Below are 56,318 nucleotides of genomic sequence, written 5' to 3'. Positions count from 1 at the left end.
CGGACGGTGCCCTGGGGGATGCCGACGTAGTCCTGGGCGAAGACGAAGATCTCGTTCCAGAGGCGGGCCTCCAGGTGCGACTCGGTCTTGGGGAGGTAGAAGTACGGCCCCTTGCCGAGGTCGAGAAGGCGCTGTGCGTTGTGGAAGAAGTACAGGCCGAAGTCGACCAGCGCGCCGGGGACCGCCCGGCCCTCGAACTGCAAGTGGCGCTCGTCGAGGTGCCAGCCGCGCGGCCGCATGACGACGGTGGCCAGCTCCGCGGCGGGCTTGAGGGCGTAGGACTTACCGGACCGCTCGTCGGTGAAGTCGATCCGGCGCTCGTAGGCGTCGGTCAGGTTGAGCTGGCCGGTGATGACGTTCTCCCAGGTGGGAGCGGAGGCGTCCTCGAAGTCGGCGAGCCAGACCTTGGCGCCCGAGTTGAGCGCGTTGATCGTCATCTTGCGGTCGGTGGGCCCGGTGATCTCCACCCGGCGGTCGTTGAGCGTGGCAGGCGACTCGGCGACCTTCCAGCTGTCGTCCGCGCGGATCTGCGCGGTCTGCGGGAGGAAGTCCAGCGTGCTGGTGCGGGCGATCTCGGCGCGGCGTTCGGCGCGAAGGGCGAGCAGTTCGTCACGGCGCGGTGTGAACCGGCGGTGCAGCTCGGCGACGAAGGCGAGAGCGGCGTCGGTGAGGACCTCGCCCTGCCGTTCGGGGGTGTTGGCGGGGTCGACTTCGACGATGGCCAGCGGGGACGGCGCTGGTGCGGACATGAGCTGTCACTCCATTCAGCGGCGGTGCCTGGCGGCCGCCGGGGCACCCGAGCGGCACGGGGTGCCGCAGGCTCCGGGATACGGTCGCGGGCGCCGTCTGGGTTTCAGGGCGCTTCTGACCAGTGGAGAGTAGTTTCCTTATCGCGGAACTTCAATGGTTTGTTGACGTCGAGATTCTCTGAGTCGACAGAAACCATGATCGAATGGCTCTGAGTGCCACGCCGATCACTCTCCATTACTCCGGTCGGTGGTCCGGGTGGGCCACGTCACGTCGCGGGATCACTCCAGCCGGTGCAGGTCCTCCGGTGTGTCGATGTCATAGGCCTCGGCCACGTCCGAGCACTCGACCAGGCCGATCTCCGCGGCGTGTTGCTGCAGATAGGCGCGCGCCCCCCGATCGCCCTCCGCGCTCGCCGCGATGTCCGCCCACCGCGCGGCGCCGAACAGCACCGGGTGCCCGCGCCGCCCCCCGTAGGCGGCCGATACGAGTGAGGCGTCACCGTCGTACGCGGCGAGCACCCGCGCCACCGCCGCCGGGCCGATGCCCGGCTGGTCCACCAGTGCCACCAGTACCGCGTCCGCCCCCGACCCGGCCAGTGCCGCGAGCCCGGCGCGGAGCGAAGAGCCCATGCCCTGCGCCCAGTCCGGGTTCTCGGACGTGGTGTATGCGGTGAGGTCGGCCCGCTCGCGGACGGCCCCGGCCGCGGCGCCCAGCACGATGTGCACCGGGTCGCAGCCGCCCTCCCGCAGTACCCGCGCGGCGTGTTCGACCAGCGGCCGCCCGCGGTGGTCGAGCAGTGCCTTGGGCCGGCCCCCGAGCCGCCGCCCGCCGCCCGCGGCGAGCAGCAGTCCGGCGACCTTCCCTCCGGGGCGGGGGGTTCCCGGGCGGGGTGGCGCCGACGCCTGTGCGGGCGTGGGGGGTTGTGGTGCGGTGGGCTCCGGTGTCATGGGGCCTGCTTACCTCATCGCGCGGCGGGGCGCGGCATGCCGGTCATGCCGCGCCGCCGGTCGACCGCTGGCGCGGGATCGTCGGCCGCAGTCGGTCGCGGAGTTGGCGCCGCGTCCCCTCGTCGGCCAGCCGGCGTTCGGTGACGTAGCGGTATATGTGATCCACGGTGATCTCCGACGCGTCGGAGAGGCCGTAGGCGCGGCAGATGAGTTGGACGACGCTGATGCGGCGGTGGTTCGGGCCGGTGCCGGGCCCGGAGTTGGACTCCATGTGCGGTCTCCGATTCGGTGATATGCCGGATATTTCCCCGGAAGGGAGAATGCTCCTTCCTGTCCCGCTCCACGCATCGGTTCGCTCACGCCCACGCCAACGGGTGCCAGGGGGAACGCATGTGCTGACGCATGGTCAAGCGCCTTGTGGGCAACGCGCGAGGGGCGGGCGATCTTGTCCCGCCGCCGTCCGGCCGGCCCGCCGCGGAGCCCTCGCGCGCCCGCCCGGAAGAGCCGGCCCTTCGGGCGGCGCCTCGCTTTCCGTGGCCTGGATGTCACGCTGCGGGCCGTGGGCGGATAAGGTTCTGCCCCGTTGCGGACATCGTGGCCCCTGTGCGGAAACGTCGGGCCCTTTTCCTGAGTCGGGGGACGTAGTGGTGAACAGTGTGGATCCGTCCGGGGTTTTCCAGCCGCTGGAAGGTGACGACCCGCAGGTGATCGCGGGCTACCGCCTCCGTGCGAAGCTCGGCGCCGGCGGCATGGGCAAGGTGTATCTCTCCTACACGCCCGGTGGCCGCCCGGTCGCCATCAAGGTGATCCGGCCCGAGTTCAGCGAGGACGCCGAATTCCGCCGCCGCTTCAAGCAGGAAGTGCAGTCCGCGCAGCGCGTCCAGGGGCTGTTCACCGCCCCGGTCATCGACAGCGACGCGGAGGGCGCGAGCCCCTGGCTCGCGACCGCGTACGTCCCGGGCCCCTCGCTCTCCGCGGCCGTCGCCGAACACGGCCGGCTCCCCGTCTCCACCGTGCTGCTGCTGGTGGCCGGAATCGCCGAGGCCCTGCAGGTCATTCACGGCGCGGGCATCGTGCACCGCGACCTCAAGCCGTCCAACGTCCTGCTGGCCGCCGACGGCCCGCGCGTCATCGACTTCGGGATCGCCCGTGCCGCCGACGCCACCTCCCTGACCAGCAGCGGCGTCACCGTCGGCACGCCCACCTTCATGGCGCCCGAGCAGGCGGCCGGCAGCACCATCACCCCGGCCACCGACATCTTCGCGCTCGGCCAGGTCGCCGCGTACGCCGCGATCGGCTCCCCGGCATTCGGCGAGGGCACCTCACACGGAGTGCTCTACCGCATCGTCCACGAGGAGCCGGAACTGACCGGCCTGCCCGACGAGTTGCGCGAGCTGGTCACCCGCTGCCTGACCAAGGACGCCGCCGAGCGGCCGACCGTCGCCGAGGTCATCGCGCTGTGCGGCGCGGCCTCCGGGCAGACCCAGCTGCGCCGTCCCGAGGAGTGGCTGCCCACCGCCGTCGCGGCCGACATCACCACGCGTACCGCCGCCCCCGCGCCCGCGCCGACCCCGCCGCCCCCGCTGGCGGCGCCGACCGCCGGCCCGCCCGCACAGCCGCCCACCCAGCCCGCCGGTCCGCCGGTGGCGCCCGTGCCGACCGCGCTGAACCACCCGCAGACCCCGCCGCCCGGCTTCGGTCCCGCCTACGCGCCGACGGTCACCGGGGCGGCGCCGCTCACACCCACCGCGGGCGGACCCGGCGCCACCGGCCCCATCCCGGTGGGCGCCCCGCAGCCGCCGAAGAAGAAGCGCACCGGCCTGGTCATGGCGCTGGTGCTGGTCGGCCTGCTGGTGTTCGCGGGAGCGGGCGGCGGGGCGGTCTACTACTTCATGAAGGACAGCGGCCAGAAGAAGAGCAACCAGGCCGACGACAAGAAGAAGACCACCGACGCGACCCCCGACTCCGGTGGTGACGCGAGTGCGAGCCCCGGCGCGGAGGGGAACGGTCCCGCCCCGGCGAAGGACCCGGAGCCCGTCGACTTCAAGGGCATCAACCTGCCCGACGAGTACCACCTGTCGATGGCCGACGAGCCGGTGGCGCCGAGCAACGCGGACAACAACAGCGATATCGACTTCGCGTACGAGGACTTCGACTACTCGGACGACCAGGTCAGCACCCAGACCGGCAAGTTGGTGCAGCTCAACCCCGGACAGCAGGGCTCGCTGGACACCTGCCGGGCCGAGACCCGCTTCACCGAGACCATCCTGACCAAGCGCCTCGCCAAGGGCGCGCAGATGTGCCTGACCACCAACTACGGCCATGTCGCGCTGATCACCGTCAAGGGCTACTCGCCGGACGACGACTCCAGCCACTACATGACCGTCGATGTACGGGTGTGGCGCAACGCGGTGGAGCCCGAGGAGACGTCCTGACCGTTCCCCGGCCGACGCCGGTGCGGGCCCCCGGGTGAAGCCACCCGGGGGCCCGCCCGCGTCATCCCCGGCGCCGTGTGATCCGCGGCGTCCGCGTGATCCGCTTTTTTCGCTCTCCGTATGGCGCGATGACCACAGAGTGGCGTTAACTGGCCCGCATTGCGAAACGGGCCGACGTCCTTGGAGCGCGCCGTCGTTGTGGAACAGAGGCAGAGACACAGACGAGTGACCGGGGTCGAGGGTGACCCGCGGGTGACGGAGCTGCGCGGGGCCGTGGCCCGGCTGCGCCGCCAACTGGCCGTACTGCCCGGCGAGTTACCCGATCGAGTGGCCGCCGACGACGAACTGGCCGCACTGGACGCGATGGTGAGTCACGGGCTGCCGGAAGTGCCACGGCTGCGCCGTTCGTTGCTGCTGATCGCCGGCGCGGTCGGCTCCGTCAGCGCGTTGTCGCCCGCGCTGACCGAGGTCCGCGAGGGCATCGACCGCTTCGGTGAGCTGCCGCGCGGACGGTGAACCGATGCGCGGTGTGCGGACGGGGCGCGGACCGAGGCGCCGCGCGCCCCGGTCCGGCCGTCGCTACGTCAGGCGGGCGCCTGGTTGGCGAGCGCGACCGACAGTTGCGCCGCGACGTCCTGCAGCACCGGCACGATCTTGTCCGTCGAGGCCTCCGTCACGCGTCCGGTGGGACCGGAGATGGAGATCGCCGCGGAGGTGGGGGAGTTGGGCACCGGCACCGCGAAGCAGCGGACGCCGATCTCCTGCTCGTTGTCGTCGACGGCGTAGCCGAGCCGGCGCACCTCGGCCAGCGCGTCGAGGAAGCTGTCCGCGTCGGTGATCGTCTTCTCGGTCGCCGCGGGCATGCCCGTACGGCCGAGCAGCGCCCGGACCTCCTCCGGCGGGTGATTGGCGAGCAGTGCCTTGCCCACGCCGGTGGAGTGCGGCAGCACCCGGCGGCCGACCTCGGTGAACATCCGCACCGCGTGCCGGGACGGCACCTGCGCGACGTAGACGATCTCGTCGCCGTCGAGCAGCGCCATGTTGGCGGTCTCGCCGGTCTCCTCGACCAGCCGCGCGAGGAAGGGCCGGGCCCAGGTGCCCAGCAGTCGCGAAGCGCTCTCACCCAGGCGGATCAGGCGGGGGCCGAGCGCGTACCGGCGGTTCGGCTGCTGACGGACATAGCCGCAGGCCACGAGCGTGCGCATCAGGCGGTGGATGGTGGGGAGCGGCAGTCCGCTGGTGCCGGAGAGCTCGCTCAGGCCGACCTCGCCACCGGCGTCGGCCATCCGCTCCAGCAGGTCGAAGGCGCGCTCAAGGGACTGGACGCCACCGCCGTTGCCCGCGGGCTTGGCATCGGCGGCGGAGGTGCTGGCGCTGGACGGCGGCACGTCGCGTTCCTTTCGGGGCAGGTCTGATCGGTCTCGGCCGGTTCGCGCCCACAGGCCGTATCTCCATGACCCGCGGGCTTTCGGGCGCCGGGCCCGATCGGAGCAGCCTACCGGTCCCCTTCCACGGGCACACGATGTATCGCACACTCGTTCGCGCCGGTCAGGGGCCGGTTGTCCCAAGGCGTGAGAAGCCGCGGGCTCCCGGTGCCGATCCCTTGACGGTGCCAGTGGCCATAGCTACGTTCTGCTGCGCGAAATCTACTGTCCATTCTGTGGAATCCTCCAAATCGCTGGAGCGTCATGCGCATTCTCGTCATGAACCCGAACACCACGGCTTCCATGACCGCCTCGATCCGCACCACGGCCACTTCCGCCGCGTCGCCCGGCACCGACATCCTCGCCACCGAACCCCTCTGGGGGCCGGAGTCGATCGAGGGGCACTTCGAGGGCTATCTCAGTGCGGCGGCCGTCCTGGACCGGCTCGCCACCCTCGATGCGCCCTTCGACGCGCTGGTCATGGCCGGATTCGGCGAGCCGGGCCGGGAGGGCGCCCAGGAGCTGCTGGACGTGCCGGTCCTGGACATCACCGAGAGCGCCGCCCAGATGGCGATGATGCTCGGCCATGCCTACGGCATCGTCACCACCCTCGACCGCGCCGTACCGCAGATCCAGGACCGGCTGCTGACCGCCGGACTCCTTCAGCGCTGCGCCGCCGTACGCGGTACCGGGCTCGGTGTCCTGGAGCTGGAGCAGGATCCGGAGCGCACCGTCGAGGTGATCATCGAGACGGCCCGTGAGGTCGTCCGGGCCGGTGCCGAGGTGATCTGCCTGGGCTGCGGCGGGATGGCCGGGCTCCAGGAGAAGGTCGCGGCGGCGCTGGGCGTCCCCGTGGTCGACGGGGTCGCGGCGGCCGTGAAGTTCGCCGAGGCGGTCGTCGGGCTCGGGCTGACGACGAGTGCCTCCCGCAGTTTCGCGCCGCCCCGCCCGAAGGTCATCGGGTCCTGGCCGCTGAGCGCGCATCTGCCGCTGGACCGGGCCGCGGACCGTGCGCCGGACGCTCACTTTTCCCGTTAAACATCAGACATCTGACAACTGGCATCTCACTCTGAGCTCCACCCAACCTGCCTGGGAGGACACGTGACCACAACCCCGCAGCCGCATCCCCGCCTCTTCAACGAGGACCTGGCGCCGGCACCCGAGCGCAAATGGGGCACGTACAGCATTTTCGCCCTGTGGATGTCCGACACCCACGCGATCAGCAACTACGCCTTCGCTGCCAGCCTGTTCGTCCTGGGCCTGCCGGCCTGGGAGGTCTTCCTCTCGCTGCTGGTCGGCATCTCCCTCGTCCACTGGCTGATGAACCGCATGGGCCACGCCGGGCACCGCACCGGCGTCCCCTACCCGGTGCTGGCCCGCGCCAGCTGGGGCGTCTACGGCGCCAATATCCCCGCGCTGTTGCGCGCGGTCATGGCGGTGGCCTGGTACGGCATCCAGACCTGGCTCGCCTCGACCGCGGTGGTCCTGCTGACGCTCCAGATCGCGCCCGGCCTGGACGCCTATCACCACAACTCCGTGCTGGGGCTGTCCACCCTCGGCTGGATCGCGTTCATGGTGATGTGGGGACTGCAGGCCGTCCTGCTGACCCGCGGTATGGAGTTCATCCGCAAGGTGCAGGATTTCGCGACCGGACCGGTGGTCTGGCTGGTCGTCCTCGCCCTCGCCGTGTACCTCGTCGTCAAGGCCGGCGGTGACATCTCGCTGACCCGCAGCCTCACCGGCCTGAGCGGCGCCGAGCAGGGGCGGCAGAGCCTGATCGCGGTCAGTCTGACCGTCGCGACCTTCCTGACCCTGGTCCTCAACTACGCGGACTTCGCCCGCTTCACCCCCGACCACCGCTCCTACCGGCGCGGCAACCTGATCGGGCTGCCGGTCAACTTCACCGCCTTCGCGGTGGTCGCCGTCCTGGTCACGGCGGGCACCATCTCCGTCTTCGGGGAGGCGATCTACGACCCGGTGAAGGTGATCCAGAAGATCGACAACCCGGTGGTCACGGTCATCGGCGCGCTGGCCTTCATCATCGCCACCATCGGCATCAACGTCGTCGCCAACTTCGTCTCGCCCGCGTACGACTTCGCGAACCTGGCGCCGAAGTACCTGGACTTCAAGCGGGGCGGCATGATCACGGCGGTGCTCGCCATCCTCGTGATGCCCTGGAAGCTGTACTCCTCCGCGCTGGTGATCCAGTACTTCCTGGGCGCGCTGGGGGCCTTCCTCGGCCCGCTGGTGGCGATCCTGCTCGTCGACTACTACCTGATCCGCCGCGGCCGGATCGACGTGGACGCGCTCTTCTCCGGCGACAAGGAGGGGAAGTACTACTACCGCAGGGGCTACAACCCGAAGGCGGTCGTGGCCTTCCTGCCCGCCGCCGTGGTCTCCGCCGGGCTCGCCCTGATTCCCGCCTTCGACGGGGTGGCGCCGTTCTCCTGGGTCTTCGGGATGGGCCTCGCCGGGGCGCTCTATGTCCTGGTCAGCCGCCGCGACCGGGTGGTGTCGGGCTCCGGCCCGGTGCCGGAGGAGATCATCCCGTCGCAGGTCAGGGCCGCCTCCAAGGAGGATGTGCTGATCGTCGAGCGGTCCGGGGCGGCCGCTGCGCCGGTGCCGGCCAAGGGGTCTTGACGGGCCGCGGTCCGGAGTGAAGACTCATTCAACAGACTGTTGAAATTCGCAGAGCGTGCTCCGCATCGGGCGGCCCGCCGCGCCCTCGACGGCCGTGGCGCGCCCGTACGGCGCGGGCGACGATGAAGGTGCGCCGACGCGGCCGACGCCGCGGCGCGCACACGACGGTCCACACGCACACGAAGAGATACGAGGAGGGGACCGGGTGTCCGAGGTAGAGCTGGTGCTGCGCTCCACGCGCGTCGTTACGCCGCAGGGGACGCGTGCCGCGTCCGTCACCGTCAAGGACGGGAAGATCGCAGCGGTGCTGCCGCACGACGCCGAGGTGCCGGCCGGGGCGCGGGTCGAGGACGTCGGTGACGACGCCCTGCTGCCCGGCCTCGTGGACACCCACGTACACGTCAACGACCCCGGCCGCACCGAGTGGGAAGGCTTCTGGACCGCCACCCGCGCGGCCGCGGCCGGCGGCATCACCACCCTCGTCGACATGCCGCTCAACAGCCTGCCGCCCACCACCACCGCCGAACACCTCGACATCAAGCGCGATGTCGCCCGCAGCAAGGCGCATATCGACATCGGCTTCTGGGGCGGTGCCATCCCCGGCAACGTCAAGGACCTGCGCCCGCTCTTCGACGCCGGGGTCTTCGGCTTCAAGTGCTTCCTGTCGCCGTCCGGTGTGGACGAGTTCCCCGAGCTCGACCAGGAGCAACTCGCCGCGGCCCTCGGGGAGATCGCCGGCTTCGACGGCCTGCTGATCGTGCACGCCGAGGACCCCGGCCACCTGGAGGCCGCCCCGCAGCCGCACGGCCCCAAGTACGCCGACTTCCTCGCCTCCCGCCCCCGGGTCTCCGAGAACGACGCCATCGCCGGGCTGATCGCCCTCGCCAAGCTGCTGCACGCCAGGGTGCACGTCCTGCACCTGTCCTCCAGCGACGCGCTGCCGCTGATCGCCGCCGCCAAGCGCGAGGGCGTCAAGATCACCGTCGAGTCCTGCCCGCACTTCCTGACCCTGACCGCCGAGGAAGTCCCGGACGGCGCGACGGAGTTCAAGTGCTGCCCGCCGATCCGCGAGGCCGCCAACCAGGACGCGCTGTGGGAGGGCCTGGCCGACGGCACCATCGACTGCGTCGTCTCCGACCACTCGCCCTCCACCGCCGACCTCAAGACCGCCGACTTCGGCGCCGCCTGGGGCGGCATCTCATCGCTCCAGCTCGGCCTGCCCGCCATCTGGACCGAGGCCCGCGAGCGCGGTCACAGCCTCGACGACGTCGTCCGCTGGATGGCGACCGCCCCCGCCGCGCTGGTCGGCCTCCACCAGAAGGGCGCCATCGAGCCCGGCCGGGACGCGGACTTCGCGGTCCTCGCCCCCGAGGAGACCTTCACCGTCGACCCGGCCGCCCTCCAGCACCGCAACAAGATCACCGCGTACGCCGGCAAGACCCTGCACGGCGTCGTGCGCTCCACCTGGCTGCGCGGCCGCCAGATCAACGACGGCGCCACCCTCGCCGAGCCCACCGGCGAACTCCTCGTCCGGCCGCAGCGCCCCTGACCGCCGCCGGCGCCCCGCGGACCGTTCCGGAGGTCCGTCAGGGGCGCCAGCCCGTCGCCGCCGCCCATGGCTCGGCGACCTCGATGACCAGATCCACCACCGGGTCCTTGACGTCGGCATACGCATCGGTGTCGAGGATCCGGTGCGCGAGTTCGCGCTTGAACCGCGCATAGGCCGGCACCGCCTCCGGACGCGCCCGGAACCAGTCACGGAACAGCAGGGCCAGCCGCTCGTTGGGTGAACCCACCACCCGCACATGCAGATTGACGTCCGGCCCCGGGTCGCCGCGCCGGGTCCACAGCCGCTTCCCCACCGCGCGGGATCATCGCTGCGCCCCGCCGGTACGTGATCGGCCTCATGGCGCGAGCGGACGAACCCGGCGGCCGCCAGCGGCCCGTCGAACGTCTCCGCCGCCGCACCGGGATCGCCGTCCAGGAAACGCCGGGTGCCGTCGAGCGGGTCGATGATCCAGCGGCGTCCGGACGATCCCGGGCGCAGCCCGCCCTCCTCGCCGAACACCGCGTCGTCGGGGAAGGCCACCGCCAATTCGCCCCGCACGAAGTTCTCGACCTCCGTGTCGATCCGGGTGACCGCCGTGCCGTCGGTCTTGCGTGCGGCCTGCCGTCCCCCCTCGGCATGGAAGCCCTCGGAGATCATCCGGCCGGCCCGTGCGGCGAGCCGTACGGCGAACTCGTACACGGCACGGTCGACGGGTGGGCCTTGGACGGACCCGGTGGCGGCGGACTTGGGGCCTACACTCCCAGACCGCCGACGACGGTCAGCTCCTGCCCCGTGAACTCACCGGTCAGCAGCGGACGGGCCGCCGCGATGGCCGCCTTCGTCTCCGGCAGCGACAGCGAGGCGTCGTGTTGCTCCTTGGACTCCCACAGCTCGTCGACCCAGATCCGGTCCGGGTCGGTGGCATCGGACACCGCGACCGCGTAGCGCCGGCAACCGGCTGCCCGCAGGCCCTCGGTGCCGCTGAGCAGGATCGCGACGACCTCGTCGCGGTGCCCGGGGCGGGCCTTCATCGTCGCCTGGAAGCCGTACGGCATGAGCTGTCTCCTGGTGGTGTGTGGGCGGATTCGCGGCTGACGGGACGGGGAGCGGTCGCTCAGTCGGCAAGGGCGTTCCAGAACATCAGCTCGTACGCCTGGAGGAGGCGCCCGTAGCGGTGCGCCGTCCCGGACCGTGCCCGGCCGGTGTCGAGGCCGTGCTGGAGGGCCGCGCGGGCCGCGTCGTCGAGGGCCGGCGCGGGTTCGGCGAAGAACGTGAAGAAACCGCGGGCCGATTCGGGGAACGCGTAGTGCTCGCGCATCGCGGTGGCGAGGGTGGCGCAAGAGCCGCCCCACGCCGCGAAGTTGGCGGTCAGGGCGATCACCACGTCGGCAGGTTCGGCGCCCAGGGCGAGGCGCGCCGCATAGGAGGGGTAGGCCTGGCAGCCGGGTCGCGGTGCGTAGTCGGCGATCTGCCCATCCGTCAGCTCGCAGGCGTCCGCCAGCGCCGCCAATTGCTCCATGGCCAGGGTCTCGCCCTGCGCCAGCAGGTCGAAGAAGCCGGCCACCGGCGGATCGCCGTCCGCCCGCCGCGCCAGATGCCGGAAGCTCACACGGTCGGCGGCGATCACCTGATGCTGTTCGAGCGCGAACGTCGCGAACACCGAACGGGGCGCCGCACCGGCCGCGATCCGCGGGACGAGCCGGTTGGCACCGGCATCCGGAGCGAGCGCGCGTACGGCGTCGTCGAGGACGGCCGCGGCGGACGGAACGGGGACGTCGGTCGGTCGGGCCATGGGATCGGACTCCTCCGTGCGCGGTCGCGAGGTCGTCCGGGGCGGCCCGAGGCGGCTACGCGGACAGGCCCGGTACGGCTGAGGTCGGGGTGGCGAGTGCCGCCCAGGGTACGTTCTGCCGGGCGGCAGGGCCGGGTGCGCGGCCGGCGACACGACAACGCGGCACGCCCGGACGAACCGCGCGTGCCGCGTCAGCGAGATGCGGGCAGGCCGCACCCGCCGGCGCCGAGAGGCGGGCGGGAGCGGCCCCCTGACTCAGTGCAGGATCACCTCGTTCACGACGGGCGCCGCCGCCCCGTCCCGCCACGACAGCCGGACGCCCTCGATGGCGCCACCGCCTGCCGGCAGCCGGGTGTGGGCCCCGGACAGCGTGCCGATCGTGCGCCAGACGCCGTCCGCGCGCACCTCGACCTTCGCGGCACCGGTCGGTGCGCCCTCCGGACGCAGCACGACCACGGACCGCGCCGAACGCGCCGCCTCCGGCGTGAACTCCAGTGCCTCCCCGGGCTCCGCGGCCCGCTTCGCCCGGTAGACGGTCGCCGGATCGCCGTCCGCCGCCGACCGCAGTGCGCTGCCGTCCGCGGCCGGCGGACCGCCCGTCACCTTCACCTCATCCGTCCCGGCGACCGCGAACTCCCGGATCACCAGCCAGCTGTCCTGCCCCTGCGTGGCGCGGGCGCGCACATACCTGGCCTTGGCGCCGGCCGGCGGCTCCGCCGTCACCTCCGCCTTGCCGTCGAAGGCCGCCAGCGGCTGCCAGTTCTTGTTGTCCGAGGAGTATTCGAGGACGCCCTTGCGGAGGTAGTCGTCCGGGCTGTTGTCCTTGCCCATCGCCAGCGTGACCGGGCCCAGCGGCCGCTCGGCGTGCAGGTCGAGCCGCACGGTCGCGCCCGCCTTGGGCCCGGCCGCGCTCCAGAAGTACGTGGCGTCATCGCCGTCGGTCATCCGGGAGACGGCATTGCCCTGGTAGGCGGCCAGGTCCGTGGACGCGGCCGGGCGGCCGGTGACACCCAGCGCCCTGTCGTGTGCGGCGATCGCGTCCTCGACGAAGGTGTCCAGCACCCCGTCGGCGACCAGCACCGGAATCTTCTTCCCGGTCAGATCGACATAGACGAACGACCTCGCGGCCTTCACCAGCTCCGGCAGCCGCTGGCGCAGTCGCCAGGCCGTGGCGTCGTCGCCCGCCTTCGTCGCCTCCAGCAGCCGCAGGGCGTCACGCGCCGCGACACCCCACGCGTGGGTCGCGTCCAGCCACGGCTCACTGTCCTTGACGAATCCGCGGTCGGCGAGCCGGTCGCGCAGCACCGCCGGTGCGTCCTGCACGGTGCGCAGCGCCCCGTCCAGCCGTCGCGCGTTGCCGTCCGTCCCGAACTTCTCGATGGCGGCGGCCAGTTCGGGGGACTGCTGCGGATTGAGCGAGGAGGAGTAGTTGGCGTCGGCGAAGGCGCGCAGTGCGCGTGCGGTGCGCGCGTCGCCGCCGGCCAGCTCCTCGATCGCGGCTCCCCAGGAGGCGCGCGCGTCGTACGCCTGGTCGTTCCACGCGTAGTCGGCGACCGTGTGCAGCGCGATCTTGGACGCGGCGGGCTGGATCATCGGATTCGCGGTGATGCCCGCGAGCTGCTCCGGCAGCCCCTTCTGACGGCCGCTGAACGGGCCGAGCAGCAGCCGGTTGGTCACGTAGTCGTTGACCGGGTAGTTGTCCCAGGTCAGTATCGGGTGCCCGAAGACCTCCCGGGCCTGCTTCGCCTGCGTGACGGTCATCGTCGGCGCGATCACGCCGACGCCCGTCCACTCCACGAGCACGTCCTTGTCCAACTGCTCGGCCAGCGCCTTCTTGTACGGCGACGGCTTCACGTCGTAGTACTCGGTCGGCACCATCTGGAGCGGCTCGGCACCCGGATGCTTGGCGATGAACTCCTGGTTGACACGGTTGAGCAGATGCGCCTGCGCGGCGCCGGCCGCCCCGCCACCGGTCCCGAACTTCTCTTTGTCCGCCGCGCAGTTCCACTTCGTGTAGCTGATGTCGTCCAGCGGCACCGCGAAGGTGCGTACGCCGGTGTCCCACAGCGTCTGGAACTTCGCCGTCAGCGCCTGCACGTCCGCTTCGGAGCTGTAGCAGACCGACAGGCCGGGGGAGAGGGCGTAGGTGAACTCCACATGCCGGGCCCGCGCCCGGTCCACCAGCTCCTTGATCTGCGCCAGCTGGTCGGCCGGGTAGGGGTCGCGCCACTTCTCCCGCAGGTAGGCGTCGTCCTTGGGGGAGTAGACGTAGATGTTCATCTTGTGCTCGGCGTAGAAGTCGAGCTGGTCGAGGCGGGCCTCATGTGACCACGGGGTGCCGTAGAAGCCCTCGATGACACCGCGCAGCGGGGTGGCGGGCCAGTCCCGTACGGCGGTGCCCGGCACACGGGCGCCCGGCCGGTCGCGGTGCGGCAGCAGCTGACGCAGCGTCTGGGCGGCGTAGTACGTGCCGGTGGCGTCCCTGCCGGACAGCGCGATCCGGCCATCGCCGACGGCCAGCGCGTAGCCCTCGGCCGGCAGCCCGTCGGCACCCTGGGCACCCAGCCCCTTGAGGGCCGCAGCCGCGCCCGCCCCGTCCACGTAGACGGCCAGCTGCTTGCCGCGCGGCGCCTGCGCGGCCCGTACGACCCGGTCGGCGCCCGCCGCCTTCAGCGACTTCTCGACGAGGTCCAGCGCCTGCGCGTCGGCCTTCGCGCCCGCCACGACGGTGACGGACGGGGTGATGGTGACCCGGTCGTGCCGGGGGCTCACGGACTGCGGGGTGGGGGAGAGCGGCGGCGCTCCGGGTCTGTCCCGGGCGCCGCCCTGGCCGGCGGCTGCCGCGCCGCCGGATGGCCCGGCCATGCCCGTCAGGGGGATCACGGCGAGGGCGACGGCGAGCGCGGTGGCCGCCGCGGTGCGCGAACGGTGCATCCTTCGGTCCTTCCTCGGTGCAGCGAGGTCCATGGACGACTGCGGTGCGGCGAAGCGTGGCGCCGCGTGCGTACGCGGGCGCTGCGCATGCGCAGCGCGCGTGTGCGGTGCGCGTGTGCACTGCGATGCGTTGTACCGCGTGCGGTGCCCGGGACGGCGCATCCGGCGCGCAGTGCGCAAGCAGGCTCCACCCTGTGGCGGCGCCGGTGCCATGGACTTTTCCACCGGATGGATGGACGTTGAGGCGACCGGGTGGGGGACCGGTGGGGGCGGGGCCCGGGAAGGGCCCCCGGGGGGAAGGACCCCGGGGGAAGGGCCCCGGGGGAAGGGGAGGGGGCGAGGAGGGGCGGCCGGTCCTCAGCGGGTCTTGGCGATGACCACCAGCAGGCTCATGAACGCCAACAGGACATGCGTCGCGATGACATAGATGAACACCCGCACATACAGCCCGCGGGGTGGCTTGTTCTCGACGTACTTCCGGGCGGGCGTGCGCTCCGGAACGGACCCGGGAGCGGGCCCGGAAGCGGAACCGGAAGCGGACCCGGACCCGGACCGCGAATCGAGCCGGGCATCGCGCGGGGAATCGAGCCGCGAATCGGGCCGCGGTGGCTCCGGTGCGGCGCCAGGGGGAGGGACGGAGGGAGAGTGCTGGTCGGGCACGGCGTACGGTCCTTTCGCTGAGGAGCGGTGCGGCACAGGGGGATCACAGACCGCGGCGCGGGGCGTCCGCGCCCAGACACAGCTCGGCGGCACCGCTCTGCAGCAACGTGTGGACGAACAGCAGCTCCGTCCCGCCGCGCGTGGCGGCGGCGATACGGTGCGGGGTCAGCGAGTCGAAGTGCGCCGCGTCCCCCGGGTCCAGCACATGCACCGCCTCCCCGAGCGTCAGCCGCAGCCGCCCCTTGAGGACGTACAGCCACTCCTCGCCCGGATGCACCCGCACCAGGTCCCCCTGCGCGCGCTGCGGCACATGCAGTCGCAGTGCCTGCATCGCCCGCCCGGCGCCGCCCACGGTCCAGTACGTCCAGCCGCCCGCCTCCGACGGCTCCGTACGCCCGGCCCGCAGGATCGGGTCCCGCTCGGGCGCCGTCTCACCGAGCAGGTCGGATACCGTGGTGCCGTAGGTACGGGCCAGCGCCAGCAGCATCGGCAGCGACGGCTGCCTGCGGTTGGTTTCCAGCCGGGAGAGGTGCGCCGGGGAGAGGCCGACCCGCCGGGCCGCGGTCTCCAGCGTCAGCCCGCTGCGCCGCCGCAGGTCGCGCAGCCGGGGTGCGACGGTGGACAGCTCCTCGGACGGGGCATCGAACGAGGCATCAACAGGTCCGTCGGACAGCAGGTCGGGACGGTCGCCGGGGGGCTCGTCGGGAGGCTCGGTCATGGTCCCGGTATAGCGACCTCTCGCCCCTCGGGCAAAAGATTTGCCTCTCAGGCAAAATCCGGAACGCCCGACCGGGAGGCCCTACCGGCCCGGTGGCCCGGGTTCAGGGGCCGGTGGCGGGCGGATCGCGGTGCGGCCATTGGAGTGCCTCCTGTGAACTCCCGGGAAACTTAGGCTCCTTGGGATTGACAGGGCCATGTCTACGCGCGTCATCCTGGGGGGCATGAGAATCCCCCCACGGATCACCAGGATCGGCGCCGCGGGCGCCCTCGCATCGGCCCTTCTCGTCGGCGGGACCGCGGTCGCGGCCACGCCCGCAGTAGCCACGACACACGCGTCCACCGCGCAGGTCACGACGGCGCACGTCAGGACCGCGCCGGGCACGACGGCTCGCGCCACGGCTCTGCAGGTGAACGCCGTCGGCGACATCTGCTACTCCAAGCTGCCCTCCCAGGCCCACGACACCCTGGACCTGATCAAGAAGGGCGGGCCCTACCCGTACCCGCAGGACGGGACCGTCTTCGACAACCGCGAGGGCGTCCTCCCGTCCCAGAGCTCCGGCTATTACCACGAGTTCACCGTGGTGACGCCGGGCTCGCCCGACCGCGGTGCCCGACGCATTGTGGCCGGCAAGAAGGCGGACGAGGACTACTACACCGCCGACCACTACAAGTCCTTCGACCTCGTCGACCGCAGCTGCTGACGTCCGAGCGAGCCGCTGACTCGGGCACGCGCTGGTGACTCGGGAACCATCCGTTAACTCGGAAAAGAGTCGGTAGCTTCGGCACGGGGCGGCGCTCGCTTCGGTACGAGGCGACTAGTTCGGCACGGCCGACAAGGTCGATGCGCGACGGCAAGGGCGATCCGAGCCGACGCTTCGTTCCGTAGTGGCGGTGCGTTCGGCGGCATGGGCGTCTCCGGCGGCATCGGACGCGCTCGACCCGAGCGACCCGAGTGATCCGCTCGACCCGAGCGACCCGAATGCCGCCGCCCGACCCGAGCGGCAGCACAGGCAGTACCGGCAGCAGTGGCAGGCAAGAGACGCGGCGGCCGGGGTGCACAGGCACCCCGGCCGCCGTTGTGCTGCCCCGAGGCCCGAGGCCCGAGGCACGAGCCCGAGGCCCGAGGCCCGAGGCCCGAGGCCCCGACGTCCCGAGGGCTCGATGCTCAGTGCCCCGCAATGCGCCCAGGGAGGGTGCCGGGCGCGGGGCCAGGGGCGGGTCGGGCAATGGGCCGGGCGCGAGCCGAGCGCCTCCCGCCCCGTCCGCTTTCTCAGCCTCGTGCTACCCCCGCGGGAGCATTGTCAGTGGGTCCCGGTAGCGTTTCGGTAGAAACGAGGAGTGGGCGGGCATCGGCGGCAAAGAGACCAAGTGGTGGACCTCTGTCGCGATGTGCCCGGGAAGTGCCGTATCCCCCGTGGTTCGCGGCGGGGCGGCATGTGGCGTGAAACAAGGAAGGACGGCGAACTGCCGTGTATCGCTGGGAGATCACCCGGGCCGCACTGGCGCAGCGCGTATTCGCCATCGTCCGCAGCAAGACCTATGACGAGGCCAGCGCCACCGCCGACACCCTGCTGTCGGCGGGTGTCACCAGCCTGGAGATATCCCTGACCACCCCGTTCGCGCTGGAGGCGGTCACCACCCTCACCCGTGAGCTGGGCGATGACGCGGTCATCGGCGCGGGCACGGTCCTTGACGCCGTATCGGCCCGGATGGCGGTCGACGCCGGCGCCCGTTTCCTGGTCTCGCCGAGCCTGGACGCCGAGGTGATCCGCACCGGCCACCGCTACGGCATCCCCGTCTTCCCCGGGGTGTCGACGCCGAGCGAGATGGTCCGCGCCCTGGAGCTCGGCGCGGACGCGCTCAAGCTCTTCCCCGCCTCCGGGCACCACCCCTCCTGGCTCAAGGACGTCCGTGCCGCGCTGCCCCAGGCGCCGCTGGTGCCGACGGGCGGGGTGACGGTCGAGAGCGCGCCGGAGTGGATCGCGGCCGGCGCGGTCGCGGTCGGCATGGGCTCGGCCCTCTCGGAGGGCGACCGCGACACCGTCGCGAAGCGCGCCGCCGACCTCCTCGCCCGCCTCGCCGATGCCGCCCCCGGCCGCTTGGTCGCCGGCGGCACGGTGGACCCGTACGACGACTGAGGGGCTGCCCCGGCAGCCGGGGTGGCTCGTTCGGATCAGGCGCGGATGGGGTGCGGATCGGGCGCGGATGAGGTGCGGGTCAGATGCGGATCAGGGCCCGTGAGCCCGGCCTGATCCGGCCGGAAGGCCCTGAGCTAGGGCCGCTCCGGCCGTCCCATCTACCGGTCATGGGCTTCACCTGGGCCGCCGGCTCTGCCACCCTGAGCGCTTCGATCACGTGATCATGCCAGTGGCCGCTGGGCTTGCTGCGTGCCCTGTGTGCTGTGCCTCTGCGCTGTGCCGGTCGAGCGGGGCGCACCGGTCGTGTCGTGGTGGGCGGTGCCGTGCCGTGCCGTGTACGGCGTACCGTTCGCTCCGGCCGAGGCACAAGGCTGCAAATGCCGGGCCGACGTCCTCGGGCCGTCCACCAACGACCGGCGGCGGCTGACCGCGTGGGAGATACCGTCCTTGGACCGCGCCCCCACCGCGTCCAGTCGTTCCGCCGCGTACAGGAGTCACCATGAAGCGTGCCGCCACGCTGTCCGCCCTCACCTGCCTGCTCGCCGTCACCGCCGCCGCCCCTGCGGCCTCGCGCACACCGGCGCCGACTCCGGGGGCCGCACCCGCAGTTGCCGCGGGACCGACGGCGACCACCACCGCGTCTTCCACCGCGAGCGGCACCCGGCATCCGTCCACCCTCCTGGACGCCATTCCGCGCCGAGGTGTGCTCCGCGTCTGCACCACCGGTGACTACCGCCCCTTCAGCCACCTCGACCCGAAGACCGGCACATACAGCGGTGTGGACATCGAGATGGCCCAGGACCTCGCCAAGAGCCTGGACGCCAAGCCCCGTTACGTCGCCACGACCTGGGCCAAGCTTGTCGACGACCTTGCCGGCGGCCGCTGCGACATCGGGATGGGCGGTGTCTCCGTCACCCTCCCGCGCGCTCGCGCCGTCTACTTCAGCGAACCCACCCGCACCGACGGCAAGACGCCCATCGTGCGCTGCACGGACAAGGACAAGTACCAGACGCTGAAGCAGATCGACCGGCCCGGGACGCACGTCATCGTGAACCCCGGCGGCACCAACGAGGAGTTCGCCCGCGCGCACATCAAGCAGGCACCCATCAAGGTCCACCCGGACAACACCACGATCTTCGACGAGATCATCGCGGGCCGCGCGGACGTGATGATGACCGACGCCAGCGAGACCCGCTACCAGGCCAAGATCCACCCCGAACTCTGCTCCGTCCACCCGGACAAGCCCTTCTCCTTCTCCGAGAAGGCCTACGCCCTGCCCCGCGGCGACGACGAGTTCAAGGCGTACGTGGACCAGTGGGTACACCTCTCCACCCACGACGGCACGTACCAGAAGTACGAGGACGCCTGGATGAAGTAGGCGGCAGGCGCGTCCTGGAGGCCGCCTCAGCCGGGACCCCTGTGGGGAGGGCGCTTCCTGCGCAGGAACTGACGCGCCGGCAAGGGGGTGAACTGCCGGAACGGGACCGCTGCGCCCGGACCGGTGTCATCGGCCTCCGGAATCCTGCCCTGCCTCGCTCCTTTCCCCGCTCCCCTCCTCGCCCCGCTCCCCCGCGTGGCTCAGGACGTTGACCACCCGCCCGTTCGGGTCCCTGACGAAGAAGCGGCGTACGCCCCACTCCTCCTCCCGCAGCTCACGCACGATCTGCGCGCCGCCGGCGAGCACGGCCGCGTAGGCCGCATCCACGTCCTCCACCTCGATGCTCATGTCGGGTACGACCGGTGCGGTCGCGTCACGCGTCATGAAGGTGAGCTGTGCGGTGGGGTTGGTCGGCGAGGCGAGTGTCATCACCCAGCCTTGGTGCATGACCTGTTCCAGCCCGAGCAGGCCGTAGAACTCCCGGCTCTCCTCCAGGGCATCGGACTGAATGTCGGGAACGACACGGCGGACGGACATCGACGACTCCGAGTGGTGAGGGGGAGGGGAAAGAAAGGAGAAGGGCCGGTGCCGATGGTGCCTTCAGGAGGCGCCCTGGTGCATCTACCGCCCCGGGACGGGGCGTGTCCACCGTGTCCGCGCTGCCGCTGCCGATGCCGATGCCGATGCCGCTGCCGGGGACCCACGGCAGCTCACCGCAGCCTGGGAGCCACCCGCCGCCCGCCGCCCGCGAGTGCCGCCGGAGCCCCCGTCCCCGGTGATGCGCGGCCGCCCGACCCTCATTGTCCGGACAATGTGACCTCTGGACTTCCCGTCATCTGCGCGGGCGGATACGCTCGCGAGCGTGGGGAAACGCGAATCACACGTCACGGGCGCCGAGAGCCCCGTCCAGTTCAGCGTGGACCGGAGCAGTCCGGTCCCGCTGTACTTCCAGCTGTCCCAGCAGCTGGAAGCCGCGATCGAGAACGGCAAGCTGGCTCCCGGCAGCCTGCTCGGCAACGAGATCGAGCTCGCCGGGCGGCTCGGTCTGTCCCGGCCGACGGTCCGGCAGGCGATCCAGTCGCTGGTCGACAAGGGTCTGCTGGTGCGCCGCCGGGGCATCGGCACCCAGGTGGTGCACAGCCAGGTCAAGCGCCCGCTGGAGCTGAGCAGTCTCTACGACGACCTGGAGGCGGCCGGGCAGAAGCCCGCGACCCGGGTGCTGCTCAACACCACCACCGAGGCAGACGCCGAGATCGCCGCCGCGCTGGGCATCGCCCAGGGGGCCGAGGTCGCGCTCGTCGAACGGCTGCGGCTCACCCACGGCGAACCCGTCGCACATCTGCGTAACCACCTCCCGGTCGGGCTGCTCAAGCTGGAGACGGCCGAGCTGGAGGAGACCGGGCTGTACCGCATGATGCGGTCGGCCGGCATCACCCTGCACAGCGCCCGCCAGGCCGTCGGCGCCCGCGCCGCGACCGTCGAGGAGGGTGAGCGGCTCGACGAGCCCGAAGGCGCTCCGCTGCTCACGATGCAGCGCACCACCTTCGACGACACCGGCCGCGCGGTCGAGTTCGGCTCGCACGTCTACCGCGCGTCGCGCTACGCCTTCGAATTCCAGCTGCTCGTCCGCCCGTGAGCGCCGCTCGCCGGGGCCTGGCGGGGGCCCGGTGGGGATCCGGCGGGGAGGTTTGGTCCGCCCTGTCCGCATGCGTTCCGGCGATGCGGCGCCTCCGGGTCAGAATGTTCTGACAAACCATTGACGTGGCTCGGCGCGCGCCGTTAGAACTCCTCCAGCCGCATTCGGCGGCCGGTGGAGAGAAGGCGGTCCGCGATGATCGGCGTGCGTACGGCACGGGACCCCATGAACCGGTACAGATCACCGGTAACGGATACTTGGGCGGTTGGATCCGGCCCACCGGCACCGCTGCGCGACACCGCGCAGGCACCGCCGGGACGGTCGACGCAGCCGGCACGGCCGACAGGGCCTGCGAGGCCGGCACAGAGACAGCAACAGCCGACACAGCGACATCAGCGGGAAGGGCAAGTCCTCGTGGCAAGGGTTCGGAGTAGGGGACGCCTCGTGAGCGCCGTGCTGGCAGCGGCGCTCGGCGTCGCCCTGGCGGGATGCAGCAGCACCGGTGGCAAACGCGCCGAGGACGAGGCCGCCGCCCAGGCGGCCGGCGGCAAGGCAGCCGTGAACACCCCCAGGTGGACGATCGCGATGGTCACCCACTCGGGAGCCGGTGACAGCTTCTGGGACATCGTGCAGAACGGTGCCAAGCAGGCAGCGGCCAAGGACAACATCAAGTTCGTCTACGCGAACGACAAGGAAGCCTCCCGGCAGGCCCAGCTCGTGCAGTCCTACATCGACGCGAAGGTCGATGGCCTGATCGTGACGCTGGCCAAGCCCGACGCCATGAAGGACGTCATCAGCAAGGCCGAGAAGGCCGGTATCCCGGTGATCACGGTCAACTCCGGCACCGAGGAGTCCAAGGCGTTCGGCGCGCTCAGCCACATCGGCCAGGACGAGAAGGTGGCCGGCGAGGCCGTCGGCGAGGAGCTCAACAAGCGCGGGAAGAAGAGGGCCCTCTGCGTCCTGCACGAACAGGGCAACGTCGGGCACGAACAGCGCTGCGACGGCGCGAAGAAGACCTTCAAGGGCGATCTGCAGAAGCTGTACGTCGAGGGCACCAACATGCCCGATGTGCAGTCCTCGATCGAGTCCAAGCTCCAGGCGGACGGCGGCATCGACTCCGTCATCACGCTCGGCGCGCCCTTCGCCGCCACCGCCGTCAAGGCCAAGCAGCAGGCCGGCAGCAAGGCCGAGATCGACACCTTCGACCTGAACGCCCAGGTCGCCGCCGGGCTCAAGGACGACTCCCTCGGCTTCGCTGTCGACCAGCAGCCCTATCTCCAGGGCTACGAGGCCGTCGACCTGCTGTGGCTCTACAAGTACAACTCCGACGTCCTCGGCGGCGGCAAGCCGGTGCTCACCGGCCCTCAGGTGATCACCAAGAAGGACGCCGCGGCGCTGCAGGAGTACACGAAGCGGGGCACCCGATGAGCGGCACCGACGCGCCACCGGTGACGCCCGCCGGCCCGCCCGCCAAGAGCGGCGGTGACGACCGGCTGCTGCACCGCTCGCTCGCCCGCCGCCTGATGGGCCGCCCCGAGCTGGGCTCCGTCGTCGGCGCCATCGCCGTCTTCCTCTTCTTCTCGGTCGCCGCCGAACCCTTCCTGCGGGCCACCAGCCTGTCCACGGTGCTCTACGCGTCGTCGACGATCGGCATCATGGCGGTGCCGGTGGCACTGCTGATGATCGGCGGCGAGTTCGACCTGTCGGCCGGTGTCATGGTCGTCAGCTCGGCGCTGATCTCGTCGATGTTCAGCTACCAGATGACGGCCAACACCTGGGTGGGCGTCGGGGTGTCCTTGCTGGTCACCCTCGCCATCGGCGTCTTCAACGGCTTCCTGCTGACCCGTACGAAGCTCCCGAGCTTCATCATCACGCTCGGCACGTTCTTCATGCTGACCGGCCTCAACCTCGGCTTCACCAAGCTGATCAGCGGCACCGTCTCCACGAAGACCATCGCCGACATGGAGGGTTTCGACTCGGCCCGGGTGCTGTTCGCCTCGCACCTCACCCTCGGCAACGTCGACATACAGATCACGATCCTGTGGTGGATCCTGCTCGTCGCGGTCGCCACCTGGATCCTGCTGCGCACCCGCGTCGGCAACTGGATCTTCGCGGTGGGCGGCAACGCGGACGCCGCGCGGGCGGTCGGTGTCCCGGTCACCAAGACGAAGATCGGCCTCTACATGGGCGTCGCCTTCGCCGCCTGGATCTCCGGCCAGCACCTGCTCTTCTCGTACGACGCGATCCAGTCCGGCGACGGCGTCGGCAACGAGTTCCTCTACATCATCGCGGCGGCGGTCGGCGGCTGCCTGATGACCGGCGGCTTCGGCTCGGCGATCGGTGCCGCCGTCGGTGCCTTCATCTTCGGCATGACCAGCAAGGGCATCGTCTACGCGCAGTGGAATCCGGACTGGTACAAGTTCTTCCTCGGCGCGATGCTGCTGCTCGCCACACTCCTGAACGCATGGGTCCGCAAGCGCGCGGAGGAGAAAGCATGACCGCCTCGATCGTCAAGAGCGCGGCGCCCGACCACAACGCCCTGGTCGAGCTCAGCGACATCAGCAAGTTCTACGGCAACATCAAGGCGCTGGAAGGCGTCTCGCTGGAGGTGCACGCCGGCGAGATCTCCTGCGTGCTGGGCGACAACGGTGCGGGCAAGTCCACCCTCATCAAGATCATCGCAGGGCTGCACCAGCACGACGCGGGCTCCTTCACCATCGACGGCGAGGAGACCCGGCTCGCCTCGCCCCGCGACGCCCTGGACCGCGGTATCGCCACCGTCTACCAGGACCTGGCCGTCGTCCCCCTGATGCCGGTGTGGCGGAACTTCTTCCTCGGCTCCGAGCCGACCACCGGAGTGGGCCCCTTCCGGCGCCTCGACGTGCGCACCATGCGCGAGACCACCCGCAGCGAGCTGCTGCGGATGGGCATCGACCTGCGCGACGTCGACCAGCCCATCGGCACCCTTTCGGGCGGCGAACGGCAGTGCGTCGCCATCGCCCGCGCCGTCTACTTCGGCGCCAAGGTCCTCGTCCTGGACGAGCCGACGGCGGCGCTCGGCGTCAAACAGTCCGGCGTCGTCCTCAAGTACGTCGCGGCCGCCCGGGACGCCGGCCTCGGCGTGGTCTTGATCACCCACAATCCGCACCACGCGTACCTGGTCGGCGACCGCTTCGTGCTCCTCAAGCGCGGCGCGATGGCCGGCAGCCACGCCAAGTCGGAGATCACGCTGGATGAGCTGACCCGCCAGATGGCGGGCGGCAGCGAGCTGGAACAGCTCAGTCACGAGCTGGCCCGTTCGGCGACCCCGGAGTTCCCCGGCGGCCACCGGACGGACTGATCCCGGCCGGTCCCGGCGCCCGTCCGCAGGGCGCACCGCTCCTCGTCGCGGTGCGCCGGACGGTGCCGGTGATGCACAATCGCACCGAACCATGCACGCCGAGGCCCCCGGCCTCCCGACACCCGCAGGGACGAGACGACTCTTGCGAGCACGCAGCCGCCGAGGCCGGATGGGCCCCATTGGCGAAGAGGTGGGTCGATGAGCACGTACCGGGAACGGGTGCACCGGGGATCCGCCAGAGCCACCGTGCTGCGCACGGTCGGCACCCGCGAGCGGCGCTCCCACCTGACCGCGCCCCGGGTGCCCACCGTCGGCATCGACATCGGCGGCACCAAGGTCATGGCGGGCGTCGTCGACGCCGACGGGAACATCCTGGAGAAGGTCCGCACCGAGACGCCGGACAAGTCCAAGAGCCCCAAGGTCGTCGAGGACACCATCACCGAACTGGTGCTGGACCTCTCGGACCGGCACGACGTGCACGCCGTCGGCATCGGCGCGGCCGGCTGGGTCGACGCCGACCGCAGCAAGGTGCTCTTCGCCCCCCACCTGAACTGGCGCAACGAACCCCTCCGTGACCGCCTCGCCGGCCGTCTCGCGGTGCCGGTCATGGTCGACAACGACGCCAACACCGCCGCCTGGGCGGAATGGCGGTTCGGCGCCGGCAGCGGCGAGGACCACCTCGTCATGATCACGCTCGGTACGGGGATCGGCGGCGCCATCCTGGAGGACGGCGCGGTCAAGCGCGGCAAGTACGGCGTCGCGGGCGAATTCGGCCATATGCAGGTCGTCCCCGGCGGCCACCGCTGCCCGTGCGGCAACCGCGGCTGCTGGGAGCAGTACAGCTCCGGCAACGCCCTGGTGCGCGAGGCCCGCGAACTGGCCGCCGCCGACTCCCCGGTCGCGTACAACATCATCGACCGGGTCGGCGGCCGCATCGGCGACATCACCGGCCCCCTCATCACCGAACTGGCCCGGGAGGGCGACGCCATGTGCGTCGAACTCCTCCAGGACATCGGCCAGTGGCTCGGCGTCGGCATCGCCAACCTCGCCGCCGCCCTCGACCCGTCCTGCTTCGTCATCGGCGGCGGCGTCAGCGCCGCCGACGACCTGCTGATCGGCCCGGCCAGGGACGCCTTCCGGCGCAACCTCACCGGCCGCGGCTACCGCCCCGAGGCCCGGATCGCCAAGGCCCAGCTCGGCCCCGAGGCCGGCATGGTCGGCGCGGCCGACCTCGCCCGCCTGGTGGCCCGCCGCTTCCGCCGCGCCAACCGCCGCCGCGTGGAGCGCTACGAACGCTACGAACGGTCCGGCCGCCGATGACCGAACCGGACCCGCACATGACCGACGACCACCAGCCCGTCGTACAGCCCCGCGTCAAGCGCCGCCGCCCCTGGCTGAGCGCGCTGATCATCTTCCTGCTGATCGCGATCCCGGCCGGCTACATCGTCATCTCCGCCGAACAGAGCCGTGAGGGCGGCGCGAGCAAGGAGCAGGAGGCCGCCGCCACCGGCCTGACCAACTCCTTCCCCTCCAAGGTCCAGCAACGGGTCTACAACGTCCCGGTCCCCAAGGGCTCCACCCCGGTCTACTACTACGAGACCAACTCCTGGCAGACCAGCTCCCTCTTCGTCCAGTTCCGGACCAACGGCGAGGGTCTGGACCGCTACCTCGCGGCCGTCGGCACCAGCACCGCCGCCCTCAAGAAGGGCCGGACCACCATCTCGCCCGAGCAGGCCGCGAAGGTCGGCTGGGACTTCACCGTCGATGCGCCCTGGGCCGGCACCACCCACACCACCAAGCCGCCGGGCCCCTCCCAGCGCATCATGGTCAGCTACGACGAACCGGGGCATCCGGTGGTTCATGTGGTGTCGACCGTCAAGTTCTGAGCCGTCCGGCTTCTCGGACGGGCCGGCACCTCTCGTCCTTCGCATCGTTCCGGTCTCGTTCCCGTCATCTTCCTGACCCGGGTGTCAGGACTGCGCGCGCGTGTCGGTAGCGTGGCCGGGTGAGCGAGAAGACCCTGCAACACCGGATCGACGGCCCCGACGACGCCCCCGTACTCGTACTGGGCGCCTCGCTCGGTACCACCTGGCACATGTGGGACCGGCAGATCCCCGAGCTGACGCGTCACTGGCGCGTCATCCGTTTCGACCTGCCCGGTCACGGCGGCTCTCCGGCGCACCCGGCACCCTCCGTCGCGGAGCTGGCCGACCGGCTGGTCGCCACCCTCGACGGGCTGGGTGTGGAGCGCTTCGGTTACGCCGGATGTTCCATCGGCGGGGCCATCGGCACGCAGCTGGCGCTCACCCGCCCGCACCGGGTCACCTCCCTGGCGCTGGTGTCCTCCTCGCCCCGCTACGGCACCGCCGACGCCTGGCGGCAGCGCGGTGTGGTGATCCGTACGAACGGGCTCGACCCGATCGCCAGGACCGCGCCCGAGCACTGGTTCACGTCCGGTTTCGCCGGCGCTCAGCCCGCCATAGTCGAGTGGGCCGTGCAGATGGTGCGCACCACCGACCCCGGCTGCTACATCGCCGCCTGCGAGGCGCTCGCCTCCTACGACGTACGGTCCTCCCTCGGCCGGGTCGGCGTGCCCACGCTCGTCGTCGTCGGTTCCGAGGACCAGGTCACCCCGACCACGGACGCCCGCACCCTGGTCGCCGGGATACCGGACGCGAGCCTCGCGCTGGTGCCGGGCACCTCGCACCTGGCGCCCGTCGAGCAGCCCGCGGCCGTCACCGAGCTCCTCATCCGGCACTTCACCACCGCCTGGCACGACAAGCCGTCCGCCGCCGGGCAGAACGCGATCGGCGCCGCCGCTCCCAAGCCGCAGATCGCGCCCCCGCCGCCCCCGCAGATGGCGCCCGCCGCCATAGAGTCCGGTCTCGCCCAGCCGGCGCAGGAGCGTGGTGGCACGTATGAGGCGGGCATCAAGGTCCGTCGCGAGGTGCTCGGCGACGCCCATGTCGACCGGGCCGAGGCCGCGGCCGACGACTTCACCGGTGACTTCCAGGACTTCATCACCCGCTACGCCTGGGGCGAGACCTGGACCCGTCCCGGTCTGGACCGCCGCACCCGCAGCATCATCACGCTCACCGCGCTGGTCGCCCAGAACCACCACGACGAGCTGGCGATACACACCCGCGCCGCGCTGCGCAACGGCCTCACCCCGACGGAGATCAAGGAAATCCTGCTGCACACCGCGGTGTACTGCGGTGTTCCGGCGGCGAACTCCGCCTTCGCGGTCGCCCAGCGGGTGATAAGGGAAGAGACGACGCCAGAGGGCTGAGGCCCGGCCCCGGCCGCCGTCGCCCCCGTTGCCCGGTGCCAGGAACACCCGGCTGCGGGCCGCCTCGCGGCGCGCGGCGCGGCAAGATGGCAGGCATGGAACTCACGAAGAAGACCCATGCCTGCGTCCGGCTCGAAAAGGACGGGCAGACGCTTGTCATCGATCCCGGTGTCTTCAGCGAGGAGGACGCGGCGGTCGGCGCGGACGCGATCCTGGTCACCCATGAGCACATGGACCACTTCAACGAGGACCGGCTGCGGGCGGGCATGGAGGCCCATCGGGGTGCCGAGATCTGGACCCTGGCGAGCGTCGCCGACCAGCTCTCCGCGGCCTTCCCCGGCCGGGTGCACACCGTCGGCGAGGGGGACACCTTCACCGCGGCCGGCTTCGACGTCGAGGTGCACGGCCAGCTGCACGCCGTCATCCATCCCGACATCCCGCGCGTCACCAACGTCGGCTACCTGATCGACGGCGGGGCGGTGTTCCACCCCGGCGACGCGCTCACCGTCCCGGAGGGCCGCAGTGTCGAGACCCTGCTGCTGCCGGTCCACGCGCCGTGGAACAAGGTCGCCGAGATCATCGACTATGTGCGTGCGGTCGCGCCGGAGCAGGCCATCGACATCCACGACAGCCTGCTCCAGGACCACGCCCGGCCGATCTACGACACCATGATCGAAAGCCTGGGCGGAGCCGGTCACAGCCGCCTCACGCCGGGGGCGAGGACCGTCCTCGGCTGACTGTCAGTGCCTCGCTGTAGGTTTACGGACATGCGCATCGCGACCTGGAACGTCAACTCGATCACCGCCCGCCTCCCGAGGCTGCTGGCCTGGCTGGAGAGCACCGGCACCGACGTGCTGTGCATCCAGGAGACCAAGTGCTCGGCCGAGCAGTTCCCGCACGACGAGCTGCGGGAGCTGGGCTATGAAGCCGCCGTCAACGCCAACGGCAGGTGGAACGGCGTCGCCCTGCTGTCCAAGGTGGGCCTGGAGGACGTCGTGGCGGGCCTGCCCGGCGGGCCGGAGTACGACGGAGTGCAGGAGCCGCGCGCCCTCTCCGCGACCTGTGGCGCGGCCCGCGTCTGGTCGGTGTACGTCCCCAACGGCCGCGAGGTCGACCATGCGCACTACGCCTACAAGCTCGGCTGGTTCGAGGCACTGAAGGCGGCGGTGGCCGAGGACGCGAAGGGTGCGCGCCCCTTCGCCGTCCTCGGCGACTACAACGTCGCGCCCACCGACGAGGACGTCTGGGACCCGGCCGCCTTCGAGGGCGCCACCCATGTCACCCCCGCCGAGCGTGCGGCGCTGGCGGCGCTGCGCGACGCCGGCCTGACGGACGTCGTCCCCCGCCCCCTGAAGTACGACCACCCCTACACCTACTGGGACTACCGCCAGCTCGCCTTCCCCAAGAACCGCGGGATGCGCATCGACCTGGTCTACGGCAACGAACCGTTCGCCAAGGCCGTGTCGGACGCCTATGTCGACCGCGAGGAGCGCAAGGGCAAGGGCGCCTCCGACCATGCGCCGGTCGTGGTGGACCTGGACGTCTGACGCGCCGGTCGGGGGCCGGCTGAGGACCTCGGGGCGGCGTCCGGGGACCTCGGGCCGACATCCGAAGGACGTGGGGGCGTCCTTCGGAGCGGCCCGGTCTCAGGTTCCGCCCGGGTTCTCGGATTCCGGGCGGGTACCCGGCCGCCGGGCGGGTCTCCTGCCCCCGCCGCGGGCCCAGGCCCCGACCGCGAGCCCAGGCCCCGTCCCCGCTTCAGTCCCGGCCCGGCACCAGGCTGCGCAGGTCCACCGAGTCCGCGAGAGCCTTGAGGCCCGCGTCGCCGGGGTGGAGATGGTCGCCGCTGTCGTAGGCGGGCAGCATCCGCTGCGGCCGTTGCGGATCGCGTACCACCGCGTCGAAGTCCAGCGTCGCGTCGAAGGCGCCGCCGTTGTCGCGGATGAAGGCGTTCACCGCCTGCCGGCGGGCGTCGACGTCCGCGGTGCAGTCGCCGTAGCCCTCGCAGGGGGCGATGGTGGCCACCACGACCCGTAGCCCGCGCTCGTGGGCGCGGTGGGCGAGGGCCCGCAGCCCGGCGATGACCTCGTCCGCCGAAGTACCCCAGCGCACGTCGTTGATGCCCTCGAACACCACCACCGTCCGCGCCGAGGGCTGCGCCAGCACATCCCGCTCCAGCCGGTGCTGGGCGCTGACCCCGCCGGTGTCCGTGCTGACCCCGTCGCCCTGGTAGCGATCGGTGACGATGCGGTTCGCCGAGATGCCGTGATTGATGACGCCGTACCGGGGGAGCCGGTGCTGCGTCTGGAAGCGGCGGGCGAGCACATCGGGCCAGCGGCGGTTCGCGCCGCTCGTGGACTTCACCCCGTCGGTGATCGAATCGCCCAGCGCCACGACCGACCCCGGCCCGCCCTCGACGTCAACGCCCGTCAGGAACGGCCAGATCGTCATCGTCTCCGGGTAGGCCGCGCCCCCGCTGTCGCCCGTACGGTCCCCGCTGCCGGACGCGCTCACATACGAGCGCTGGGCCGCCTCCTGGTGGACGGGGGCGGCGGTGACCGTGCCGGGCAGATGGATGCTCACCAGCAGATTGGTGTCGGCCGGCACCGTGAGGTCCACCGGGTCGCTGAACGCCTCGGCGCCCGCCGGTATTCGGGTGCCCGCCCACCCCCGGTCGAAGGCCAGCGGCACCGGCGTGCCGTCCGCCGCGGCGCCCGCGCCCTGTATGGCGATGCTGGCCGCCCCGATGTCCACCGGCGTCGCGGCGAAGGTGTTCGCCAGCCGTATCCGGGCCCGCGGCCCGCCGGCGCCGGAGTGCACGACGAGCCGCAGCGTACGGTCCGTCCACGGCCCGACCGCCCGGTAGCCCGCCGTGCTCGCCGCCCAACTGCCGCTTCTGCCACGGCCGTTGTCCTTCACCGATACGGCGAACACATGCAGGGCGGCGGTGCCGTGCCGGGCGGGCAGTGCCACCGATGCCACCGCCCGCCCCGAGCGCAGCGGCACGGTCACCGCGTACAGCCGCGCCGGTCCGGCCGTCGGGCCGCCCGCCGTGTTGATGTGCGGCAGCGCCACGGCCTTGGTGCTCAGCGGACCCGACCGCCAGTCGGGGGCGTCGAGTTCGTAGCGGCTGTGCGAGCCGTCGCGGTAGCGGACCGTTCCGGTACCGGAGACGGGTGCGCCGTCCGCGCCGGTGCCGGCCACCAGGAAGGTGAGCGCGTCACCCCGGCCGCGCACCGTCACCCGCTGTCCGTCCGCCACCACGTTGTCGGGCGTGCCGCCCGCCGCCGCGCGCGGCCAGTCCAGCCGCGCCCCGTCAAGGGTGACGCCGTTGCCGGGGGTCCAGCCGGCGGCCGTCAGGTCCTGTGCGGACAGCGAGTTGCCCGCCCCGTCGAAGTCGGCGGCGCCGGAGGCGGAGTTGTCACTGACGGCGGTGTTGTCGAAGTGCCCCGCCAGGGACGACGGGCCGTGCGGGTGTGCCGGCGTGGTGGGTGCTCCTCGGGGTGCCGTTCCGGGTGTCGCGGCGACGGCGGTCGCGGCGGGCAGTGCGGTCGCCGCGAGCAGCAGCGTCAGGGCGGTGCCCCATAGTCGTGCGCGCATGTGTCCGGTCCCTCCAGATGACGTCAACGGGCAGGTGCTGTAGTGCGATCCGGCCGTTCCGGCGAGGGAGGTGGGGGCTCCTGCGGATCCAGCAGATCCGATCCGAGCGCCATGAAAGTAGGGAGGCCGGCAGGGGGCGTCAAGGTGACGAACGGGCCTACGTCCGGTCCGGTCGATCAGCGCCGGACAGCACCCCGGCGTGCCGCGCGCCTGTGGCCGGGGCCCCGGGACGGATGGGACCCTGCACACCATGAACATGTCTTTCCTGGACAAGTGGCGCAAGAGCCGGAACGCCCACCGATCCGTGCCGCTCGCGGAGTCGGTGCGGGCCGACCCCGGCAGCGTCATCGAGCTGCTGTCCGAGTGCGAGCTGCTGCGGGCCCAGGCGGCCGCGGCGGGTGTGGAACTGGACGACTCCGTACGGTCGTTGGAGGCGCTGGACCAGCTGCAGCCGGTGTGGCGCGACGATCCGGAGGTGGTGCCGTGGCTGGGCAATGACGCGGGCCTCTACCTCGGCACCGTCCTGGTGCGTACGGTGCGCGGGGCGGTCTGGCAGATGTGGCCGGACGGGCAGCCGGTGGTCCGCCTGCAGTCGGGGCGGGAGATCGATGTGGTCGGGGCGGGCCATGAGTGGGCCGATGTCGGGGTGCCCGAGCTGTCCCAGCTGTATGCCGAGGTCGCGGAGAGCTGACCGGCGCTCGGCTCCCGCACCGCTCCCGCCCGTGCGTCCGGTCGTCCACCGTGCCGCCGGAAGTTCATCCGTAGCCCTGGTTTATCGGCCCGCATCTGCGCATATGTGCGTGTCAGCAGGGAGACGCCCCATTCCGGCCGGTATGTTGCGGGCTCTCCGCTGTACGGATGAGAGTGGGCAGGTCTGCATATGGCCGGTGATGCGCTGATTGAACTGCGCGGGGTCAACAAGCACTACGGGAAACTGCATGTCCTCCAGGACATCGACCTCACCGTCGGCCGCGGGGAGGTGGTGGTGGTCATCGGGCCCTCCGGGTCCGGGAAGTCCACCCTCTGCCGGGCCATCAACCGCCTGGAGCCGATCGAGTCCGGCACCATCACCCTGGACGGCAAACCGCTGCCGGAGGAGGGCAAGGCCCTCGCCCAGCTGCGTGCCGAAGTCGGCATGGTCTTCCAGTCCTTCAACCTCTTCGCGCACAAGACCGTGCTCGCCAACGTGATGCTGGCGCCGATCAAGGTCCGCAAGAAGAAGAAGGAAGACGCCGCCCAGCGGGCCCGCGAACTCCTGGACCGGGTGGGACTCGCCTCGCAGGCCGACAAGTATCCGGCACAGCTCTCCGGCGGTCAGCAGCAGCGCGTCGCCATCGCCCGCGCCCTCGCCATGGACCCGCAGGCACTGCTCTTCGACGAGCCGACCTCGGCCCTCGACCCGGAAATGATCAACGAGGTGCTGGAGGTCATGCAGCAGCTCGCCCGGGAGGGCATGACGATGGTCGTCGTCACCCACGAGATGGGCTTCGCCCGCTCCGCGGCCAACCGCGTCGTGTTCATGGACGGTGGCCGGATCGTCGAGGACCGCACCCCCGAGGCCTTCTTCACCGCGCCGGAGAGCGACCGGGCCAAGGACTTCCTCTCCAAGATCCTCAAGCACTGAACGGGGGCGCTGCGATGCTGCACTTTCACTCCACGCGCCTGCGCCGCGCCCTCGCGGCCCTCGCGCTCACCGCGCTCGCGCTGGCGGCCGCCGGCTGCGGCAAGGACGGCAGTCCGCCGGTCAAGGGCCCCGAGGGCAGCGAACTGCCCCAGTACCCGGTCGCCAAGAACTTCCAGCTGCCCGACTCCCCGACGTGGGAGAAGGCCAAGCGCCGCGGCCATCTCGTCGTCGGCGCCAAGGAGGACCAGCCCTACCTCGGCGAGCGGGACCCGGCCTCCGGGCTCTACACCGGCTTCGACATCGAGATCGCCAAGATGATGTCCGCCGCGCTCGGATTCCCGCCCAGCACCATCCAGTTCAAGACCATCGCCTCCGCCAACCGCGAGACGTCCCTGCAGAACGGCCAGATCGACCTCTACGTCGGCACCTACACCATCAACGACATGCGCAAGAAGCTGGTGGGCTTCGCCGGCCCGTACTACCTGGCAGGCCAGGGGCTGCTGGTGCGCTCCGACGAGGACGACATCAAGGGGCCGCAGGACCTGGCCGGCAAGCGCGTCTGTTCGGCGGCGGGCTCGACCCCGGCCCAGCGCATCCAGGCCGACTACCCCAAGGCCGATCTGGTCACCTATGACACGTACTCGGTGTGCGTGGACAACCTGCTGACCTTCCAGGTCGACGCGGTCACCACCGACGACGCGATCCTGCTGGGCTACGCCGCGAAGGTGCCCGACGAGCTGAAGGTGGTCGGCAAGCCGTTCTCCGAGGAGCCGTACGGCATCGGCGTCCCCAGGGGGGACAACGCGCTGCGCTTCGCGCTCGACGACGCGCTCGTCAAGGACGAGAAGAACGGCGACTGGCGGAAGGCGTATGACGCGACTCTGGGCCTGTCCGGAGTCCCCGCACCGAAGCCGCCGCCGGTCGACCGCTACCCGGCGAGCTGAGGAGCTAGGACCTAACCGATGAATGTTCTCTTCGACAACTGGTCCCTCTACGGGGACGGCCTGCTCGGCACCGTCGAACTCACCGTCTACGGCTCGCTGCTCGCGCTGGTCCTCGGTTTCCTCATGGCGGCCTTCCGCGTCGCGCCGGTCGGTTCGCTGCGGGTCTTCGGCACGGTGTGGGTGACGGTGCTGCGCAACACCCCGCTGACCCTGCTGTTCTTCGCGGTGGTGCTGGGCCTGCCGCGCTTCGGTCTGGTGCTGCCCTTCAAGCTGTTCGCCGTGCTGGCGCTGGGCTGCTACACGTCGGCGTTCATCTGCGAGGCGGTGCGCTCCGGTATCAACACCGTGCCCGTCGGGCAGGGCGAGGCGTCGCGCAGTCTGGGCATGACCTTCCCGCAGACGCTCGGCGATGTGGTGCTGCCGCAGGCGTTCCGGTCGGTCATCCCGCCCATCGGCTCCACGCTGATCGCGCTCGCCAAGAACTCCGCGATCGCCGGTTCGTTCAGCGTCGTCGAACTCCTCGGCGTCTACAAGCCGCTCAACGAACTGGGCTACAGCATCATCTGGTCCTTCATCTGGATCGCCGTTGGCTATCTGATCGTGACCCTGACCATCAGCGCGCTGTTCAACGTGCTGGAGAAGCGCTTCGGAGTCGCCCGATGACCACCGCTCTGTACGACGTCCCGGGGCCGAAGACCAAGCGGCGGCACCTGTTCTACGGCATCGGCTCTACCGTGGTGATCCTGGCCCTGATCGGCTGGATCATCTATCTCCTCTTCGACACCGGCCAGTTCACCGCCCAGAAGTGGAGTCCCTTCGAGTACAAGGGAATTCAGGAGCTGCTGCTGCGGGGGCTGGGCAACACCCTCAAGGCGTTCGCCTACGCGGCGGTGCTGTCGCTGGCGCTGGGCGGGGTGCTCGCGGCCGGCCGGCTTTCCGAGTTCCGGCTGGTCCGCTGGGTGTGCACGCTGCTGGTGGAGTTCTTCCGCGCGATGCCCGTGCTGGTGATGATCTTCTTCATCTATGTGGCGCTGAAGGTCGAGCCGCTGCCCTCGCTGGTCGCCGGACTGACCCTGTACAACGGCTCGGTGCTCGCCGAGGTCTTCCGTACCGGCATCAAGTCCGTCGAGCGCGGGCAGGGGGAAGCGGCGTACTCGCTCGGTATGCGCAAGACGCAGGTGATGCGGCACGTGCTGGTGCCGCAGGCCCTGCGGGCGATGCTGCCGACGATCATCAGCCAGCTGGTGGTCGCGCTGAAGGACACCTCGCTCGGTTACCTGATCACCTACGAGGAGTTCCTGCACGCGGGCAAGCTGATCGCCTCCAACCTCGACTACGGCCTGCCGTTCATCCCCGTCGTCATGATCATCTCGCCGATCTACATCGGGATGTGCATGCTGCTGTCGTGGCTGGCCAACTGGGTCTCCAAGCGGCAGAAGCGCAACCCCAAGGTCGAGTCGGCGCGGGTGGGCGCCCCGGAGCCGGGCACGCTGCTGCCGGGTGCCGGCAAGCCCAAGGAGTAGCACCGCGGCTCAGCGGAGGGTGCGGGCCATCCAGGGGCTGAGCGCGCCGTGGGAGATCAGCTCCTTGTACGTCTCGTCGCCGGGCAGGGGCACGATCAGCCACTGGCCCGGCGGGAAGAGGCGGCCCTTCACATGGGCGAGACCGCCGTGGACGGAGCGCAGGAACGCCGGGACCGCGTCCCGGGGGACATCGGCGAACTCCACTCCGTCAACGGTGATCTTCGCGTCGTCCTCCGGGAAGAGCTGGACGGACACGGCGGGCGATCCGCCCAGTTCGAGGTAGGCCTCGTGCGGCAGTGAGCCGTCCGCGTCCAGGACCGTGAAGACCCTGGACGCGGTACGGCGGGAGGTCCGGTCCGCGCCGATGTCGTCCGTGACGGTCATCTCCAGGCGGTAGGCGTCCGCGATCTCGCGGATCGCGGTGACGGCGGCCTCGGTGGTCGGCAGATGCGGATGTCCCATCCGGTGATCATGCCGCACGGCTCACCGCACGGGCCATTTCGCCCCGGCCGGCCGGCTCGGCGGTGGGCCGCCGCCCGCCGCCACGCCCTGCCTCGTCTCAGTCGCGTACCGGCACCGACACGTAGGACGGGTCGCCCGCCGGTGAGGAGAACGTCAGCCGGGCGCCGTTCGGGTTGTGCTCGATGTAGAGCGGGTCGACGGTGTCGACGACCACGGCGAGCCGGTGTCCGGCGGGCACGTCGTACGCCGTCGAGAACAGGTCCAGGTCCACGCCGAAGGCCTGGCCCGGCGTCTTGTCGTGGAAGGTGAAGGGCGCGTGGGAGACCAACTTGCCCACGCCGAGCGGGCCGACGTCGTAGAGGTAGGCGACGGCGGTACCGCTCTCGGCGGTGCTGGTGAGGGTCGTGTGCAGCGTGGTGGTGCCACGGACCCGCTGGCCGCTCTCGTAGCGCTCGGACTGCCAGACGGCGGCGAGCGAGCGGGGCAGCAGCGGGATCGAGGCCATCGGGGGCAGCCGAAAGAACTGGTCCAGCATGCTGGAGAGGAAGATCAGCCCGCCGTTGGCACCGGAGTCGAGGTTGGTGGCGATGTCCTTGGTGCCGTTCAGCTCGATCCTGCGGTGTGCCGACGGCACCTCCTTCCAGCTCTTGTAGCCCTCGTACGCACCGGTGGAACGGGACTGGAGCTGCACCGGCGACTCACGGTTGATGCCGTTGTCGGCACCCTTGAGGTAGTGGTCGAACCACCGCTTGGTGCTGGTCCAGGTGTCGTTGGGCAGTCCGAACAGACCGGTGGCCTCGGCCGTCGCATGGTCGCCGGGGCGGAACTCCAGCCGCTTGGGCCCCTTGAGCTTCTCGTAGAAGTCGGCGTACTGGTTGGGCGGGAAGAGTGAGTCGCCCCAGGCGTTGCCGAGCATGATGGCGGCGCCATTGGCGTTGATCTTGTCAAGGTAGGTGGCGGGGGAGCGCTTCTTCCCCCACGCGATCATGTCCTTCTCCTTCGAGAGGTTCGATGCGAGGAAGTCCTTGAGGATCGTCTGGAGTTCGGGGCTCGGGCGCCCGGTGAGCGCTCCGGCGCCACCCAGCATCGCCGCCGCCTGGAGGTGCTGGGTGCGGCCGCTGTAAATGGAGCCGATGAGGTCGCCCCAGCCGCTGAGCGCCGCGACCGCCTTGATCCGCTTGTCGAACGCCGAGGCGAGCAGGCTGATTCCGGCGCCGTAGGAGACGCCGCCCATGCCGACCTTCTGCGGGTCGGCCGGGGTGTGCGCCAGCGCCCAGTCGATGACCTTGGACGCGTCGGCGATGTCCTCCGGGCCCGCCGTCTCGATCTGCCCGCCGGACTGCCAGAAGCCGCGCGAGTTGTATCCGACGACCACGTATCCCTCGTCGGCCAGCTTCTTGGCCTGCGCCATGTACTCGACCTGCGGCATCGCCCAGCTGGTGGGCAGCACGATGACCGGGTAGCGGCGGCTGCCGTCCGCGGCGGCCGGGGTGAAGACGTTCGCCTTGAGGGTGATGCCGCCGTCGCCCTTGATGTCGACGAACTTCACGGCGGGGGAGCCGGCGGAGGCGGCGGGCCGGGCCGGCGCCTCGGCGGAAGCGGTGGGTGCGCCGGTGAGGACCGTGGTGGCGAGGACCGCCGCCGAGACGGTGCCTGTCGCGGCTCGCAGAGTGGTGCGTGAGGGGGTCATCTTCTGCTCCAGATCTCGATGCGAGCCGTCGGACGCTGTACGAGGACAGGAGGGGCGTCCGGCAGCTCGAATTAACCGGAGAGTAAGGTCCGTCACTTACCTGAGGTAACCCATCGGTAGGTTACGGCTGAGTAACACGCTGAGGAAGCGTGAAGTCCGGTTCCGCTTACGTCAGTTCGTCCCGCGCACCCCGAGCCGCCGGGAGGTGCCGGCCGCCCCGGCCGGCCGGGGGCTGCCCGGTCGGGTGGCTTCCCTTGGGTGAACGGGTGGGTTCCGGGATTCCGCGGACGGCCGGAGCGGCCTCACATGCCCAGGTCCGGGCCGAACACCTCGTAGTGGATGGCGGCGGCGGCCACCCCGGAGGCCAGCAGCTGGGCGCGGACCGCCTTCATGAACGGCACCGGGCCGCAGAGGTATGCGGTGGTGCCGGCCGGGATCTCCGTCCGCGTCAGGTCCATCAGCCCTGAGTGCGGAGCAGCCGCGTCCGTGGGGGCGCCGTCCCGCGGTCCGTCGCCGCTGCCCGGCTCCTCGTACCAGACCTCACACGTGGCATCCGGCAGCTTGTCGATGAGCTGCCGCAGGTCGGTGCGGAAGGGGTGGGAGCGCGGTGCGCGGTCGGCGTGCGCGACGAGGACGCGGCGCGGGGAGCCGGTCATGGCCAGATGCGAGAGCATCCCGATCATCGGCGTACAGCCGATGCCCGCGGAGGCGAGCAGCAGCGGCCCCGTGCCGTCGTCCCACACCACTTCGCCGAACGGCGCGCTCACCCACAGCGTCCCGCCCTCGTGAACGTGCTCGTGCAGATGCGTGGAGACCTCACCCGCCGGATCGCCGGACGGTCCGCCGGACACCCGTTTGACGGAGAACTGCAGCCCGCCGTCCGGCCAGCCGGACAGGCTGTACTGGCGGATCTGCCGTGCGCCGTCCGGGAGAGGGACCTGTACGGAGAGGTACTGGCCCGGACGGGACGGCGGTACGGGCTCGCCGTCGTCCGGCCGCAGGACGAACGTCGCGACCTCGTCGGTCTCCTGGAAGCGAGAGGCCACCCGATACCGCCTCCACACCGCGCCGTCCGGCCCGCCGACCTGGGAGTGGAGGCGCTTCTCGATCGCTGTCAGCGCGTGCGCCATCAGCCAGTACACCTCGTCCCAGGCCTGGATGACGTCGTCGGTCGCGGCATCACCGAGCACCTCGGCGATGGCGGCGAAGAGGTGGCGGCGCACGACCGGGTACTGGTCCTCGCGTACGCCGAGCGAGGCGTGCTTGTGCGCGATCCGCGCGAGCATCGTGTCGGGCCGGCTCTCCGGATGCTCGATCAGATGGCGTGCGAAGGTGGCGATGGATCCGGCGAGGGCCTGCCGCTGACTGCCGTTGGCCTGATTGCCGCGGTTGAAGAGATCGCGCAGCAGCTCGGGGTGGGCCGCGAACAGCTTCTCGTAGAAGAGCGGTGTGATCTCACCGATCACGGCCGCGACGGCGGGAAGGGTGGCGCGGACGGTCTCGGCGGACTTCGGCGACAGCATCGGCAACTCCGGGTTCGGGAGGGGGCGAGGGGAGAGGGGGTGGAGGGGATCCTGGGAAGGTGAATGTGCATCTGAGATGCATATTTGGCGGGACGGTGAGATCAGGTGCGGGGAAGAGGGTGCGAAGAGGGGGTGGGGAGGGGCTGGAGGGGAGCGAGGGAGGCGGGGTCAGCTGTCCGCGGGGCGGGGGCTCAGGCTGAGCAGCAGGGGTCCGGTCGGCGTCTCGACCAGGTCATCGATCGACAGCGGGTCGAGCGAGGCGAAGAACGCCTCCTGTGCCGCATGCAGGGCGCCGCGCAGACGGCAGCCGCCGCGCAGTGGGCACGGCGGGTCGTCCTCGCAGCCCACGACGTCGCCGACGCCTTCCAGTTCGCGTACGAGCCGGCCCAGCGAGCCGGTGCGCCCGGCGGTGGTCAGCGTCAGCCCGCCGCCGCGTCCGCGCCGCGCCTCGACGGCTCCCAGGTGCTGGAGTCTGCTCACGACCTTGGCGGCATGGGTGTACGGGACCTCGACGGCGCTCGCCACCTCGCGGGTGGTCGGGGCGTCGCCGGAGCCGCTCGCGTCGTCCAGTACGGCCAGGCGCATGGCGATGCGCAGGGCGATATCGGTGCTCTTGGTCAGTCGCACGCCACCACCGTACAGAAGTGGTATTCGGGATGCTGATTTGGGGGCCCCGGGGCGTGGGCGCAGGTCCGGCGCTTGCCCATCGGGTTCCGCGCTCGCCCCTCAGGACCCCGAAGGCCCTTGCGGCCGGGGCCCGTTCAGGGATGATGCGACGCCGGAACCTCCTCGGCCGCCGGTACCGGGCCCGGCGGGGTGCCGTCGCCGAAGGGCCGGCCTCCCAGCTCCTCGCGGTAGTGCGGGGTCAGCCAGCCGCCGAGTTCCGGGCCGATCGGGACGATGCCGGTCGGATTCACGCCGGTGTGCACCCGGTAGTAGTGCTCCTTGATGTGACGGAAGTCCACCGTGTCGCCGAAGCCGGGCGTCTGGTAGAGGTCCTTGGCGTACGCCCACAGCACCGGATCCTCGGCCAGCTTGAACAGGTTGCACTTGAAGTGCCCGTGGTAGACGGCGTCGAAGCGCACCAGCGTGGTGAACAGCCGGATGTCGGCCTCGGTGAGGGTGTCTCCCACCAGGTACCGGCGGTGGGCCAGCCGGTCGGACAGCAGCTCCAGCCGGTGGAACACCGCGCGGCAGGCCTCCTCGTACTCGCTCTGTCCGGTGGCGAAACCGGCCCGGTACACACCGTTGTTGACGTCCCGGTAGACGCCCGCCATGACGTCGTCGATCTCCTCGCGCAGCGCCTCGGGGTAGAGGTCCGGGGCGCCGGGGCGCTGAAGTGCGGTCCACTCGGTGGCGAGGTCCAGGGTGAGTTGCTGGTAGTCGTTGGTGACGAGCTTCCCGCTGGGCACATCGACGACCGCGGGCACGCTGACACCGCCGGGGTAGCCCTGCTCACGTGCGTCGTAGGCTTCGCTCAGGAAACGGATGCCGAGCACGGGGTCGCGGTCGCCCGGGTCCAGGGTGAAGCGCCAGCTGCGGTCATCCTGGATCGGGTCGGTGACGGCGAGCGACAGGGCATCCTCCAGGCCGAGCAGGCGCCGGGAGATGAGCGCGCGGCTCGCCCAGGGGCAGGCGCGGCTGGCCACCAGGCGGTAGCGGCCGGCCTCGACCGGCCAGCCGTCGCGGCCATCGGCCGTGATGCGGTCGGCGAAGTGGCTCCTGGACCGCTTGAACGGCTTGCGGCCGTACTCGGAGTTGCCGTCGGTGGACTGGATCATGACCGGTTCCCTTTCCGTGCTGCCGTGCTGCTGCGCTGCCCCGCTTCGCTCCTGCTTTCACCCCTGCTTTCGCCCCTGCTTTCGCTCCTGCGTCCGCTCCTGCTTCCCTCCCGCGCTCGTGTGCCGGGGGTGTCCTTGTACGAGCCTTCCCGGGACGGCGCGGGAATCCCATGGCGTCAGCCGTCCGGCGCGACCGAGGGGTTGCCGGGTGCACCCGAAATATCCTGGGATAGCCCGGAATCACGTTATCGGGATTCGCGGAGCGGCGCCGGACGGAGGCTTCCGTGAACGGCGCACGTCGGATATCCGAATTTTTGCGAAGCGAAGAAACGAGCGCGGGGTGGTGACGTCCGGAGCTGCTCTACAATCGCCCGATGATCAAAAGAATATTCGGCGCGGCCATTGTGGGCGCCGCGCTCATCGTCCCCGCGGCGACCGCCCAGGCCGGAATTCCGGCATCCGGAATTCCGTCGTTTTCGGATTCCTCGGACACGACTGTCGCGAGCGGCCGGGGAAGCGCCCCGGACAAGGCCGCGCGGGCGGCCGACGGCTGGCAGCGGGTGGGCGACGGCATCACCTCGGGCCTCAGCGGGATCGTCGTCGACGGCCGGGACGGCGCCGCGGTGGACACGCTCGCCGTACGCGACAACAAGAACGCCGGTGAGAACCGCCTGGTCGCCGTGCGGTACAGCCCGGACGCCGCGCCGCAGGCGCACCCGTTGACCTGGAGCGGCGAGCAGCCCGTGGACCTGGAGGCGATCGACGCCGTACCCGGCAAGGACGGGCAATACGACGGGCAATACGTTGCCCTGTCGAGCAGCGGGACGGGCTACCGTATCCAGCGGTCCGGGGACACCGTGCGCGTGCTGCACGAATTCCGTTTGCCCGGCGTTTCCTCCGACGGCAAGGACGCCAACTACGAGGGATTCGCGCTGACCTCGAAGAACGGTGAAGTCACCGCCGTCTGGGCGGACCGTGGCGAGGGCGACCGGCCCGCGAAACTGTCGGCCGCGCAATGGAATCCGAAGACGAATGAATTCGGCAAGCGCGATTCCGCGGAATTCAGCGTCCCCTACCCGGCCGAGGACGTGCGGCACATCTCCGATGTGAAGATCTCCGCCTCCGGCGCGCTGATCGTCTCCTCCGCCTCCGACCCGGGCGACGACGGCCCGTTCGACTCCGCGCTCTACGCCGCCGGCAGCGTTTCCGCCGACGGCGAGGCGGCCGAGCTGGACGTGTCCGACTCCCCGCAGCGGCTCGGCACCTTCACCGGGCACAAGATCGAGGCGCTCGCCTGCCTGCCGGACTCCGACAAGGGGATCCTGGGCACGGACGACGAGAACGACGGCGGCTCCGTCACCTCGGCGGCGTTCTGCCGCCCGTGACGAGGCGTCTGTGACACGGCCAGGTGTGACGCGGCCACGTGTGACGCGGCCACGTGTGACGCGGCCACGTGTGACGCGGCCACGTGTGACACCACACCCGTGACACCACGAGCGTGACGCAAGGAGCGTGACGGCGGGCCGCCCGGTGCGCCCCGCCGTCACGTCACCCCTCGCGGGTCATCCCAGATGCGTCAGATCGGGTCGTAGCCGGTGCCAGATCGGGTGCCGCAGCCGGCCGGCCGACGTCCAGCCGGAGAGCGTGATCTCGGCGACGAGGCGTGGCTCGGTCCAGTGATGCGGTCCGGGGGTCTCGACAGGGTTGGTGAAGGGGGACCGCGGGCGCCGGATGACCCCGAGGTACTGGGCGAGCTCGTGCCGTTCGCGGTCGGAGAGCCCCGAACCCACCGAGCCGACGTACCGCAGTCCCGCCGGCTCCTGCACCCCGACCAGGACCGCGCCGGGGAGCCCCGCCAGGCTGCCGCGTCCTTCCGTCCAGCCGCCGATGATCACGTCGAGGGTCAGCAGATGCTTCGTCTTGCGCCACTCGGGTGACCTGGCCCCCGGTGTGTACGGGGACATCAGCCGCTTCGCCACCACCCCCTCCGCGCCGCCCTGCAACGACGCCTCCCACGCCTGCTGCCCGCGGCCCTCCAGATACGTGGGCACCGACCAGTTGGGGCCGCGCAGCCGGAGGCCCGCCAGGAGGGACCGGCGCTCGTGGTACGGCGTGTGGAGCAGCGACCGGCCCGCGTACATGACGTCGAAGAGCACGAGGTGTACCGGGTATTCCATCGCCAGCCGGGCCGTACGCCGGGGATTGACGACACCCATCCGGCGTTGCAGCAGCCCGAAGTCGGGCCGCCCCCGCGCGTCCAGGACCACGACCTCCCCGTCGAGCACCGCGGGCCGGCCACGCAGCTGCTCCCCGAGGGGCGCCAGCTCCGGGTAGGTGGTCGTCGCGTCATTGCCCGCCCGGGTGACCAGCCGGACCGTGCCGTCGCCGGTGGTGTTGACGATGCAGCGCGCACCGTCCCATTTGGCCTCGAACGCCCAGTCCGCGTCCGCGCCCTCGGCGGGCAGCGGGCCGATCGTGGCCAGCATCGGCCGGATCACGGGATAGGAGGCGGAGCCACCCTCGGCGGTCGGAGCCATGCTTCGATGATCGGCGGAGGTGCGGGGGCGCGCAGATCGGCGGCGGGCCGACCGCACCGTTCAGGACGTGCGTGCGCGGCCGCCGGGCCGTCATCCGCCCCGCTTTCGTTCCCCTCCACGGGGCCCGGACGACGCCGCCGCCCGCGGGTCCTCCCCCTCCGTGCTCACGTGCGGCAGGATCCGGTCCAGCCACCGCGGGGTCCACCACGCGGCCGGGCCGAGCAGTGTCATCACCGCGGGGACCAGCAGCAACCGGACCACGGTGGCGTCGATGAGGACGCTCACGGCGAGGCCGAGGCCCAGCATCTTCACCACGATGTTGTCGCTGATGATGAACGCGGCGAAGACGCTCACCATGATCAGCGCGGCGCAGGTGATGACCCGGGCGGTGATCTCCAGGGCGTGCGCCACGCCGGCCTTCGCGTCGGCGGTCCGCAGCCACGCCTCGTGCACCCGCGACAGCAGGAAGATCTCGTAGTCCATGCTCAGCCCGAAGACGATCGCGAACATCATCATCGGCACATAGCTCTCGATCGGTACCTTCCCCGAAACCCCCAGTGCCGGACCGCCCCAGCCCCACTGGAAGACCGCCACCACCACCCCGTAGGAGGCGGCGATCGACAGGACGTTGAGCACGGCCGCCTTCAGCGCGACCAGCAACCCGCGGAAGACGATCAGGATGATCAGGAAGGCGAGGGCCACCACGACGGCGATGATCAGCGGCAGCCGCTCGGCGACGATGTCCAGGAAGTCGACCTGGGCCGCGGTCGTGCCCGTCACATAGCCGTGCGCCTCGGTGCCCCGTACGGCTTGCGGCAGGATGTCGTCGACCAGGCGATTGGTCAGATCCGTGGTGTCCGCGTTCTGCGGGGCCTGCGTGGAGTACGCGGTCCCGGTCAGCACATCGCCGTCCGAGGTGGCCTTGAGCGGGGTGATGGTGGCCGCCCCGGGCACCTGGGTGAGCGCCTTCCCGGCCTGCGAAGCCAGCGCCGAACGGTCCGCCTGCGGGACCGCGGACTGGTCGATGACCAGCGTCAACGGCCCGTTCGAGCCGGGGCCGAACGCCGAGGACATCAGGTCGAAGGCCCGCCGGTCGGTGAACGACTTCGGGTCGGCGCCGTCGCCGATGTGCCCGAGCTGGATCGAGAAGACCGGTACGGCCAGGACGGCCACCACGATCACCCCGCCCGCCAGGAACCACCACGGCCGGCGCTCCACCCGCTGCGCGTACCGGTGCCAGGTCCCGTGCGCGACCGCGTCCTTCCCGTCCGCACCTGCGCCTGCGCCGGCGTCCGCACCGGCGCCCGTCCCGGCGTCCGACTCCGCGATCGGCTTGCGCACCCGGAAGCGGTCCATCCGGCGCCCGATCAGCCCCAGCAGCGCGGGCACCAGGGTGAGCGCGCCCAGCACCGCGGAGACGACCGTGACGGCGGCCGCCACCCCCAGCTTGGCGATGAAGCTGACGCCCGAGACCGACAGCCCGGTCAGCGCGATGATGACCGTGCAGCCGGACACCAGCACGGCCCGGCCGCTGGTGGACACCGCCAGGCCCGCCGCGGTCACCGGGTCCCGGCCGTCCATGAGGTTCTGCCGGTGCCGGGTGATCAGGAACAGCGCGTAGTCGATACCGACACCGAGGCCGATCATCGTGGCGAGGGTGGGGGAGACGGTGGCGAAGGTGAACGCCGCGGCCAGCAGGCCCAGCGCCCCGAGCCCGCAGATCACCCCGATCAGCGCCGTCACCAGGGGTACACCCGCGGCCAGCACACTGCCGAAGCCGGCCAGCAGCACCACGATCGCGACCCCGAAGCCGATCAGCTCACTGACCTTGTCGTTGGCCTTCGGGCGGGCCAGCTCACCCAGCGGACCGCCGTACTCGACGTCCACACCCGCGGAGCGCAGCGGCTGGACGGCCCGGTCCACACCGGTCAGATAGCCGGAACCCAGGGTCGAGGGCTGCACGCTGAAGCGCACGGTGATGTAGCCCGTGTGCCCGTCGGTGGACAGCGGACCGACATCCGGCGTTCCGGCCGGCGGCTTCGGCGCGGACGCGCCGGGCGGTGGCAGCGGGCTCTGCGCGGACAGCACCTCCGGCAGCTTCTCCAGGGAGGTGACGGTGCTGTTGATCTGGCCGGCGAATCCCGTCAGCGGCTTCGCGGCATCATGCAGCACCACCGTGGAGCTGTAGCCGCCCGCCTTCGGCTCGTGCTTCTTGAGCACATCGCTGCCCAGCTGCGACTGGCTGCCGGGGAGGGTGAAGTTGTCGGAGTAGCCGCCGCCGTACGTGCGCTGGAGGAACTGCAGGCCGGCCAGGGCGACCAGCCACAGCACGATGACGATCACGAAGTGGCGCGCGCACCATTCGCCGAGCCGTCGCAGTGCGCCTTTGGGCCCGGGGCCGGTCGCGCCGGAGGCCTGCGGGGTCTTCGGCAACGACATGCGTGCTCCCGCCATTCGTCCGGCGCACATCCCGCCGCCGAGGTCTGATGGCCCTTTCGCGCCGCCCCCCGGATGGGGGCGGCGCGGCAGAGCGCATGGAACAGTCAGCATTCAAATGCCGTTTGCCCGCGACGGCACGCCCACTGAGGGAGACGGGTGGTGTGCGGGCGTGGCGGCGGGCAGCGCGGGGGCGCGTCAGACAGCGCGCTCCCCGGCGTGGCGGACGTCCTCGTTGCGGAACACCAGCAGATAGCGCCAGAAGAGCAGCCTGCGCACCGTGCATCCGGGAAGCAGCACGGCGGCCTGCCGCCGGATCTCGGCCAACGGCACCGTCGGCGCCTCGACGGGCGGCTTCATCGGGGGCGCCGGCACTCCCCGGCCCGTGGCGCGCCGCAGCCCCTCCGCGAGGGCCAGGGCGAGCCGGACGCCCGCGTTCACCGGCACGGCGGCCAGGCTCCACACCAGGTCGGCCGGCGACCGCTCCGCATAGCAGCCGAGAATCACCAGCACCCCACCGGGCGCGAGCGCCGCGCGCAGCGCACCGACCGTCCCGAACGGCAGGTGGTGGAGGCTCGCGAGGGCGGAGACGAGGTCGTAGTGCCCGGCGGGCAGGTCGAGTTCGGTGACGTCCGCCTGCTCGAACCGCGGGCCGCCGGCCTCCTGGGCCCCCGCCGACGCGGCCCGCGCCGCCTCGATGACCGCCGCCGACCGATCGACGGCATGCACCGCGATCCCCAGCCGGGCCAGCCGCCGGGCGAACCGCCCGGTCCCGCATCCCACATCGAGCGCAGTACGGCACCGGCGCGGCACCTGGCGCAACACCAGCCGGTGGTAGTGATCGTTGTGGTCAAAGGGCATGCCCGGACTCCCCTTCCGGCAGCAGCACGATCCGCGGAGCGGGCACCACCCTCTCACCAGGCTTCCGCTACGGGGCCGTTTCCTGGCCAAGGGGGGCTGACTACGATTCCCTATGATCATTTGTGGCCGGTGCCGAGGTAAGGGTCTGCGCATGAACTGCCGTTGTTCGACTGTCGGTCCGGAGTGTGCACGGTGAGCCGGGCGGTGCTGGTGACCGGGGCCTCGCGGGGGATCGGCCGGGCGGTCGCTGAGATGTTCGCCGCGCACGGTGACCGGGTGGCGTTGCACTACGCGTCGCGGCGGGAGGCGGCAGCGGAGGCGTTCGCGGCGCTGGAGGGCAGCGGGCATGTCCTGGTGCAGGGGGATGTGGCCACGCCGGACGGCGCGGCGGCGCTCGTCGGGGCGGCCGTCGAGGGGCTCGGTGGCATCGATGTGCTGGTCAACAACGCCGCGGCGAATGCGGCACACCCGCTGGACCGCACCTCGTTCGAGGACTGGCAGGACGCCTGGCGGCAGATCGTGGACGTGAACCTGCTGGGGGCCGCGCATGTCAGCTACTGCGCGGCGCGGAACATGATCGACCGCGGGGTCCAGGGCCGGATCGTGAACATCGGGTCGCGCGGCGCGTTCCGTGGTGAACCGGACCACCCCGCCTACGGGGCGTCCAAGGCGGCGCTGCACGCGATGGGCCAGTCGCTGGCCGTCCATCTGGCGCCGTACGGGATCTCCGTCGCCTCGGTCGCGCCCGGATTCGTCGCGACGGAGCGGGTGGCGGACCGGATCACGGACGAGGTCAGGGAGCAGAGTCCGTTCGGCCGGGTCGCGGTGCCGCAGGACGTGGCGGCGGCCGTCCACCATTTGGCCTCACCGGAGGCGGTCTGGTCGTCGGGCGCGGTGCTGGACGTCAACGGGGCATCTCACCTGCGGTGACGCCGGGCAGCGGCGCGCCGGTGGGGCGCCGGAGGCGGGTGGTGCCGGTGAAGTGGAAAGCCCCGGCCGAACGGGGGAATCCGGCCGGGGCTGGTCATGGGGTGCGGGTGGTGACCGCGGAGGCTCGCCCGGAGGTGGCCTGCCGTACGGCTGCGGACCGGGGCCCGGTGAGGGCGGTGCGCTCCGTGGATGCCGTGGCGGCACCCGCTTCCAAATTGAACGATAAACCATTGAGTGGCGTGCCCGCGAACGGGGTGGCGGTTGTCACCCCGGGACCGGGTCAGCCGTGCACCGCCGGCAGGAATTCCTCCAGCATCGGCAGCAGGAAACCGGGGCGCTGGACGAGCTCCATGTGGGTGGTGCCGGGCAGCACCGCCAGCTGCGCCACCGGAATGAGCCGGTGCAGCTCCGCCGCGTGCTCCAGCCGGACGAAGTCGTTGTCCCCGACGACGATCAGGGTGGGCGCCGCCACCGCTCGCAGGGTGTCGTCGGACCAGCCCTGGAACGACCCGACCATGGTGTTCACCTTCGCCAGGAACGCGTCGAAGTGCCCGGGGTCGGGGGCGACGTCGGCGTACGTCTCCTGCATCCGGCGGAAATCGGCCTCGGTCGGCAGGCGCCCCTCGGTGTCCGGCAGCTCCGGGTCCCGGATTTCGGGGTGGTAGCCGTCGGGCCGGAAATGGGTGGCCGCGAGCACCAGCCGGCCGACCCGGTCCGGCGCGTCGATCGCCGTCTGCAGGGCCGTCAGGCCGCCGAGGCTGAAGCCGAAGAAGTCCGCGCGTTCGACGCCGAGACGGTCGAGCAGCCCGATGACGTCGTCGGCGAGGTCCGGCAGTGCGAGCGGCCGGTCGATGTCGGCGGTACGGCCGTGCCCCTGCAGCTCGGTGGCGATGATCCGCCGGTGAGCGGCGAGCGGCGGCAGCAGCTGCCCGAACGACATCTCGATGGTCAGCACCCCGCCGTGCAGCAGCACCAGCGGGCGCCCGGTGTCCTCCCCCAGATCCGGCCGGTCCGGCCCACCGTGCACCTCGTAGTACATCCGCAGGCCGTTGACCTCGGCGTATCCGGTGGCCGATGGCCGGCTGCCGGGCTGTGTCGCATCGCTCATCGCGGGCTCCGGGGGGTGAGGGACGTGGCGGAAGGTCAGTACTGGATGCGGACCGGTGTGTAGCCGCGGTCCAGGAGCCGCGGCAGATACCACTCCAGCGCCTCGACGGTCTGTGTGCGAGCGCCGCCGCCGTCGTGCGAGAGCACGATCGCGCCCGGCGCCGTCTCGTCCATGATCGTGGACGCGATGCGCTCGGCCCCCGGGCAGGTCCAGTCCTGAGAGTCGACGGACCAGCCGACCGGCGACATCCCCAGCTTGTTGCAGATGCGCAGCGAGTCCTGGTCCCAGTCGCCGTACGGGGCGCGGGCCAGGGTCGGGGCGGCGCCCAGGGTGTCCTCGACCAGGCTGCTGGTGCGGCCCAGCTCGCTGCGCACCCTGCCCGGTGCCAGCTTGGTGAGCTGTGGATGCGTCCAGGAGTGGTTGGCCACGACGTGTCCCTCACCCGCGATGGTGTGCAGCAGGTCGGGGAACTCGACGGCGCATTCCCCGACGACGAAGAAGGTGGCCTGGACGCGGTGCCGGCGCAGTACCCGCAGCACCTCCGGGGTGTAGCGGGGATCGGGACCGTCGTCGAAGGTCAGCGCGATCTCGCGGGTGTGGGTGGGCAGCTCGAAGGCGACGTCGGCATGCCGTGGCGAGGCGCCCGGCCCCGACATCGAGGTCTCGCCGGCCATCGGGCGCAGCCGGTAGGCGTCGGGGCCGCCCGCCTGGGCGGCGTGGCCGGGCGGCGGTGGGGGCCCGCCCGCCCCCGGTTTCGGTGACTGCGGTGCCCCCTTGTGCTCCATCGATCCATCAGGGGTGTCCGCGTCCAGGGAGGTCAGTACGTGGCCGGCGGCGAGCACGCCCACCGCGATGCCGGCCTGGAGGAACATCCGTCGCTTCGTTGTGTGTTTATCGGATTCCACCCCCCTGTGCTCTCACGTGGCCCGGCTTCCGTGGTGCAGCGACACCGCGGGCGGCGGGTTCCGTACCCGTTCGGCCCCGGGTCGGCGCCCGGTCCCTGGGGGCTGCCCGTGCTCAGGCCTCGTCCGGTGAGCTGACCTGCGTGAACAGGTTCGCTACGCCGGTTTGGGCCAGCAGGCGGCGCAGGCGCTGGTCGGTGATGACGAGGGTGACGCCGCCGCCGGTGCGCGGCAGCCGCCGGGCGGTCCGGATCAGCGGCTCCAGGCCGCTGGTGTCCATGAAGGTCACCTCGCGCAGGTCGACCAGCACCCGGTGGTGGCTCGCGGTGGCGGCGGTCAGGAGTGCGGAGGCGTACGGCGCGGTGAGAATGTCCTGCTCGCCGTCCAGCGCGACGTGGGCCCGGTCGCCGCGGGTCGCGGGGAGGGTGGTCATGGGAATCTCCTTCCGGTCCGGTCTGCGCTCCGCGAGGAGCGGTGGTGGGTTCGCCACCCTAAAGAAGCCGCGCGCCCCATTGAAGAGCAATCGCCCAAAAAGAGACATACGCGATATTTTCCGGGCGAGGCGGGCGGATACGACCGATCGTGCGGTCAGGGGCTGATCGCGAGCACCAGATACGCGGCCAGCAGCGCGAGGTGGACACCGCCCTGCAGCGGCGTGGCACGCCCCGGGATCACCGTCAGGGTCCCGACGATCACCGTCAGTGCGAGCAGCACCATATGGCTGGCGCCCAGCCCCAGGATCAGCGGCCCCTCCAGCCAGACCGACGCCACCGCGACCGCCGGGATCGTGAGGCCGATGCTGGCCATCGCCGAGCCGAGGCCGAGATTGAGGCTCGTCTGCACCCGGTCGCGGTACGCCGCGCGGGCCGCGGCGATGGTCTCCGGCAGCAGCACCAGCAGCGCGATCACCACACCGACGACCGAGGACGGCAGGCCCGCCGCGGCCACCCCCGACTCGATCGTCGGGGACACCGCCTTCGCCAGCCCGACCACCGCGATCAGGGCCAGCGCGAGCAGCCCGAGGCTGATCAGCGCCGTCCGCGCCGTCGGCGGATGGAGATGCTCCTCGTCGATCACCTCGCCCGACGATGTCACCGGCAGGAAGTAGTCACGGTGCCGGACCGTCTGGGTGGTGACGAACATGCCGTACAACCCCAGCGCCGCCACCGAGGCGAAGACCAGCTGTGGCGTCGAGAACTGCGGCCCCGGCGTACTGGTGGTGAACGTCGGCAGCACCAGGCTGAGACCGGCGACCGTCGCGACCGTGGCCAGCGCCGCTCCGGTGCCCTCGGCGTTGAACACCGCCACCTTGCGTTTGAGGGCGCCGACCAGCAGACAGAGACCGACGATGCCGTTGCAGGTGATCATCAGGGCGGCGAAGACGGTGTCCCGGGCGAGTGCCGCGCTCTTGTCGCCGCCGTCGGCCATCAGGGTGACGATCAGCGCCACCTCGATGATCGTCACCGCGACCGCCAGCACGAGCGACCCGAAGGGTTCGCCCACCCGGTGCGCGATCACCTCGGCGTGGTGCACCGCGGCCAGTACCGCGCCCGCCAGGAAGCACGACACCAGCGCGACCATGAAGACCGACAGCGACCGCCCCCACGTCAGGGCCAGCAGGACGACCGCCAGGACCGGCAGCGCACCGGTCCAGTGCGGGACCCTGGAGCGGAGACGGGCGATCATGCCCTTGAGCTTCGCAGATCCCCCCGGCGCCTGCCCGCCGAGCGCGTCAGGCCGCCGCCCGGCGCCCCTTCGTCTCGCCCGGCGTCAGCGCCGCCTTGGTGACATCCGCGACCAGCTCGACGACATCGGGCCCGTACGCCTGCGAGTTGACCACCTTCAGCAGCAGGCAGAACTGGCCGTCCGCGCCGTGCTTGCGGGCCAGCCGCGCCCGGTTGCGCACGAGATGGCGGACCGCGGCCCGGTGGGTGACCGGACGCTGGCCGGCCGCCAGGAACACCGGGCGGTCGCCCTCACCGGCGGTCAGCCGGGCCAGCAGCACGTACTCGACGGCCCCGGGCTCCATCCGGTACGCCGTACCGCCGATCGTGAACGTGCCACGTCCGGCACCGGACTCCTCGCCCGGATGCACCGCCACGCCCGGCAGCAGATTGGCCAGATGCGCCGCCAGCCGGCGATGCGCCGTCGGGTCGCCGACACAGAACTCGGTGCGTGCGCCGAAGCCCTGCAGGCCGGTGTCGTGCGGGGCGATCTCCGGGTGCGCACGGCAGTTCTCGACCACCGCGGCGAGCCCGAGCAGTGCCAGCGCGTCATGGCGCGGGATGCTCCAGTGGGCGGAGGTGCTGTCCCGGTGGGTGACCAGGACACACTCCGAACCGTCCGGCAGCCCGAAGAAGCTCTGTTCCCGTGTCAGCTTCCGGCGGGCCGCCGTCGATTGCACGGCCCACCCGGCCGCGAGACCCAGGAGGAGGGCCACGGCCGCCACGGTCAGGAGGAGCAGGGTGTCGTCCATGGCGGGGGAGCGTAGCGGCTGTCCGGGTGTGTGTTCGAGGCCGGGGCGGGCGGCTGGGGTGGGTTGTCCCGGTCCGTACGGGCATACGCGGTCCGTACCGGCATACCTGATCCGTCCGGACACCGCCGCGGAGTTTGCCGCTGCGCCCTCTGTCCTCCCGGCGCGGGCCCGAGTTACGCTCCGGCCTCTGCCGCCGCACGCCCTCGGAGGTTCCCCGGTATGCCGAACGCCCGACGCCTCACCGTCCTGGGAGCGGCCGCCGCGCTGGCCGGCTCCCTGGTGGCGGTCCCGGCCGCAGCCCAGTCCTCGCCCGCGCGCACCGGCCCCGCGCACCAGGGCGGCCCCGCCGCCACCCCGGCGAAGACCCCGGTGGCCGTCGGCTCCGGCGGCGCGGTGTCCAGCGTCGACCCCAACGCCTCGGCCGCCGGTATCGAGGTGCTCAGGAAGGGCGGCAACGCCGTGGACGCGGCGGTCGCCACCGCTGCCGCCCTCGGCGTCACCGAGCCCTACTCGGCGGGCGTCGGAGGCGGCGGCTACTTCGTTTCCTACGACGCCAAGTCCCGCACCGTACGCACCCTCGACGGCCGGGAGACCGCCCCGCGCTCCGCGGGCAAGGACCTCTTCCTGGAGAACGGCAAGCCGATACCGTTCGACGACGCCGTCACCAGCGGGCTGGGCGTCGGCACCCCGGGGACCCCTGCCACCTGGGACACCGCCCTCGACAAATGGGGCAGCCGGTCCCTGGCCCAGGTCCTGCGCCCCGCGCGGAAACTTGCCGAGGACGGCTTCACGGTCGACAAGACCTTCCGGCAGCAGACCGCCGACAACGAGGCGCGCTTCCGGGACTTCCCCGCGACCGCCGACCTGTTCCTGCCCGGCGGCGAACTCCCCGCGGTCGGCTCGACGATGAAGAACCCCGATCTGGCGCGGACCTACGGCGAGTTGGGGAAGAAGGGCGTCGGCGCGCTCTACGACGGAAAGCTGGGCAGGGACATCGTCCGTACCGTCCAGCGGCCGCCGGTCCGTTCCGGCGCCGACCGCAAGGTGCGCCCCGGCACACTGAGCGCCCGCGACCTGCGGACCTATGAGGCGCTGAGCCAGGCCCCGACCCGCACCTCCTACCGCGGCCTCGACGTCTACGGCATCGGCCCCTCCTCCTCCGGTGGCACCAGCGTCGCCGAGGCCCTCAACATCCTGGAGAAGAGCGACGTCTCCCGCCTGACCGAGAAGCAGTATCTGCACCGCTACATCGAGGCGAGCCGGATCGCGTTCGCCGACCGCGGCCGCTGGGTCGGCGACCCGGCACAGGAGGACGTCCCCACCCAGGGCCTCACCGCACAGCGTTTCGCCGACGCGCGGGAGTGCCTGATCCACGACGACAAGGCGCTGACCAGCCCGCTCGCGCCGGGCGACCCCCGCAACCCCGAGCGCTGCGCCACCGTCGGCAAGGCCTCCCCGACCACATACGAGGGGGAGAACACCACCCACCTCACGGCCGCCGACAAGTGGGGCAACGTCGTCGCCTACACCCTCACCATCGAGCAGACCGGCGGCAGCGGCATCGTGGTACCGCACCGCGGCTTCCTGCTGAACAACGAACTCACCGACTTCTCCTTCACGCCCGTCACCCCCGGCGTCCACGACCCCAACCTGCCGGGCCCCGGCAAGCGTCCGCGCTCCTCCATCTCACCGACGATCGTGCTGAAGCACGGCAGGCCCGTCGTCGCGCTCGGCTCGCCGGGCGGCGCGACCATCATCACCACCGTGCTGCAGACCCTCGTCAACCACCTGGACCGCGGAATGCCGCTGGTCGACGCCATCGCCGCACCGCGCGCCAGCCAGCGCAACGCGGCGGCGACCGAACTCGAACCCGGCCTGTGGAAGAGCCCCGTGCGCGGCCAACTGGAGGCGATCGGCCACACGTTCAAGCAGAACCCGGAGATCGGCGCGGCCACCGGCATCCAGCGGCTGCCCGGCGGACGCTGGCTGGCCGCGGCCGAAACGGAACGCCGCGGCGGCGGTTCGGCGATGGTCGTCCGCAAGGGATGAGAGCGGCGGCACCGGGCGGCGGCTCTACGCCGTCCGTATGCCGTCCGTGTGTCGTCCATGTGCCGCGCCGCGCGGCGTCGTTGTTGGCCGACGCCATGACGATTAGCCTCCTGGGACCGTTCGTTCGAATGAACGGTCCCAGGGAGGGCACGCACCGTGAGTGTTGACGACAGCCGCCAGAGCAAGGCCGCGCCGGCCCCGGCCGGCCACCCCCGCGCGGCGGCCGGGGAGTGGGAAGGGCTCGCCGAACAGGCGCGGGCGCTGGCCGACGGACAGGTGACCTCGGCCACGCTCGTACGCCGGTCGCTGGAGCGCATCGAGGCCACCCAGGCCACCGTCAACGCCTTCCGGCGGGTACGCGCCGACGCCGCGATGGCGGAGGCCGAGGAGGCCGACCGCAGGCTGGCCGCCGGGGAGCGGCTGCCGCTGCTCGGCGTTCCCGTCGCGGTCAAGGACGACACCGATGTGGCGGGCGAGCCCACCGCGTTCGGCTGCGCCGGGGAATTCCCGCCCAAGGACAGCGACGCCGAGGTCGTACGGCGGCTGCGCGCGGCCGGCGCGGTCATCGTCGGCAAGACCAACGCCTGCGAACTGGGGCAGTGGCCGTTCACCGAGGGGCCGGCCTTCGGCGAGACCCGCAACCCGTGGAACCTCGCCCACACACCCGGCGGTTCGTCCGGCGGCTCGGCCGCCGCGGTCGCCGCCGGCCTGGTCCCCGCCGCGCTCGGCACCGACGGCGCCGGCTCGGTCCGAATCCCCGCCGCCTGGTCCCACCTCGTCGGCATCAAACCCCAGCGCGGCCGCATCTCCACCTGGCCGGACGCCGAGGCCTTCCAGGGCATCACCGGAATCGGCCCGCTGGCCCGCACCGTCGAGGACGCCGCCCTGCTGCTGGACGTGGCGAGCGGCAACCACGACGGCGACCTGCACAAACCGCCCACCATCGCGGCCCGCGAGGCGGCCGGCCGCGACCCGGGACGGCTGCGCATCGCCCTGTCCTGGAAACCGGCCTTCACCGGCACACCCAAACCACTGCACCCCGAGGTCCGCACGGCCGTCACCGGCATGGCCCGCACCCTCGCCCGCCTCGGTCACTTCGTCGAGGAGGCCGAACCGGACTACGGCCTCGTCGGCCTCGCCTTCCTGCCCCGCGCCACGGCAGGCGTGGGCGAGTGGGCGGCCAGGGTTCCCGACCGTGCCCTGCTCGACCGCCGTACCCGGGATTCGGCGCGGATGGGGCGGCTGCTCGGCGGGCCGCTGCTGCGCCGCGCCCGCGCCGTCGAAAGACGTCAACAGCGGCGCATCGGCGCCCTGTTCGGTGCGTACGACGTGCTGCTGACGCCGACCACCGCCACCCCGCCGCCGCGCATCGGCACGCTGGCGAAGCTCAGCGGCTGGCGCACGGATCAGGCCATGATCGCCGCCTGCCCCTATGCCTGGCCGTGGAACGTCCTCGGCTGGCCCGGAGTGAGCGTGCCCGCCGGATTCAGCAGCCAAGGGCTGCCGCTCGGCGCCCAGTTGCTGGGCCCGGCCCACGCCGAGCCCCGGCTGATCTCGCTGGCCGCGCAGCTCCAGGACGACCTGCGCTGGCACGAGCGGCGGCCGGTCCCGGCGGGCTGAGCGGACGGGACGGGCAGGGAGCGAGCGGGGGCGGAGCGGACCGGCGGCCTCGCCGGGTGGCGACGGCCGGGTTCCCCGCACCTGCGTGCGCCTCCCGGAGACCTGACGACGCGGCCGGGTGGCGGACGGCCCGGAGTCATCCGGCCCGGTGCGGGCCGGTCTCTTCCTGCCGGGCGGGCCAGGCCGGTTCGGACCGTGCCGCCTGCCGCAGATGGTCGGCGAGCGCGGCGGTGGCCGCGGGCGCCGGCCCGTCCTTGACGCCCCAGGCCAGCAGATGGTTCCGGCGCGCCCACGGGTCCTCCAGCTCGCACACCTCGACCGGCCGACCCGGGTCGAGGGCACGGCGCGGCACGACGGCCAGCCCCACGCCGGCTTCGGCGAGGGCGACGAGCACGGTGAGGTGGGCGACGGTGGTGCGGTAGCGCACCAGCGGGGCGTGGGGGCCGAGGTGCTTCTCGATCCAGCGCCGCAGCGAGGAATCGGCGTCGAGCCCGATGAGCGGGTGCTCGGCGACCTCGCTGTAGGCCACGGAGGGCCGGCCGGCGAGAATCCCGCCGGACCGGCCGATCACCACGAGGGAGTCATCGCCGAGCGCCTCCAGGTCGAGACCGCTGCCACGG

52 protein-coding genes and 1 pseudogene (2 of these 53 only partly in view) are annotated in these 56,318 nt (G+C 71.5%); 26 read left to right on the top strand and 27 right to left on the bottom strand.

Going from position 1 to position 56,318, the window contains the following annotated elements; translation table 11 throughout:
* From aceB to ACIRQ7_RS13390, 3 genes are all read right to left on the bottom strand, one after another.
* On the bottom strand, window positions 1-749 hold the start of the coding sequence (gene aceB, locus ACIRQ7_RS13400) for a malate synthase A (RefSeq protein WP_404262266.1). 880 nt of this gene lie to the left of the window's left edge; 749 of the gene's 1,629 nt are visible here — the first part of the coding sequence; it begins with the start codon at window positions 747-749; its stop codon lies off the left edge, out of view.
* A 279-nt stretch (window positions 750-1,028) separates the two neighbouring features.
* Window positions 1,029-1,697 carry an NTP transferase domain-containing protein gene (locus ACIRQ7_RS13395; protein ID WP_404262264.1) on the bottom strand — a complete coding sequence of 223 codons (669 nt, stop codon included), beginning with the start codon at window positions 1,695-1,697 and terminating at the stop codon, window positions 1,029-1,031.
* 43 nt (window positions 1,698-1,740) lie between these two features.
* Window positions 1,741-1,968: a hypothetical protein gene (locus tag ACIRQ7_RS13390; RefSeq protein ID WP_404262263.1), complete on the bottom strand. Its 228-nt coding sequence runs from the start codon at window positions 1,966-1,968 to the stop codon at window positions 1,741-1,743.
* 373 nt (window positions 1,969-2,341) lie between these two features.
* On the opposite strand from ACIRQ7_RS13390, the gene ACIRQ7_RS13385 reads away from it, so the two are divergent.
* The gene (locus tag ACIRQ7_RS13385; protein ID WP_404262261.1) at window positions 2,342-4,132 is read left to right on the top strand and encodes a protein kinase; all 1,791 of its coding nucleotides are present in this window, start codon (window positions 2,342-2,344) and stop codon (window positions 4,130-4,132) included.
* A 225-nt stretch (window positions 4,133-4,357) separates the two neighbouring features.
* Window positions 4,358-4,648, top strand: a complete 291-nt coding sequence (locus ACIRQ7_RS13380) for a DUF5955 family protein (RefSeq protein WP_401467537.1) — start codon at window positions 4,358-4,360, stop codon at window positions 4,646-4,648.
* 68 nt (window positions 4,649-4,716) lie between these two features.
* Here ACIRQ7_RS13380 and ACIRQ7_RS13375 read toward each other — a convergent pair whose 3' ends face one another.
* On the bottom strand, window positions 4,717-5,520 hold the full coding sequence (locus ACIRQ7_RS13375) for an IclR family transcriptional regulator (RefSeq protein ID WP_401467534.1): 804 nt from the start codon (window positions 5,518-5,520) through the stop codon (window positions 4,717-4,719).
* A 300-nt stretch (window positions 5,521-5,820) separates the two neighbouring features.
* Between ACIRQ7_RS13375 and ACIRQ7_RS13370 the strand changes: the two genes are divergently transcribed.
* The 3 genes from ACIRQ7_RS13370 (at window position 5,821) to allB (ending at window position 9,745) form a co-directional block, all read left to right on the top strand.
* Window positions 5,821-6,594, top strand: a complete 774-nt coding sequence (locus tag ACIRQ7_RS13370; protein ID WP_404262259.1) for an aspartate/glutamate racemase family protein — start codon at window positions 5,821-5,823, stop codon at window positions 6,592-6,594.
* Window positions 6,595-6,657: 63 nt separating this feature from the next.
* Window positions 6,658-8,196: an NCS1 family nucleobase:cation symporter-1 gene (locus ACIRQ7_RS13365; protein WP_401467528.1), complete on the top strand. Its 1,539-nt coding sequence runs from the start codon at window positions 6,658-6,660 to the stop codon at window positions 8,194-8,196.
* 205 nt (window positions 8,197-8,401) lie between these two features.
* On the top strand, window positions 8,402-9,745 hold the full coding sequence (gene allB, locus ACIRQ7_RS13360) for an allantoinase AllB (RefSeq protein ID WP_401467525.1): 1,344 nt from the start codon (window positions 8,402-8,404) through the stop codon (window positions 9,743-9,745).
* 37 nt (window positions 9,746-9,782) lie between these two features.
* Here the strand turns inward: allB and ACIRQ7_RS13355 are convergent, their stop codons facing one another.
* The 7 genes and pseudogenes from ACIRQ7_RS13355 to ACIRQ7_RS13325 all read right to left on the bottom strand — a co-directional run bounded on the left by ACIRQ7_RS13355 (window position 9,783) and on the right by ACIRQ7_RS13325 (window position 15,849).
* Window positions 9,783-10,058: a GrpB family protein gene (locus ACIRQ7_RS13355; protein WP_404262258.1), complete on the bottom strand. Its 276-nt coding sequence runs from the start codon at window positions 10,056-10,058 to the stop codon at window positions 9,783-9,785.
* Window positions 10,059-10,174: 116 nt separating this feature from the next.
* Window positions 10,175-10,444, bottom strand: a pseudogene (locus tag ACIRQ7_RS13350) (inositol monophosphatase family protein); the annotation flags it as partial.
* A gap of 53 nt (window positions 10,445-10,497) precedes the next feature.
* Window positions 10,498-10,800 carry a putative quinol monooxygenase gene (locus ACIRQ7_RS13345; RefSeq protein ID WP_404262257.1) on the bottom strand — a complete coding sequence of 101 codons (303 nt, stop codon included), beginning with the start codon at window positions 10,798-10,800 and terminating at the stop codon, window positions 10,498-10,500.
* Between the two features lie 59 nt (window positions 10,801-10,859).
* Window positions 10,860-11,537, bottom strand: coding sequence for a transcriptional regulator (locus ACIRQ7_RS13340; protein WP_404262255.1), 678 nt, complete (start codon window positions 11,535-11,537; stop codon window positions 10,860-10,862).
* A gap of 255 nt (window positions 11,538-11,792) precedes the next feature.
* Window positions 11,793-14,471 (bottom strand): beta-N-acetylglucosaminidase domain-containing protein, encoded by a 2,679-nt coding sequence (locus tag ACIRQ7_RS13335; RefSeq protein ID WP_404262254.1) that lies wholly within the window; start codon window positions 14,469-14,471, stop codon window positions 11,793-11,795.
* A 357-nt stretch (window positions 14,472-14,828) separates the two neighbouring features.
* On the bottom strand, window positions 14,829-15,131 hold the full coding sequence (locus ACIRQ7_RS13330; protein WP_404262252.1) for a DUF6126 family protein: 303 nt from the start codon (window positions 15,129-15,131) through the stop codon (window positions 14,829-14,831).
* 43 nt (window positions 15,132-15,174) lie between these two features.
* A complete protein-coding gene (locus tag ACIRQ7_RS13325; RefSeq protein WP_404262251.1) occupies window positions 15,175-15,849 on the bottom strand; it encodes a helix-turn-helix domain-containing protein in 675 nt (224 codons plus the stop codon).
* Between the two features lie 223 nt (window positions 15,850-16,072).
* Here ACIRQ7_RS13325 and ACIRQ7_RS13320 point away from each other — a divergent pair, with 223 nt between their 5' ends.
* The 3 genes from ACIRQ7_RS13320 to ACIRQ7_RS13310 all read left to right on the top strand — a co-directional run bounded on the left by ACIRQ7_RS13320 (window position 16,073) and on the right by ACIRQ7_RS13310 (window position 19,367).
* Window positions 16,073-16,552, top strand: a complete 480-nt coding sequence (locus ACIRQ7_RS13320; protein WP_404262250.1) for a ribonuclease domain-containing protein — start codon at window positions 16,073-16,075, stop codon at window positions 16,550-16,552.
* Window positions 16,553-17,320: 768 nt separating this feature from the next.
* Window positions 17,321-17,989 carry a bifunctional 4-hydroxy-2-oxoglutarate aldolase/2-dehydro-3-deoxy-phosphogluconate aldolase gene (locus ACIRQ7_RS13315; protein ID WP_404262249.1) on the top strand — a complete coding sequence of 223 codons (669 nt, stop codon included), beginning with the start codon at window positions 17,321-17,323 and terminating at the stop codon, window positions 17,987-17,989.
* A gap of 499 nt (window positions 17,990-18,488) precedes the next feature.
* Complete coding sequence (locus ACIRQ7_RS13310) at window positions 18,489-19,367, top strand: transporter substrate-binding domain-containing protein (protein WP_404262247.1); 879 nt, start codon at window positions 18,489-18,491, stop codon at window positions 19,365-19,367.
* Window positions 19,368-19,493: 126 nt separating this feature from the next.
* On the opposite strand, the gene ACIRQ7_RS13305 is transcribed toward ACIRQ7_RS13310, so the two are convergent.
* Entirely contained in the window at window positions 19,494-19,904 is a 411-nt protein-coding gene (locus ACIRQ7_RS13305; protein WP_404262245.1) for a VOC family protein, read from the bottom strand.
* Between the two features lie 325 nt (window positions 19,905-20,229).
* On the opposite strand from ACIRQ7_RS13305, the gene ACIRQ7_RS13300 reads away from it, so the two are divergent.
* The 9 genes from ACIRQ7_RS13300 to ACIRQ7_RS13260 all read left to right on the top strand — a co-directional run bounded on the left by ACIRQ7_RS13300 (window position 20,230) and on the right by ACIRQ7_RS13260 (window position 29,179).
* Window positions 20,230-21,003 (top strand): GntR family transcriptional regulator, encoded by a 774-nt coding sequence (locus tag ACIRQ7_RS13300; protein ID WP_401467499.1) that lies wholly within the window; start codon window positions 20,230-20,232, stop codon window positions 21,001-21,003.
* 444 nt (window positions 21,004-21,447) lie between these two features.
* Window positions 21,448-22,431: a sugar ABC transporter substrate-binding protein gene (locus ACIRQ7_RS13295; RefSeq protein ID WP_404262244.1), complete on the top strand. Its 984-nt coding sequence runs from the start codon at window positions 21,448-21,450 to the stop codon at window positions 22,429-22,431.
* Complete coding sequence (locus ACIRQ7_RS13290) at window positions 22,428-23,501, top strand: ABC transporter permease (protein ID WP_404262243.1); 1,074 nt, start codon at window positions 22,428-22,430, stop codon at window positions 23,499-23,501. Before ACIRQ7_RS13295 ends, ACIRQ7_RS13290 begins: the two co-directional genes overlap by 4 nt.
* Window positions 23,498-24,343, top strand: coding sequence for an ATP-binding cassette domain-containing protein (locus tag ACIRQ7_RS13285; protein WP_403672450.1), 846 nt, complete (start codon window positions 23,498-23,500; stop codon window positions 24,341-24,343). Before ACIRQ7_RS13290 ends, ACIRQ7_RS13285 begins: the two co-directional genes overlap by 4 nt.
* 198 nt (window positions 24,344-24,541) lie before the next feature.
* Window positions 24,542-25,663, top strand: a complete 1,122-nt coding sequence (locus ACIRQ7_RS13280) for an ROK family glucokinase (RefSeq protein WP_401467489.1) — start codon at window positions 24,542-24,544, stop codon at window positions 25,661-25,663.
* Window positions 25,660-26,229 carry a hypothetical protein gene (locus ACIRQ7_RS13275; RefSeq protein WP_404262241.1) on the top strand — a complete coding sequence of 190 codons (570 nt, stop codon included), beginning with the start codon at window positions 25,660-25,662 and terminating at the stop codon, window positions 26,227-26,229. The genes ACIRQ7_RS13280 and ACIRQ7_RS13275 overlap by 4 nt, the downstream gene beginning before the upstream one ends.
* Window positions 26,230-26,348: 119 nt before the next feature.
* Complete coding sequence (gene pcaC, locus ACIRQ7_RS13270; RefSeq protein WP_404262239.1) at window positions 26,349-27,632, top strand: 4-carboxymuconolactone decarboxylase; 1,284 nt, start codon at window positions 26,349-26,351, stop codon at window positions 27,630-27,632.
* Window positions 27,633-27,727: 95 nt separating this feature from the next.
* Window positions 27,728-28,369 carry an MBL fold metallo-hydrolase gene (locus ACIRQ7_RS13265; protein ID WP_404262237.1) on the top strand — a complete coding sequence of 214 codons (642 nt, stop codon included), beginning with the start codon at window positions 27,728-27,730 and terminating at the stop codon, window positions 28,367-28,369.
* A 30-nt stretch (window positions 28,370-28,399) separates the two neighbouring features.
* Window positions 28,400-29,179, top strand: coding sequence for an exodeoxyribonuclease III (locus tag ACIRQ7_RS13260; protein ID WP_404262236.1), 780 nt, complete (start codon window positions 28,400-28,402; stop codon window positions 29,177-29,179).
* A gap of 211 nt (window positions 29,180-29,390) precedes the next feature.
* On the opposite strand, the gene ACIRQ7_RS13255 is transcribed toward ACIRQ7_RS13260, so the two are convergent.
* Entirely contained in the window at window positions 29,391-31,232 is a 1,842-nt protein-coding gene (locus ACIRQ7_RS13255; RefSeq protein WP_404262234.1) for a GDSL-type esterase/lipase family protein, read from the bottom strand.
* Window positions 31,233-31,482: 250 nt separating this feature from the next.
* On the opposite strand from ACIRQ7_RS13255, the gene ACIRQ7_RS13250 reads away from it, so the two are divergent.
* From ACIRQ7_RS13250 to ACIRQ7_RS13230, 5 genes are all read left to right on the top strand, one after another.
* Window positions 31,483-31,923, top strand: a complete 441-nt coding sequence (locus ACIRQ7_RS13250) for a DUF6278 family protein (protein WP_404262232.1) — start codon at window positions 31,483-31,485, stop codon at window positions 31,921-31,923.
* A gap of 189 nt (window positions 31,924-32,112) precedes the next feature.
* Window positions 32,113-32,856, top strand: a complete 744-nt coding sequence (locus tag ACIRQ7_RS13245) for an amino acid ABC transporter ATP-binding protein (RefSeq protein ID WP_403672461.1) — start codon at window positions 32,113-32,115, stop codon at window positions 32,854-32,856.
* A gap of 14 nt (window positions 32,857-32,870) precedes the next feature.
* Window positions 32,871-33,800: a glutamate ABC transporter substrate-binding protein gene (locus tag ACIRQ7_RS13240; RefSeq protein ID WP_404262231.1), complete on the top strand. Its 930-nt coding sequence runs from the start codon at window positions 32,871-32,873 to the stop codon at window positions 33,798-33,800.
* Window positions 33,801-33,818: 18 nt separating this feature from the next.
* Window positions 33,819-34,463, top strand: a complete 645-nt coding sequence (locus tag ACIRQ7_RS13235; protein ID WP_404262229.1) for an amino acid ABC transporter permease — start codon at window positions 33,819-33,821, stop codon at window positions 34,461-34,463.
* Window positions 34,460-35,323 (top strand): amino acid ABC transporter permease, encoded by an 864-nt coding sequence (locus tag ACIRQ7_RS13230; protein ID WP_404262227.1) that lies wholly within the window; start codon window positions 34,460-34,462, stop codon window positions 35,321-35,323. Before ACIRQ7_RS13235 ends, ACIRQ7_RS13230 begins: the two co-directional genes overlap by 4 nt.
* Before the next feature lie 9 nt (window positions 35,324-35,332).
* Here the strand turns inward: ACIRQ7_RS13230 and ACIRQ7_RS13225 are convergent, their stop codons facing one another.
* From ACIRQ7_RS13225 to ACIRQ7_RS13205, 5 genes are all read right to left on the bottom strand, one after another.
* On the bottom strand, window positions 35,333-35,785 hold the full coding sequence (locus tag ACIRQ7_RS13225; protein ID WP_404262226.1) for a hypothetical protein: 453 nt from the start codon (window positions 35,783-35,785) through the stop codon (window positions 35,333-35,335).
* A 97-nt stretch (window positions 35,786-35,882) separates the two neighbouring features.
* On the bottom strand, window positions 35,883-37,475 hold the full coding sequence (locus tag ACIRQ7_RS13220; protein WP_404262224.1) for an alpha/beta fold hydrolase: 1,593 nt from the start codon (window positions 37,473-37,475) through the stop codon (window positions 35,883-35,885).
* Window positions 37,476-37,777: 302 nt separating this feature from the next.
* Window positions 37,778-38,998: a globin domain-containing protein gene (locus tag ACIRQ7_RS13215; RefSeq protein WP_404262222.1), complete on the bottom strand. Its 1,221-nt coding sequence runs from the start codon at window positions 38,996-38,998 to the stop codon at window positions 37,778-37,780.
* Between the two features lie 168 nt (window positions 38,999-39,166).
* Complete coding sequence (locus ACIRQ7_RS13210) at window positions 39,167-39,625, bottom strand: RrF2 family transcriptional regulator (RefSeq protein ID WP_404262221.1); 459 nt, start codon at window positions 39,623-39,625, stop codon at window positions 39,167-39,169.
* Window positions 39,626-39,759: 134 nt separating this feature from the next.
* On the bottom strand, window positions 39,760-40,779 hold the full coding sequence (locus tag ACIRQ7_RS13205; protein WP_404262219.1) for a glutathione S-transferase family protein: 1,020 nt from the start codon (window positions 40,777-40,779) through the stop codon (window positions 39,760-39,762).
* 374 nt (window positions 40,780-41,153) lie between these two features.
* Between ACIRQ7_RS13205 and ACIRQ7_RS13200 the strand changes: the two genes are divergently transcribed.
* A complete protein-coding gene (locus ACIRQ7_RS13200; protein WP_404262218.1) occupies window positions 41,154-42,164 on the top strand; it encodes a hypothetical protein in 1,011 nt (336 codons plus the stop codon).
* 177 nt (window positions 42,165-42,341) lie between these two features.
* Here ACIRQ7_RS13200 and ligD read toward each other — a convergent pair whose 3' ends face one another.
* The 3 genes from ligD to ACIRQ7_RS13185 form a co-directional block, all read right to left on the bottom strand.
* Entirely contained in the window at window positions 42,342-43,316 is a 975-nt protein-coding gene (gene ligD / locus ACIRQ7_RS13195; protein WP_404262216.1) for a non-homologous end-joining DNA ligase, read from the bottom strand.
* 90 nt (window positions 43,317-43,406) lie between these two features.
* The gene (locus ACIRQ7_RS13190) at window positions 43,407-45,755 is read right to left on the bottom strand and encodes an MMPL family transporter (RefSeq protein WP_404262215.1); all 2,349 of its coding nucleotides are present in this window, start codon (window positions 45,753-45,755) and stop codon (window positions 43,407-43,409) included.
* A 195-nt stretch (window positions 45,756-45,950) separates the two neighbouring features.
* A complete protein-coding gene (locus ACIRQ7_RS13185; protein ID WP_404262214.1) occupies window positions 45,951-46,613 on the bottom strand; it encodes a class I SAM-dependent methyltransferase in 663 nt (220 codons plus the stop codon).
* A 192-nt stretch (window positions 46,614-46,805) separates the two neighbouring features.
* Between ACIRQ7_RS13185 and ACIRQ7_RS13180 the strand changes: the two genes are divergently transcribed.
* Window positions 46,806-47,543 (top strand): SDR family NAD(P)-dependent oxidoreductase, encoded by a 738-nt coding sequence (locus ACIRQ7_RS13180; protein ID WP_404262212.1) that lies wholly within the window; start codon window positions 46,806-46,808, stop codon window positions 47,541-47,543.
* A 280-nt stretch (window positions 47,544-47,823) separates the two neighbouring features.
* Here ACIRQ7_RS13180 and ACIRQ7_RS13175 read toward each other — a convergent pair whose 3' ends face one another.
* From ACIRQ7_RS13175 to ACIRQ7_RS13155, 5 genes are all read right to left on the bottom strand, one after another.
* Window positions 47,824-48,651 carry an alpha/beta fold hydrolase gene (locus tag ACIRQ7_RS13175; RefSeq protein WP_404262210.1) on the bottom strand — a complete coding sequence of 276 codons (828 nt, stop codon included), beginning with the start codon at window positions 48,649-48,651 and terminating at the stop codon, window positions 47,824-47,826.
* A gap of 35 nt (window positions 48,652-48,686) precedes the next feature.
* A complete protein-coding gene (locus ACIRQ7_RS13170) occupies window positions 48,687-49,523 on the bottom strand; it encodes a polysaccharide deacetylase family protein (protein ID WP_404262208.1) in 837 nt (278 codons plus the stop codon).
* A 145-nt stretch (window positions 49,524-49,668) separates the two neighbouring features.
* Window positions 49,669-49,986: an STAS domain-containing protein gene (locus tag ACIRQ7_RS13165; protein WP_404262206.1), complete on the bottom strand. Its 318-nt coding sequence runs from the start codon at window positions 49,984-49,986 to the stop codon at window positions 49,669-49,671.
* Window positions 49,987-50,141: 155 nt separating this feature from the next.
* Window positions 50,142-51,239 (bottom strand): calcium:proton antiporter, encoded by a 1,098-nt coding sequence (locus tag ACIRQ7_RS13160; RefSeq protein WP_404262204.1) that lies wholly within the window; start codon window positions 51,237-51,239, stop codon window positions 50,142-50,144.
* Between the two features lie 46 nt (window positions 51,240-51,285).
* Complete coding sequence (locus ACIRQ7_RS13155) at window positions 51,286-52,029, bottom strand: hypothetical protein (RefSeq protein WP_401467418.1); 744 nt, start codon at window positions 52,027-52,029, stop codon at window positions 51,286-51,288.
* Window positions 52,030-52,248: 219 nt separating this feature from the next.
* On the opposite strand from ACIRQ7_RS13155, the gene ggt reads away from it, so the two are divergent.
* Entirely contained in the window at window positions 52,249-54,078 is a 1,830-nt protein-coding gene (ggt, locus tag ACIRQ7_RS13150; RefSeq protein ID WP_404262202.1) for a gamma-glutamyltransferase, read from the top strand.
* Between the two features lie 156 nt (window positions 54,079-54,234).
* Entirely contained in the window at window positions 54,235-55,698 is a 1,464-nt protein-coding gene (locus tag ACIRQ7_RS13145; protein WP_404262200.1) for an amidase, read from the top strand.
* A gap of 136 nt (window positions 55,699-55,834) precedes the next feature.
* Here ACIRQ7_RS13145 and ACIRQ7_RS13140 read toward each other — a convergent pair whose 3' ends face one another.
* Window positions 55,835-56,318, bottom strand: partial view of a LysR family transcriptional regulator gene (locus ACIRQ7_RS13140; RefSeq protein ID WP_404262199.1) — the 3' portion only. 458 nt of this gene lie beyond the right edge of the window; 484 of the gene's 942 nt are visible here — the last part of the coding sequence; its start codon lies off the right edge, out of view; the stop codon is at window positions 55,835-55,837.

It is taken from the genome of Streptomyces sp. NPDC101393 (assembly GCF_044767385.1).
Classification (GTDB): Bacteria; Actinomycetota; Actinomycetes; order Streptomycetales; family Streptomycetaceae; genus Streptomyces.
This window is presented reverse-complemented; position numbering and strand designations above follow the sequence as displayed.

Coding starts and splice junctions, on each gene's coding strand:
- ACIRQ7_RS13225 (WP_404262226.1), bottom strand. CDS start 35,785: ATGGGACATCCGCATCTGCCGACCACCGAGGCCGCCGTCACCGCGATC.
- ACIRQ7_RS13325 (WP_404262251.1), bottom strand. CDS start 15,849: ATGACCGAGCCTCCCGACGAGCCCCCCGGCGACCGTCCCGACCTGCTG.
- ACIRQ7_RS13205 (WP_404262219.1), bottom strand. CDS start 40,779: ATGATCCAGTCCACCGACGGCAACTCCGAGTACGGCCGCAAGCCGTTC.
- ACIRQ7_RS13340 (WP_404262255.1), bottom strand. CDS start 11,537: ATGGCCCGACCGACCGACGTCCCCGTTCCGTCCGCCGCGGCCGTCCTC.
- ACIRQ7_RS13245 (WP_403672461.1), top strand. CDS start 32,113: ATGGCCGGTGATGCGCTGATTGAACTGCGCGGGGTCAACAAGCACTAC.
- ACIRQ7_RS13160 (WP_404262204.1), bottom strand. CDS start 51,239: ATGATCGCCCGTCTCCGCTCCAGGGTCCCGCACTGGACCGGTGCGCTG.
- ACIRQ7_RS13190 (WP_404262215.1), bottom strand. CDS start 45,755: ATGTCGTTGCCGAAGACCCCGCAGGCCTCCGGCGCGACCGGCCCCGGG.
- ACIRQ7_RS13240 (WP_404262231.1), top strand. CDS start 32,871: ATGCTGCACTTTCACTCCACGCGCCTGCGCCGCGCCCTCGCGGCCCTC.
- ACIRQ7_RS13260 (WP_404262236.1), top strand. CDS start 28,400: ATGCGCATCGCGACCTGGAACGTCAACTCGATCACCGCCCGCCTCCCG.
- ACIRQ7_RS13175 (WP_404262210.1), bottom strand. CDS start 48,651: ATGAGCGATGCGACACAGCCCGGCAGCCGGCCATCGGCCACCGGATAC.
- ACIRQ7_RS13395 (WP_404262264.1), bottom strand. CDS start 1,697: ATGACACCGGAGCCCACCGCACCACAACCCCCCACGCCCGCACAGGCG.
- ACIRQ7_RS13310 (WP_404262247.1), top strand. CDS start 18,489: ATGAAGCGTGCCGCCACGCTGTCCGCCCTCACCTGCCTGCTCGCCGTC.
- ACIRQ7_RS13170 (WP_404262208.1), bottom strand. CDS start 49,523: ATGTTCCTCCAGGCCGGCATCGCGGTGGGCGTGCTCGCCGCCGGCCAC.
- ACIRQ7_RS13370 (WP_404262259.1), top strand. CDS start 5,821: ATGCGCATTCTCGTCATGAACCCGAACACCACGGCTTCCATGACCGCC.
- ACIRQ7_RS13275 (WP_404262241.1), top strand. CDS start 25,660: ATGACCGAACCGGACCCGCACATGACCGACGACCACCAGCCCGTCGTA.
- ACIRQ7_RS13390 (WP_404262263.1), bottom strand. CDS start 1,968: ATGGAGTCCAACTCCGGGCCCGGCACCGGCCCGAACCACCGCCGCATC.
- ACIRQ7_RS13230 (WP_404262227.1), top strand. CDS start 34,460: ATGACCACCGCTCTGTACGACGTCCCGGGGCCGAAGACCAAGCGGCGG.
- ACIRQ7_RS13215 (WP_404262222.1), bottom strand. CDS start 38,998: ATGCTGTCGCCGAAGTCCGCCGAGACCGTCCGCGCCACCCTTCCCGCC.
- ligD (WP_404262216.1), bottom strand. CDS start 43,316: ATGGCTCCGACCGCCGAGGGTGGCTCCGCCTCCTATCCCGTGATCCGG.
- ACIRQ7_RS13335 (WP_404262254.1), bottom strand. CDS start 14,471: ATGCACCGTTCGCGCACCGCGGCGGCCACCGCGCTCGCCGTCGCCCTC.
- ACIRQ7_RS13265 (WP_404262237.1), top strand. CDS start 27,728: ATGGAACTCACGAAGAAGACCCATGCCTGCGTCCGGCTCGAAAAGGAC.
- ggt (WP_404262202.1), top strand. CDS start 52,249: ATGCCGAACGCCCGACGCCTCACCGTCCTGGGAGCGGCCGCCGCGCTG.
- ACIRQ7_RS13320 (WP_404262250.1), top strand. CDS start 16,073: ATGAGAATCCCCCCACGGATCACCAGGATCGGCGCCGCGGGCGCCCTC.
- ACIRQ7_RS13250 (WP_404262232.1), top strand. CDS start 31,483: ATGAACATGTCTTTCCTGGACAAGTGGCGCAAGAGCCGGAACGCCCAC.
- ACIRQ7_RS13290 (WP_404262243.1), top strand. CDS start 22,428: ATGAGCGGCACCGACGCGCCACCGGTGACGCCCGCCGGCCCGCCCGCC.
- ACIRQ7_RS13155 (WP_401467418.1), bottom strand. CDS start 52,029: ATGGACGACACCCTGCTCCTCCTGACCGTGGCGGCCGTGGCCCTCCTC.
- ACIRQ7_RS13255 (WP_404262234.1), bottom strand. CDS start 31,232: ATGCGCGCACGACTATGGGGCACCGCCCTGACGCTGCTGCTCGCGGCG.
- ACIRQ7_RS13220 (WP_404262224.1), bottom strand. CDS start 37,475: ATGACCCCCTCACGCACCACTCTGCGAGCCGCGACAGGCACCGTCTCG.
- ACIRQ7_RS13285 (WP_403672450.1), top strand. CDS start 23,498: ATGACCGCCTCGATCGTCAAGAGCGCGGCGCCCGACCACAACGCCCTG.
- ACIRQ7_RS13165 (WP_404262206.1), bottom strand. CDS start 49,986: ATGACCACCCTCCCCGCGACCCGCGGCGACCGGGCCCACGTCGCGCTG.
- ACIRQ7_RS13185 (WP_404262214.1), bottom strand. CDS start 46,613: ATGCCCTTTGACCACAACGATCACTACCACCGGCTGGTGTTGCGCCAG.
- ACIRQ7_RS13200 (WP_404262218.1), top strand. CDS start 41,154: ATGATCAAAAGAATATTCGGCGCGGCCATTGTGGGCGCCGCGCTCATC.
- ACIRQ7_RS13305 (WP_404262245.1), bottom strand. CDS start 19,904: ATGTCCGTCCGCCGTGTCGTTCCCGACATTCAGTCCGATGCCCTGGAG.
- ACIRQ7_RS13235 (WP_404262229.1), top strand. CDS start 33,819: ATGAATGTTCTCTTCGACAACTGGTCCCTCTACGGGGACGGCCTGCTC.
- ACIRQ7_RS13345 (WP_404262257.1), bottom strand. CDS start 10,800: ATGCCGTACGGCTTCCAGGCGACGATGAAGGCCCGCCCCGGGCACCGC.
- ACIRQ7_RS13280 (WP_401467489.1), top strand. CDS start 24,542: ATGAGCACGTACCGGGAACGGGTGCACCGGGGATCCGCCAGAGCCACC.